The organism is Sphingobium xenophagum, assembly GCF_031457465.1.
Classification (GTDB): Bacteria; Pseudomonadota; Alphaproteobacteria; order Sphingomonadales; family Sphingomonadaceae; genus Sphingobium; species Sphingobium xenophagum_A.
Window position 1 is genome coordinate 115344 of the sequence record NZ_JAVDWV010000011.1, and the last position, 57671, is coordinate 173014.

At 59.9% G+C, this 57671-nt stretch carries 50 protein-coding genes (2 of these 50 cut by a window edge); 18 read left to right on the forward strand and 32 right to left on the reverse strand.

Features of this window, described 5'->3' with window-relative positions:
* The 6 genes from J2W40_RS12955 to J2W40_RS12980 all read right to left on the reverse strand — a co-directional run.
* On the reverse strand, window positions 1-1257 hold the 5' portion of the coding sequence (locus J2W40_RS12955; RefSeq protein WP_310225409.1) for a TonB-dependent receptor. It extends 1326 nt beyond the left edge of the window; 1257 of the gene's 2583 nt are visible here — the first part of the coding sequence; the start codon lies at window positions 1255-1257; its stop codon lies off the left edge, out of view.
* 65 nt (window positions 1258-1322) lie between these two features.
* Window positions 1323-2366 (reverse strand): FecR family protein, encoded by a 1044-nt coding sequence (locus tag J2W40_RS12960; RefSeq protein ID WP_310225411.1) that lies wholly within the window; start codon window positions 2364-2366, stop codon window positions 1323-1325.
* Window position 2367: 1 nt separating this feature from the next.
* Window positions 2368-2913 carry an RNA polymerase sigma factor gene (locus J2W40_RS12965; protein WP_310225413.1) on the reverse strand — a complete coding sequence of 182 codons (546 nt, stop codon included), beginning with the start codon at window positions 2911-2913 and terminating at the stop codon, window positions 2368-2370.
* Between the two features lie 550 nt (window positions 2914-3463).
* Window positions 3464-4057: an alpha-ketoglutarate-dependent dioxygenase AlkB gene (locus tag J2W40_RS12970; RefSeq protein ID WP_310225415.1), complete on the reverse strand. Its 594-nt coding sequence runs from the start codon at window positions 4055-4057 to the stop codon at window positions 3464-3466.
* A gap of 306 nt (window positions 4058-4363) precedes the next feature.
* Window positions 4364-5650 carry an MFS transporter gene (locus J2W40_RS12975; protein ID WP_310225417.1) on the reverse strand — a complete coding sequence of 429 codons (1287 nt, stop codon included), beginning with the start codon at window positions 5648-5650 and terminating at the stop codon, window positions 4364-4366.
* A gap of 109 nt (window positions 5651-5759) precedes the next feature.
* Window positions 5760-6956, reverse strand: a complete 1197-nt coding sequence (locus tag J2W40_RS12980) for a TetR/AcrR family transcriptional regulator (protein ID WP_409050373.1) — start codon at window positions 6954-6956, stop codon at window positions 5760-5762.
* Between the two features lie 160 nt (window positions 6957-7116).
* On the opposite strand from J2W40_RS12980, the gene J2W40_RS12985 reads away from it, so the two are divergent.
* Together J2W40_RS12985 and J2W40_RS12990 are read left to right on the forward strand one after the other, a co-directional pair.
* Window positions 7117-9681, forward strand: coding sequence for a TonB-dependent receptor (locus J2W40_RS12985; protein WP_310225422.1), 2565 nt, complete (start codon window positions 7117-7119; stop codon window positions 9679-9681).
* A 14-nt stretch (window positions 9682-9695) separates the two neighbouring features.
* Window positions 9696-10757, forward strand: a complete 1062-nt coding sequence (locus J2W40_RS12990; protein WP_310225424.1) for a tyrosine-protein phosphatase — start codon at window positions 9696-9698, stop codon at window positions 10755-10757.
* A gap of 192 nt (window positions 10758-10949) precedes the next feature.
* Here J2W40_RS12990 and J2W40_RS12995 read toward each other — a convergent pair whose 3' ends face one another.
* Window positions 10950-11438 (reverse strand): EF-hand domain-containing protein, encoded by a 489-nt coding sequence (locus tag J2W40_RS12995; protein WP_310225426.1) that lies wholly within the window; start codon window positions 11436-11438, stop codon window positions 10950-10952.
* A 32-nt stretch (window positions 11439-11470) separates the two neighbouring features.
* Window positions 11471-12259, reverse strand: a complete 789-nt coding sequence (locus J2W40_RS13000; RefSeq protein ID WP_310225428.1) for a DUF4198 domain-containing protein — start codon at window positions 12257-12259, stop codon at window positions 11471-11473.
* Between the two features lie 133 nt (window positions 12260-12392).
* On the opposite strand from J2W40_RS13000, the gene J2W40_RS13005 reads away from it, so the two are divergent.
* Both J2W40_RS13005 and J2W40_RS13010 read left to right on the forward strand, forming a co-directional pair.
* On the forward strand, window positions 12393-14474 hold the full coding sequence (locus J2W40_RS13005) for a TonB-dependent receptor domain-containing protein (protein ID WP_310225430.1): 2082 nt from the start codon (window positions 12393-12395) through the stop codon (window positions 14472-14474).
* A 55-nt stretch (window positions 14475-14529) separates the two neighbouring features.
* A complete protein-coding gene (locus J2W40_RS13010) occupies window positions 14530-15243 on the forward strand; it encodes an energy transducer TonB (RefSeq protein WP_310225534.1) in 714 nt (237 codons plus the stop codon).
* A 391-nt stretch (window positions 15244-15634) separates the two neighbouring features.
* Here J2W40_RS13010 and J2W40_RS13015 read toward each other — a convergent pair whose 3' ends face one another.
* A complete protein-coding gene (locus tag J2W40_RS13015) occupies window positions 15635-15793 on the reverse strand; it encodes a hypothetical protein (RefSeq protein WP_310225432.1) in 159 nt (52 codons plus the stop codon).
* An 832-nt stretch (window positions 15794-16625) separates the two neighbouring features.
* Between J2W40_RS13015 and J2W40_RS13020 the strand changes: the two genes are divergently transcribed.
* Entirely contained in the window at window positions 16626-19316 is a 2691-nt protein-coding gene (locus tag J2W40_RS13020; RefSeq protein ID WP_310225434.1) for a hybrid sensor histidine kinase/response regulator, read from the forward strand.
* A 256-nt stretch (window positions 19317-19572) separates the two neighbouring features.
* On the opposite strand, the gene J2W40_RS13025 is transcribed toward J2W40_RS13020, so the two are convergent.
* The gene (locus J2W40_RS13025; protein WP_310225436.1) at window positions 19573-20196 is read right to left on the reverse strand and encodes a glucokinase; all 624 of its coding nucleotides are present in this window, start codon (window positions 20194-20196) and stop codon (window positions 19573-19575) included.
* 272 nt (window positions 20197-20468) lie between these two features.
* Here J2W40_RS13025 and J2W40_RS13030 point away from each other — a divergent pair, with 272 nt between their 5' ends.
* The 3 genes from J2W40_RS13030 (at window position 20469) to J2W40_RS13040 (ending at window position 24728) form a co-directional block, all read left to right on the forward strand.
* Window positions 20469-22163 carry an RNA-directed DNA polymerase gene (locus tag J2W40_RS13030; RefSeq protein ID WP_310225439.1) on the forward strand — a complete coding sequence of 565 codons (1695 nt, stop codon included), beginning with the start codon at window positions 20469-20471 and terminating at the stop codon, window positions 22161-22163.
* Window positions 22156-23706, forward strand: a complete 1551-nt coding sequence (locus J2W40_RS13035) for a DNA polymerase (RefSeq protein WP_310225441.1) — start codon at window positions 22156-22158, stop codon at window positions 23704-23706. The genes J2W40_RS13030 and J2W40_RS13035 overlap by 8 nt, the downstream gene beginning before the upstream one ends.
* Window positions 23707-23810: 104 nt before the next feature.
* Window positions 23811-24728 carry a 3'-5' exonuclease gene (locus J2W40_RS13040; protein ID WP_310225442.1) on the forward strand — a complete coding sequence of 306 codons (918 nt, stop codon included), beginning with the start codon at window positions 23811-23813 and terminating at the stop codon, window positions 24726-24728.
* Here J2W40_RS13040 and J2W40_RS13045 read toward each other — a convergent pair.
* The 13 genes from J2W40_RS13045 to J2W40_RS13105 form a co-directional block, all read right to left on the reverse strand.
* Complete coding sequence (locus J2W40_RS13045) at window positions 24725-26485, reverse strand: hypothetical protein (RefSeq protein ID WP_310225444.1); 1761 nt, start codon at window positions 26483-26485, stop codon at window positions 24725-24727. The genes J2W40_RS13040 and J2W40_RS13045 overlap by 4 nt on opposite strands.
* Window positions 26482-28218: a hypothetical protein gene (locus J2W40_RS13050; protein WP_310225446.1), complete on the reverse strand. Its 1737-nt coding sequence runs from the start codon at window positions 28216-28218 to the stop codon at window positions 26482-26484. The genes J2W40_RS13045 and J2W40_RS13050 overlap by 4 nt, the downstream gene beginning before the upstream one ends.
* A 287-nt stretch (window positions 28219-28505) precedes the next feature.
* Window positions 28506-29573 (reverse strand): hypothetical protein, encoded by a 1068-nt coding sequence (locus J2W40_RS13055; RefSeq protein ID WP_310225450.1) that lies wholly within the window; start codon window positions 29571-29573, stop codon window positions 28506-28508.
* 21 nt (window positions 29574-29594) lie between these two features.
* Window positions 29595-30755 (reverse strand): DUF4238 domain-containing protein, encoded by a 1161-nt coding sequence (locus tag J2W40_RS13060; protein WP_310225452.1) that lies wholly within the window; start codon window positions 30753-30755, stop codon window positions 29595-29597.
* Between the two features lie 42 nt (window positions 30756-30797).
* On the reverse strand, window positions 30798-31319 hold the full coding sequence (locus tag J2W40_RS13065; RefSeq protein WP_310225454.1) for a hypothetical protein: 522 nt from the start codon (window positions 31317-31319) through the stop codon (window positions 30798-30800).
* Complete coding sequence (locus J2W40_RS13070; RefSeq protein WP_310225456.1) at window positions 31316-35623, reverse strand: hypothetical protein; 4308 nt, start codon at window positions 35621-35623, stop codon at window positions 31316-31318. The genes J2W40_RS13065 and J2W40_RS13070 overlap by 4 nt, the downstream gene beginning before the upstream one ends.
* Before the next feature lie 321 nt (window positions 35624-35944).
* The gene (locus tag J2W40_RS13075; protein ID WP_310225459.1) at window positions 35945-36865 is read right to left on the reverse strand and encodes a nucleotidyltransferase and HEPN domain-containing protein; all 921 of its coding nucleotides are present in this window, start codon (window positions 36863-36865) and stop codon (window positions 35945-35947) included.
* Window positions 36865-37302: a TA system VapC family ribonuclease toxin gene (locus tag J2W40_RS13080; RefSeq protein WP_310225462.1), complete on the reverse strand. Its 438-nt coding sequence runs from the start codon at window positions 37300-37302 to the stop codon at window positions 36865-36867. Before J2W40_RS13080 ends, J2W40_RS13075 begins: the two co-directional genes overlap by 1 nt.
* The gene (locus J2W40_RS13085; RefSeq protein ID WP_310225465.1) at window positions 37299-37523 is read right to left on the reverse strand and encodes a hypothetical protein; all 225 of its coding nucleotides are present in this window, start codon (window positions 37521-37523) and stop codon (window positions 37299-37301) included. The genes J2W40_RS13080 and J2W40_RS13085 overlap by 4 nt, the downstream gene beginning before the upstream one ends.
* A 31-nt stretch (window positions 37524-37554) precedes the next feature.
* Window positions 37555-37980 carry a MarR family transcriptional regulator gene (locus tag J2W40_RS13090; RefSeq protein ID WP_310225468.1) on the reverse strand — a complete coding sequence of 142 codons (426 nt, stop codon included), beginning with the start codon at window positions 37978-37980 and terminating at the stop codon, window positions 37555-37557.
* 44 nt (window positions 37981-38024) lie between these two features.
* A complete protein-coding gene (locus J2W40_RS13095; RefSeq protein WP_310225470.1) occupies window positions 38025-38924 on the reverse strand; it encodes a phytanoyl-CoA dioxygenase family protein in 900 nt (299 codons plus the stop codon).
* Between the two features lie 11 nt (window positions 38925-38935).
* Window positions 38936-39550 carry an acyl-homoserine-lactone synthase gene (locus J2W40_RS13100; RefSeq protein ID WP_310225473.1) on the reverse strand — a complete coding sequence of 205 codons (615 nt, stop codon included), beginning with the start codon at window positions 39548-39550 and terminating at the stop codon, window positions 38936-38938.
* A gap of 134 nt (window positions 39551-39684) precedes the next feature.
* Window positions 39685-40446 (reverse strand): LuxR family transcriptional regulator, encoded by a 762-nt coding sequence (locus J2W40_RS13105; protein ID WP_310225475.1) that lies wholly within the window; start codon window positions 40444-40446, stop codon window positions 39685-39687.
* A 976-nt stretch (window positions 40447-41422) separates the two neighbouring features.
* Between J2W40_RS13105 and J2W40_RS13110 the strand changes: the two genes are divergently transcribed.
* Entirely contained in the window at window positions 41423-41746 is a 324-nt protein-coding gene (locus J2W40_RS13110) for a hypothetical protein (RefSeq protein WP_310225477.1), read from the forward strand.
* 87 nt (window positions 41747-41833) lie between these two features.
* Here J2W40_RS13110 and J2W40_RS13115 read toward each other — a convergent pair whose 3' ends face one another.
* Genes J2W40_RS13115 through J2W40_RS13125 form a run of 3 tightly spaced genes read right to left on the reverse strand, consistent with a single transcriptional unit; the run spans window position 41834 to window position 43861 of the window.
* Window positions 41834-42712, reverse strand: coding sequence for a 3'-5' exonuclease (locus J2W40_RS13115; RefSeq protein WP_310225480.1), 879 nt, complete (start codon window positions 42710-42712; stop codon window positions 41834-41836).
* Window positions 42713-42728: 16 nt separating this feature from the next.
* Window positions 42729-43454 carry an RES family NAD+ phosphorylase gene (locus tag J2W40_RS13120; protein ID WP_310225536.1) on the reverse strand — a complete coding sequence of 242 codons (726 nt, stop codon included), beginning with the start codon at window positions 43452-43454 and terminating at the stop codon, window positions 42729-42731.
* Window positions 43448-43861 carry an MbcA/ParS/Xre antitoxin family protein gene (locus J2W40_RS13125; RefSeq protein ID WP_310225482.1) on the reverse strand — a complete coding sequence of 138 codons (414 nt, stop codon included), beginning with the start codon at window positions 43859-43861 and terminating at the stop codon, window positions 43448-43450. Before J2W40_RS13125 ends, J2W40_RS13120 begins: the two co-directional genes overlap by 7 nt.
* A gap of 525 nt (window positions 43862-44386) precedes the next feature.
* On the opposite strand from J2W40_RS13125, the gene J2W40_RS13130 reads away from it, so the two are divergent.
* Together J2W40_RS13130 and J2W40_RS13135 are read left to right on the forward strand one after the other, a co-directional pair.
* The gene (locus J2W40_RS13130) at window positions 44387-46195 is read left to right on the forward strand and encodes a glycosyltransferase family 2 protein (protein WP_310225484.1); all 1809 of its coding nucleotides are present in this window, start codon (window positions 44387-44389) and stop codon (window positions 46193-46195) included.
* Window positions 46192-46695, forward strand: a complete 504-nt coding sequence (locus J2W40_RS13135) for an SPOR domain-containing protein (RefSeq protein ID WP_310225486.1) — start codon at window positions 46192-46194, stop codon at window positions 46693-46695. The genes J2W40_RS13130 and J2W40_RS13135 overlap by 4 nt, the downstream gene beginning before the upstream one ends.
* Here the strand turns inward: J2W40_RS13135 and J2W40_RS13140 are convergent.
* Genes J2W40_RS13140 through J2W40_RS13150 form a run of 3 tightly spaced genes read right to left on the reverse strand, consistent with a single transcriptional unit; the run spans window position 46628 to window position 48616 of the window.
* Complete coding sequence (locus J2W40_RS13140; protein WP_310225489.1) at window positions 46628-47068, reverse strand: ATP-binding protein; 441 nt, start codon at window positions 47066-47068, stop codon at window positions 46628-46630. The two genes, J2W40_RS13135 and J2W40_RS13140, sit on opposite strands and share 68 nt — an antisense overlap.
* The gene (locus J2W40_RS13145) at window positions 47061-47396 is read right to left on the reverse strand and encodes an STAS domain-containing protein (RefSeq protein WP_069064209.1); all 336 of its coding nucleotides are present in this window, start codon (window positions 47394-47396) and stop codon (window positions 47061-47063) included. Before J2W40_RS13145 ends, J2W40_RS13140 begins: the two co-directional genes overlap by 8 nt.
* The gene (locus J2W40_RS13150; protein ID WP_310225491.1) at window positions 47393-48616 is read right to left on the reverse strand and encodes a PP2C family protein-serine/threonine phosphatase; all 1224 of its coding nucleotides are present in this window, start codon (window positions 48614-48616) and stop codon (window positions 47393-47395) included. Before J2W40_RS13150 ends, J2W40_RS13145 begins: the two co-directional genes overlap by 4 nt.
* Before the next feature lie 229 nt (window positions 48617-48845).
* On the opposite strand from J2W40_RS13150, the gene bcsS reads away from it, so the two are divergent.
* From bcsS to J2W40_RS13175, 5 genes are all read left to right on the forward strand, one after another.
* The gene (gene bcsS / locus J2W40_RS13155; RefSeq protein ID WP_310225494.1) at window positions 48846-49505 is read left to right on the forward strand and encodes a cellulose biosynthesis protein BcsS; all 660 of its coding nucleotides are present in this window, start codon (window positions 48846-48848) and stop codon (window positions 49503-49505) included.
* 96 nt (window positions 49506-49601) lie between these two features.
* A complete protein-coding gene (locus J2W40_RS13160) occupies window positions 49602-50396 on the forward strand; it encodes a glycoside hydrolase family 16 protein (RefSeq protein ID WP_310225496.1) in 795 nt (264 codons plus the stop codon).
* Window positions 50393-52876, forward strand: a complete 2484-nt coding sequence (locus J2W40_RS13165; protein WP_310225498.1) for a CHASE3 domain-containing protein — start codon at window positions 50393-50395, stop codon at window positions 52874-52876. The genes J2W40_RS13160 and J2W40_RS13165 overlap by 4 nt, the downstream gene beginning before the upstream one ends.
* Window positions 52873-53235, forward strand: coding sequence for a response regulator (locus tag J2W40_RS13170; protein WP_310225500.1), 363 nt, complete (start codon window positions 52873-52875; stop codon window positions 53233-53235). The genes J2W40_RS13165 and J2W40_RS13170 overlap by 4 nt, the downstream gene beginning before the upstream one ends.
* A gap of 5 nt (window positions 53236-53240) precedes the next feature.
* Window positions 53241-53504 (forward strand): Hpt domain-containing protein, encoded by a 264-nt coding sequence (locus J2W40_RS13175; RefSeq protein WP_310225502.1) that lies wholly within the window; start codon window positions 53241-53243, stop codon window positions 53502-53504.
* Between the two features lie 72 nt (window positions 53505-53576).
* Here J2W40_RS13175 and J2W40_RS13180 read toward each other — a convergent pair whose 3' ends face one another.
* The gene (locus tag J2W40_RS13180; protein WP_310225506.1) at window positions 53577-54269 is read right to left on the reverse strand and encodes an anti-sigma factor; all 693 of its coding nucleotides are present in this window, start codon (window positions 54267-54269) and stop codon (window positions 53577-53579) included.
* Window positions 54266-54754 carry an RNA polymerase sigma factor gene (locus J2W40_RS13185; protein WP_310225509.1) on the reverse strand — a complete coding sequence of 163 codons (489 nt, stop codon included), beginning with the start codon at window positions 54752-54754 and terminating at the stop codon, window positions 54266-54268. Before J2W40_RS13185 ends, J2W40_RS13180 begins: the two co-directional genes overlap by 4 nt.
* A 123-nt stretch (window positions 54755-54877) precedes the next feature.
* Here J2W40_RS13185 and J2W40_RS13190 point away from each other — a divergent pair, with 123 nt between their 5' ends.
* Window positions 54878-56149 carry a S8 family serine peptidase gene (locus J2W40_RS13190; protein WP_310225511.1) on the forward strand — a complete coding sequence of 424 codons (1272 nt, stop codon included), beginning with the start codon at window positions 54878-54880 and terminating at the stop codon, window positions 56147-56149.
* A gap of 79 nt (window positions 56150-56228) precedes the next feature.
* Window positions 56229-57107, forward strand: coding sequence for a hypothetical protein (locus J2W40_RS13195; protein ID WP_310225513.1), 879 nt, complete (start codon window positions 56229-56231; stop codon window positions 57105-57107).
* Window positions 57108-57524: 417 nt separating this feature from the next.
* Here J2W40_RS13195 and J2W40_RS13200 read toward each other — a convergent pair whose 3' ends face one another.
* On the reverse strand, window positions 57525-57671 hold the end of the coding sequence (locus J2W40_RS13200) for a DUF1636 domain-containing protein (protein ID WP_310225516.1). 261 nt of this gene lie beyond the right edge of the window; the window shows 147 of its 408 coding nt (coding positions 262-408); the start codon falls outside the window, past its right edge — the gene reads right to left on this strand; its stop codon occupies window positions 57525-57527.

The window sequence follows — 57671 nt, forward strand, 5'->3', positions numbered from 1 at the left end:
AGCGCCGTTCGAGTAATAGCGTTGATCGTATTCGGTGCGGTCCCGGCCATAAAGGCCGCTCAGGGTCACCGTCCAGTCGGGATTGATCCTCCAGGCCAGTGATGGGGCCAACGCGAAGCTCTTGTTGACTGGCGTGTTGAGATAGCCCGAACGTGCGTCGAGCGCGAGCATCGAGGATATCTCGCGGCGATTGAAAAGTGCATCGAACGCAAATTCGAGATTCGAGCCGATAGCCTGGTGTCCGCTGAGAATGACGCTGTGATTTTCGCGCTCGGGCAGCAGAGTGGCTGTGTCCGGCATATAGTCGGTGTAGCTGCGATCGCGCGCGGTTATGTCGCTGCCCTTCAGGAAGTCATAGGCCACGATGAATCCGCCAGAGTTCCAGCGGATACCAGCAGTGGCATTATATTGCTGCTCGACATCGCCGCCGTCCGTTGCCGCGCCCCATCTCGCCGAGGTCGAATAACCTTCATAGTCTCGCTTCAGGATGATGTTGACGACGCCGCCCACGGCGTCCGATCCATAAATAGCCGAAGCGCCATCGGGTATGACCTCCATGCGGCTCACGACCGAAACAGGTATCGCGCTGATATCGACTGCCTGGACTGCGGATCCGTAAGAAAGACGGTGGCCGTTGAGCAGAGTCAGCGTGGCGTCGCCGCCGAGGCCGCGGAGGTTCGCCGTCGAGCCGCCGGAGAGGTTTTGGTTGGCGATCCCGACGTTGCCCGGTGCGACCGAGGGATTCTGTCCGCCGTTGAAGCTTTGCGGCAGGGATCGAATGACTTCACCCAGATCATTCTGTCCCGAACGGCGCATTTCCTTTTGCGATACTTCGATCACGGGCGCCGCGATGTTCGCACCCCTGATGCGGGAGCCTGTCACGAGCAGGGTGGCGGATGGGGCATCGCCTTCCTCCGGCAATCGCTGCGAGGTCGGACTCCCCACAATCACAAAGCTGCCGCCATTTTCAATGGCACGCAGACCCGTGCCCTTGAGGAGCATTCGCAGCGCTTGCTCAGGGGCGAAGCGGCCATCCAGCTTGGGCGACATCCGACCTTCCACTTGCGCTGGCTGAAATATGACTTCGCGTCGGAGCCGGGTTCCCAGGGCTCGCAACGCATCGGCGAGATTCTGCGCCTCGATATGAAAGGTCTGATCGGTCTGCGTGTCGGCCAGCAGTCTCGGCGAGGCGGTGGCGAAGCCGACTGCACTCGCTATGGTGATGATGTTGGCGAGATTGTAAACGATTTTCCGCATGGGGGCCCCTTGTCTTCGCATCGTTTTTTGATGCTCTGACTGGCTCCACGTTGCTGGATGTGAATTTATGGGGGTTCGGCACCGCTCTGTGAAATTTTTGTGTCGGATGGCGTCAGGGTGATGGAGTTGTCAGGCGTTTCTGCGATCTTCAAGCCAAAGAGAAGGCTGAGGTTGGTGGCCAGCCTTCGAGGTTCGTCGATCGCAAATGTGCCTGACGCCCGCAGATCAGCGATGGCCGCGATTGGCTGCCTGATCTGGAGACGCGAGTAGCGATTTGCTTCATTGATGAGATCGCCCACCCTTACATCATCGAACTGCCTCATTTTCGAGGTCCAGCTTTCACCTGCAGCCCGAGCGAAGGATGCTGGTAGGTCGCGTACGCCAAAGTCCCCAGCTTCGATCACCTGCCCGGGGCGCAGCAATCTCGGTTTGCGGGTGTGTCCAACAACATGGTCGGCTTGCGCGACGTCCACCGATCCGCGCAGGAGGCGGACAAAATATGTTTGGTCCGAGCGGAAGCCGACATCAAAAACTGTTCCGTGAGCGGTCACGATGGCATTGCCGACAGAAACGATAAACGGCCTCTTATCATGGGCCACTTCGAACCGAGCCTTGCCCTGCTCGAGGCGGAGCGACCTTGAACTTGGCGTAAATTGCATCGATACGATGCTGTCCGTGTCGAGTGTAATCTCTGATCCGTCTGCAAGCTGAACCTTACGGATCTGTCCGACTCTACTTGCGAATTCGGCGGTTTGTTGCCCAGCGTCGGCGACGATTTCGGGTCCGTTCTTTTTGCCTTCATTGCCAGCTGGTATCCAAACGATGGCAGAGAAGGAAAGCAGGATCACAGCGACCGCCGCCGCAAGAGCCACCACATGTCGGCGGTGCGTCGGCGCAGCGTCTGCTTCGGCTTTGGTCGGCGACACCAGCGACTTTCCCATGCTGTAGACTTCCGCTATCCGCGCGTAGGCAATTCGGTGGTCTGGATCTGCGGCAAGCCATGCCTTGAATTCTTGGTCTCGGTTTTGGGCATCTGGACCCTGCATCGCGGCGAACCAGGATGCGGCTTCTTCGCGCAATGCGGAGCGCCTCTCTTGTTCATCAAGCATGTCAGTCGTCCAGAGCTTGTGCGATACGCGCCAGTGCGCGGCCCAGATGATATTGAACGGTAGGTACAGCGATTCCAAGCTTTTCACCGATTTCTCGATAGGTCAGATTCTCCACCCGATGCATGAGGAAGACTTGCCGGGTCTGCTCAGGGAGACCATCGAGGGCAGCCTTGTAGAGACGCATGACATCCTGCCTTTCGATTCCGAAGCTTTGTTCCGGGGCAGCGCCGATCTCGGGTAGGTCATCCAGCGTCGGCCCTATGGTCACCGCCGCACGTCTCGTACTACGCATTCGATCCACGAGAAGATTGCGGGCTATGCGTTGCAGATAGGACGCTGGATGAACGAGTGTCTTCGTACGCATATGGGCTGCAAGCCTGGCAAATGCTTCCTGCATGAGATCGTTGGCGTCTTCATCATCCCGCATGCGTTGCTTGAAATAGCGGATGAGGCCCGGAGCTTCTGTGCTGTAGGTATCACTTAGAATCGTCGTGTATGCGCTGTCTTTTGCGACAGACAGGGCACCGCCTGGATGCTTGTCGGGCATAGGAAGCGGTTGAGCGCGATCCGCCTGGGATCGATTGATGGGGAGAGGACGTAACACGCGAGCTTGGCCAACAGGCCGACAGAATCGGTCCCGAGAATCCCCGGGGGCGATTGAGCTAGGTGTGTCTCAAGCGATGGCGCGCCGTCGCTCCGACCGCCCCAAAAATCAGAGGGGCGTAAGTTATGCCTGACAGGATAATCCTACAGCGGGGCTGTCAGCTAAATCCCACCCCTGCCAGCTTATGATGCCGCGGCCCACTCTGCATATCAAGAGGTCAAGACGAATAGTTATTCCTCATGGGAACGCTCGACCTTGGCACTGCTGAGCGTTGATCCTGCATTGCTTCTATTCTCTCGAGCATGATCCAGGCTGGGCCGAAGCGCTGGCGATCGAACGGCAACATGGCGCGAACGCCAGCGACTTTATTTCAGAAGGATAAGAACGCTGGCGCTGGCGGGTGATCAGGCCGGTGTTGCGCGGTGGCTCGACATTGCGACGCGCTTGGACCAGCTTCTCGATGCGGGCACCATGGTGCATTGAAGGTGGGCAGCTATCTGATCATGTTCCGGCCCGACAGTTTCTCAGCGAGCGTACGGAATGTGATCGACCAGCGGGTCTCTCCCATTTCGGCTATGCTATGCTCCCATTGGTATCGCGCTTCGCCATGAAGGTGATAGACCGAACGCGGCGCGAGCGGAACGGTGACGCGATCGAACCCGCTGGCGTTGCGCCGCCGAAAACGCAAGGGGGCCGACACGCCCAGCGAAATGCCGACGACATGGTCGAAGACGGGGCGATCACGGTGCCAGCCTATGCCGGCACCAGGATCGTAGCGGATGAGGAGCGCCTGGGCGAGGCTGGCGGGCTCAAGGCGGGCAAAGGCAGCGGCTTTTGCACGCACAGGTAGCAGCCAATCCGGTATGGGATCTGTAGCTCCGAAGCGTGCGTCGTCGAAGTCATAGCGCCAGCCATAGGAACTGGTCAGGCGCTTGCCGAGCCAACCCTGGAAACGAAACGGTTCGAGCGCGGATGCGTCAATCCCGTCGATCAGCCTCAACTCTTCATCGCGGGAGATAAGGTCTTCCCAATAGGACAAGCCCGGGATTTTCGGGGTCTCAAACTGGTCGGGGAACAGGCTGGCCATCGACGCCTAGATTGGGAGGCTGCGCGCACAAGGCAATCGCATAGCTGATTTTTTGATGGAGAGCGCGAGGTCCGTAAAGCGTTCGATCAATTCGAGTGAGTTTTGGGCACTGACCGCATTCCGACACTGATTTTATGTTGTTTGGCAAATAGGGCAGGGGCGGTGCGGCTCGGAAAACTGTAATCATCAGTGAGCCGACGTGCAGTTCGAGCCATTTTAGTAGGCTGGGGCGTGCATCTCCCACTCATTCGGGGGCAGGTGTCCTTTGTAAAATCTGACCCTTCGCGGACACGCAGCCTCTGATTTTCAGTTCCTAGCTGCCGACCGTCTGCTTATCCGGGATACATGCAAGATGAGAAGTAAAAGCGCGATTGGGCCGAGGATCGTGGCGGGCAAAGCATAAGCGAGGCGGACCGCGTCGGCGGATGATGTGCCTGATGGGCCGGGTATGATTTTCATCAGCCATAGTGCGCCGCCGCCGCCCAAGCCCATGGCGATTTTAAGCGTTACACTACTCATGCCGTAATAGACGCCGCCCAGCCGCCCCATATCCTGCAACTGGTCGTCGGCAAGATCAGCGACCATCGCGCGCAACAGCATATAGTCGACACCCCATCCCAGCGCGCGGACGGCAATGAAGGCGGCAAATATAACAGGCTGACCTTCCGGGATGCAAAAGAGCAGCGGCGCGGTCAGTCCCTGCCAGCCATAGGTAATCATCAAAGTGCGGTGTCGGCCAATTAGGGCACTGACCCGGCTCCAGATCGGCAACGTCGCCAGAGCAAGGACGGGCTGGACCAGCAACAACGCGGCACCCCACCGGTTCAATCCAAGTGCATCCTCGGCCAGGAACAGGAAGCTGCTGGCCGCCGCTGCGTCCATGATACCGGTCAGCACATACAGCGCAAGAATCGTGCGCATGGACCTATCGCGAAGGATCGACAGAAACAGCAGCAATGGGTTGTCCGCCTTCGACGGCGTGGTGAGGTCAACAGGTTCTTTGAACAGAAGGATCACCGCCACGACGGTGATGGGCGCCAGCAAGGCGATGGCCCAGCCCAGCACTGCCATCTGGCTGTCGCGAGGAACGGCAAAACCGCGTTCCATCAACGCCATGACCCCCAGTAGCCCGAGTGAAGCCAACAGTCCGAACCACACTTTGGCCCCCATGATGCGGGTGCGCTGATGCTTGTCGGGCGACAGTTCCAGCCCCCAGCCGCCATGCGGCGTGATGATGAACGAATAGCCCAGATGCAGCATCAGGCTGGCGGCTATGATTTGCGCCAGTCCAGCGCCGGGCGGTGCCAGAAACAGCAGCAGCGCGCCCACCGGGACCAGAGCGGCCCCCAGCGCCATCCACGGCGTGCGCCTGCCCATGGGCGTGCGAACCGTATCGCTCATCCAGCCTATGATCGGGTCTGCGATCGCGTCCAGAAGCCTCGCCCCTAGCAGGATTGCGCCGACAGCGCCCAATGCGATCCCGATATCCAGGGTCAGGAACCGCGGAAGATAGGCACGCCATGCCATTTCGATTGCCTGAAAGAGCAGCACCGGCAGAGAGAAGGCAGCGAGCCGGACGCGGCTGATGCGCATGCCAGCCGCACGGATCGGCGGGTCTATTCCCGAAGGACGGCCATCGCGCATGCTTGGCCGCTACAGCGCGTCCATGACAGCTTCGTGAATCGGCCCGTGCCGTGCAAAATCAGAGCAATGCCACCAGATCGTTCAGCTCGGCATGGATCGGCGCGCGCGACTCGTCCGCCGTCCAGTCGCCATAATGGCGCGATAGAGAAGAGAGGAAACTCGATAACAACGCTGGTTCCAAATGGTCCGACGTAAGTCGATCCGGCAGGAGCATTTGCAGAAGCGACCGGGACGTGGTGCCGCGCAGATAGCGCAGTTGAAGGCCGAACGGACGCAGCGCGGGATCGCGGGCAACCGCAAGGTGCAGCGCATCAATGCCCCGGCTGCCCGAATTTTCCGCCAGGAAATTGGCGATACTGCCCACCGTGTCGCGACCCGACGGCCAAACGGACGTCTGCGCGCGCAGGCGCGCAACGGCCTTGATATAGAGACCGCCATAGCCAAGCTGGACAAGCTCGGCCTTGGTACGGACCTTATGCGATACCGTGCCAAGCGTCAGGCCAGCACTGGCGGCCACAGCCCGATGGGTCAATCCGCCGGGGCCGACTTCCGCTACCAGGGTTGCTGCTGCCTCTACTATTTGTGCCATGATGCTGTCGTGATCCGGTTCGGCTGGCAAGGCTTCGAGCGCAGCGGCACGGGCAAAATCGCGCCAAGGCGATGGCGGTACCGGATCGCCCATTAGCCACGCCCCAGCCCCACGTGCAAATTCATCGAGCCCGGCACGGTCCACGGACCGACGCCAATCGATCATGTGGAGGGAGGATTCATTTTCGAACAGGCGGTAGGTCACCCCTGCGCCTCTCTCCAAGCCGAAGCACGCCGTCGCTGCCCGCCAGAAGTCGATCCACAGCCTTTGCCACTGCTGCTGAAGCGCTCGGCCAGAGGGGCTACTGGCGCGCAGCAATTGCCCTTCGCGCCACGCAAATGCCAGACGCCGCTCGTTGGATACCCAATCGTCCACGCACGCCGCAAAGAAGGCAGGGAAAGCGCGCGGGTCGCGTGGCATGCCCGCCAATTGTGCGATTCGATCGTCGCACCATTGCCGCGTGAGCCCCTGAACATACTCCTGTGCCAGGACCAACAACTGTTCCAGAGATCCAAAATGATGATAGATTGACGAGGAGGGAACAGAGGCGATGGCCGATAGCTGACGGGCTGAAACGCCTTCATAGCCGCATCGCTCCCATTGCTCCATTACTGCATCTATGAGCCTGTAATCAGACGTTTTTTTCACATTTTCAGCCATATTCATCCGGTCAGTCGCTTGGCGATGGAATGGCAAGGATAGCAAGAGCTTGCGCTGTCGGCGACCCTAGAGCTGGTCCCTCACTACGTTTTCATAGTATGGACGAACGTCACAATAAATACATACAACCGTTCTAGCGGTCGGCACGCCATCTGGGGGACCGACCATGAAATTGCCTTGCAGCCTGCTATTGCGCTCGACCGCTTATTGCGCCCTAATCGCCTTCATCCCGTCCGCCCTCGCTGCGCAGGATGCGCCGCCGATGGCGCGAGCGCCGGACGAAGAAGGCGGCGAGATCATCGTTACAGGGTCAATTCTGTCGGCTCAGCAGGATTCGATCGCGCTCAAGCGCGCCGCCGTGAACCTGTCGGACGTCGCCGCGTCGGATGCCGTTGGGCGTTTCCCCGACCAGAACGCCGCTGCCGCCCTGTCGCGCCTGCCGGCCGTCGCCGTTCAGCGCGATCAGGGCCAGGAACGCTATATCCAGGTGCGCGGTGCGCCCAATCGCTGGACGTCGGTGAGCATCGACGGCATCCCGATGGTCGGCGTGGACGAAGGTGGCGACACCCGCGCCTTCCGTTTCGACGCCATCCCCGCCGTGCTGCTGTCGCAGATGGTCATCAATAAATCGCTGACCAGCGACCTTCAGGCCGACGCGATCGTTGCCACTATCGACCTGCGCACCTATTCGCCGATGGACCGCAAGGGGCTGCATGTGACCGGCGATGCGGGCTATGGCTTCATGGACCTGGGCAAGGGCGAACAGCGGCAGGCGTCGATGCGCCTGTCTTGGTCAAACGACGTGTTCGGGGTCGTGGTCGGCGGGTCGCATTATCGCCGCAAGCAGCTGACCGACAATCGCGAGGTCGGTGCCTATGACGCCAGCGGGCCGACCGAGTTTGATGTGCGGCAATATGAGATCGAACGCTGGAATAACGGTCTGTTCGGCGGGGTCGAATATAGTCCCGAAGAAGGCCAGCGCCTTTATGCCAAGGCGATCTTCTCCGAATTCAACGACAATGAACAGCGCAACCAATATGAGTTTCGCCTGGATCGCGCGACCGGCGGCACCCGCTCGCAAGATAGCGGCACGCTGACGGGCGTGCCTTTGCGGGGCACGTTCAACTTTGGCGAATATCGGAACCGCAACTATATCGGAACGGTCGGCGGCGACTATAAGACAGATGACGGGCTGAGCGCGTCTTTCAAATTCAATTACACGCGCACGGAAAATGCGACGTTCCTGCCCCTCATTCAGGCATCGACCAGCGGGGCGAACAATTTGTCGCTCAGTTATGACAATAGCGATCCGAATTTCCCGATCGTAACCGTCAACGGGCCGTTCAACCAGGCCAGCCTGTCCGCCAGCGGCACGATATTGATCGCTGCGCGGCAGAGGACGATTTCCGACAGCTACACCGCAAAGTTCGACCTTTCCAAAGAGATGGGCGATCTTACACTGTCGGCGGGTGGCCTTTATGCCGATCGCGATATTACGGGCAATAATTTCTCTACCGCCAATGTCGCAGCCATCGGTTCTTTGGGCGCATCAGTCGGGCAACCGTTCAACATCAACGACTATGTTACTAACAGGCCTTGGGAGACCACTTTTCCGCTGGGCGTGACGCTCAACTATGTCGACAATGGTGCCATGCGGGACGATGCTTTGAGCCTGCTCGGCCGCTTGGAGGCGGCTGGCCGCTACAATCCCGCGCTCGATATTCCCGCGAGCGACCGTTATGCCCAGCGCGAACGCACCCTCGCAGCCTATGTCATGGGCAAGGTTGAAAGCGGCGCGCTGACGGCGGTTGGCGGCGTTCGGATGGAACGCTATCTGATGGACAATAGCGGTACCGTGGTTGCCGGCGGCGTCGGAACGCCGCTCACCTTCACATCCAGCAAGACCGACTTTTTTCCGAGCCTCAACATCAAATATGCCGCGACCGACAATCTCGTCCTGCGTCTGGCCGGACAGCGCGGCGTTTCCCGCCCGGCCTATGGAGCGATCCGCGTTGGTGCTGCCATCAATGACACCAACAGCCCCGGCACGATCGGCGGTGGCAACCCCAGCTTGCGGCCAGAATATACCTGGGGCGCGGACGCCAGCATCGAATATTATCTGCCCGGCAACGGCATGGTGTCCATCGCCGCCTTTCACCGCTGGGTGGACGATGTGCTGTACCAAAGCCAGGCACCGGTCGGCAGCGATTTCTATAACTTTGGCGGCGTGGACCGGTCAGCCTATCTGTTGAGCGGTACCTATAATGGTGACAAGGGCAAACTCTATGGCGTCGAATTCAACCTGCTCAAGCAGTTCGACTTCCTGCCCGGCGCGCTCGACGGCTTCGGCTTCCAGGGCAATGTCACCTTGCTGGATGGCAGCTTCGACACGCCCACGCAGCAGAACATCGCTTTTCAGGGCATGTCCAAGCGCATAGCCAATGCGTCGCTCTTTTACGAGAAATACGGCATTTCGGCGCGGGTCAGCTATCAGTGGCGGTCCAACTGGCTCGATACATTGGGCGGCTTTGGTAGCGGCGAATATCGCAAGGGCTATGAAAATCTCGACGTGTCGCTACGCTATGCGCTCAATGAAAACCTGACGCTGTTCGCGGATCTCGCGAACCTGACCGATGAAAAATATATCGCCTATCAGGGTACGACCGCGACGCCGACCGAAGTCGAGCAGATCGGGTCACGTTACCTGTTTGGCGTTCGCTTCAGCTTTTGACGGAGACACAACCGATGCGCATCACCCTTGTCACCGCGCTGCTGCTGGCCACCTCCGTTGCCAGCCCTGCCCTCGGGCGAGAGGCGGCAACGCTTAGCCGTTCCGACGCGGCTACCGTTATACTGGATCGGGGCGACACCAATCCCGTGGCAATCTGGATCAGCCAGGACAACGTCCTTGATACCGACGACCAGCGCGTCGGTACGGACAGGATCAAAGAGGCAGGCAAGGATGGCAAAGTTACACTCGCCATCCCGGCCAACCAGCGCCGCTACGTCCTGCTTCAGGACGTCAAGGGCGACGTGACCGTAGTCGCCGAGCGGGTTCTTCCGCTGGAACAGGGCAGCAACTTTCGCGACATTGGCGGCTACGTCACTAAGGACGGCCGCACCGTGCGCTGGGGCAAGGCCTTCCGCTCCGGTGCAATGCCGCTATTGAGCGAGGCGGATTACAGCCTGATCGATCAGCTTGGCGTTGGATCGGTGATCGATCTGCGGTCGCTGGAGGAACGAGAGGTCGCCCCAGATCTAGTGGATGACCGCACGGGCGCGCTTTTCATTTCCAATGACTATTCGCTCAAGCCTCTGATGGCCAATTTCGGCAAGGGCAATGGCGAGAATGTCTATCAGGGCATGGAAAAACTGCTGATTCCGCAATTGCGCGCCTTGTACCAAAGGATCAATGCGAACGAAGGCGCGGTCATTTACCATTGTTCGGCGGGGCAGGACCGTACCGGCATGGCGACTGCTTTGCTCTATGATATGCTGGGCGTTGATCGCGAGACGATCCTGAAGGACTATCATATGTCCACTGCGCTGCGCCGCCCGCAATGGGAAATGCCCGAGGTCGATCCCGCCGACCATCCCAACAATCCCATCCTGAAATATTATTTTTCGAAGGATGAGGCGCAGCGCAAGATCGCGGAGCCGCTCTACACGCGAAGTGGCGCATCGCATTTGGCGCAGTTTTTCACCTATATTGATGCACAATATGGTGGTTCGGAAGGCTTCATGAAAAAGGCTTTGCAGCTAACCGACGCCGATGTCGGAAAGCTGCGTGCGACGATGTTGCGGTAGCTTGCCAACTAGAGCATTCACTCGGAACCGACCCATTCGAGACGCTCAATCGTCTGTTGCTCATCCCTGGAAACGGACTGTCCGGTACGCCACGGTTGGGCGTAAAGCGGCGAATTTCGCTTTCGTTTCTGTGGTTTGCCTTAATGGGAAGGGGCGCCGACCACGATTGAGGGCGCCCCTTTGCTGGGACGATTATTGGGCGATCTTCTCCCTAGCGGCAAGCTGGCGCGCAGCAGTAGCGGCGGCGTCGGCAGCGGTCACGATGCCGTCCTTGTCATTATCCTGCTCGGCAAAGGCGCGCGCGCCCGACAGGTCATATTCGGCCTGGATCATCTTGCCGTCCTTGTCCTTGTCCAGCACGCCGAAGCGAACATGGGTCTGGCGGATCTGGCGCTGGCGTTCCTCATTCTTCTTCTCGTCGCTACGGTCGGAAGCGGCGAGTTGCTGCTCCAGGCGCGTGCTATATTCCTTTACATATTCGTCCTCCGACACCCAGCCGTCGCCATTGGCGTCGGTCGTCTTGAAACGGGCGCCGCGGCCGGCGTCGAACTCGGCGCGGGTGACCTGGCCATCATGATCGGCGTCATAATCGTGGATGAAGGCCGATCCTTCATGCGGCGCGGCGACGGCCGTGCCGGTCAGCGCGAGCAAGGCTGCGGTCAGGGAAAGCTGGAATTTCATAAGATCTCCGTCGAAAGGAAAGGGGGCAGCGCTCAGGCCGCGTCGAAAGCCAATGTGTAGGTGTAGCTGCGATAAGGCGTTTCCGACCCTGCCGGGGCAGCGCTGCGGTGGCGCACCAGGATCAGATAGGTACCGGCATCATCGGGCTTCAGGGTGAAGCGGCCATCGGTACCGCTCTTCACCTGCGCCGCCACCTTGCGCCCGTCATACAGGCCAGCGCTGCGGAACAGGGTGATGCCTGCATTGGCGAGCGGCTTGCCATCAAACAGCAGCGCGAAACTGGCGTCGGAACCCGCGACGATGCCATTGGGATGGGTGATCGCCTGGATCTCCAGCGCCTTGCCAATGGGCTTGAGCGCCGCTTCGGTCGGCTGGCCGCGCGTCACATAGGCGTCGGCCAGGGTCATGCTCTGCACCTCGACCTGTTCGGCATTGACGGGCGCCGCGCCGCCTTCGCCCCGCATCGCCCATGTGTCGCCTTGCCTGAACATCTTGCCTTTGCGTCCGGCACGCTGGCCGCTGGTTACGCGATAGGTGCCGTCGGTAGGGATCGATGCCTCAAAGATGCTGAGGTCGCGCAAATGGGTGACCGGCCCGGTAGGCAGGTCAGTCCCGTCCGGCCCGACCAGATGGAAGGGCGCGTCACGCATAGCGACTTCGGGCAGGAAGGCGTCTTCGGCAAAGGCCGACTGCACGGTGATATGGTCGCCGTTGCCCACATCGAACAGCGTCGGCAGCATATAGGGCATATGCGCCGATGCCGCGGAGGCAACGGTGAGGGTCAGCAGCAGCGCTGCGCAGCGGAATGGCGATTGTTTCATGGAGTCCCCTTTCTCTCTCGCCACACATATATATAATGAGACTCACTTGCAATATCATCTGTAACTGATAATTGCATCGCCGTCGGGGTTATCCACGCGCCATGCACTTTCGCCGAAAATGGGGGCCGCATATATGATGAAGACCAGACTGACACTGCTGTTGGGAACAGCGCTGACCCTCACGCCGATTCAGGCATGGGCGCAGAATGACGCCGATGCGCCGGAAACGACGCGCATGGTGCTCGACCGCATGGTCATCTCCGCTGGCACGGAAAAGGTCGCGATCGACACGCCACAGGCGGTAAGCACGCTGGACCAGGAGGATATCGAACAGATTCAGGCGACGACCATGGGCGACCTGCTGGAAGCTATGCCGGGCGTCAACGTCCAAGGCGGCGTCGGCCAGCTCGGCCAGGGCTTCAACATCCGCGGCATGGGTACGGCAATCGGCGACAGCGACAACCGCATCCTGCTGACGGTCGATGGCGTCACCAAATTCTACGAACAATATCGCATGGGCGCGCTCTTCACCGAGCCTGAACTTTACAAGCGGGTTGAAGTGCTGCGCGGCCCGGCCTCCTCGACCCTCTATGGTGCCGGGGCGCTGGCGGGCGTGGTCAATTTCACGACCAAGGATGCATCAGACTTTCTGAGCGAGGGTGATCCGCTGGCGGTACGCCTGAAAGCTGCAACCGAAACCAATGCGCAGGCGCACACCCTGTCGGGCATCGTCGCGGTGCAACCGACCGAGGGCGTCGAACTGCTGGGCAGTTACAATTATCGCCGTACCGACGATTATAAGAGCGGCAATGGCGATACAGTCGCGGCCTCCGCCACACTGTCCGACAGCTGGCTGGTCAAGGGCCGCGTCGCGATCGGCGGCAACAGGAAGCACGCCATCTGGGCCAGCTATCAGGACTGGATCAGCGACGCGCCGCAGGTCTATGACCAGATTTCCGCCGCCACCGGCGCTGCGTTGATGCGCCGCCGTGTCCACGACAAGACCGCCGTGCTTGGCTATGTCAACGATTTCACCGGCAACAAGATCTTCAATGTAGAGGCGCAGGTCGCCTATTCACTATCGAAGGTGCACCAGACCGAAACGACCTTCTTGGGGCCACTCGCCTATTCCGACTTCTCTTATGAAAGCTGGCAGGCGAAGGTGCAGAATACCAGCGAGCTCGACATGGGCGGCGACTGGACGACTTTCCTGATCCTGGGCGGCCAGTGGAGCAAGCAGCAACGACGCAACCCGCGCGTGGCGCTGGACGGCACGGTGACGCCGGGCGCGGGTACCCACCCCGAAGGCGACATGAGCCGCTATGGCCTGTTTGGCCAGCTAGAGATCGTCTGGTCCGACAAGCTGACGATCATGCCGGGTGTCCGCGTCGATTGGACCGACCTGAAGCCCGGCGACACGGTTGTCGGTGGCGTCAAGCTGACGGACAAGGTCAAGGATAGCGGCGTGTCGCCCAAACTGGCCGCGCTTTATAATTTCACACCGTGGTTCGGCCTTTTCGGTTCGGTCGCGCACACGGTACGGATGCCCAATGTGGACGAAATCTTCACCCGTTCGGCGACCCGTCCCAACAATCCCGACCTGAAGCCCGAAAAATCGGACAATATCGAAGTCGGCTTCACCTTCTCTTTCGACGATATGCTGGGCAAGGGCGACCGCTTCCGCGCGAAGACCACTCTGTTCCAGAATGACGTCAAGGATTTGATCGTCAACGTCACGGCTGCGGCAGGCACGCCCTATTTCCAGAATATCAACCGTTCGCGCTTCAAGGGGCTGGAGGTCGAGGCCGAATATGGCGTTGGCGGCTTCTTCGCCCGCGGCAACGCCTCCTTCATCGACGGCAAGAACCGGCTGACGGGCGACTATCTCAATACCATCCCGGCCAACGACTATCGCCTGACCCTGGGCTATGCCGATGCGGCGAGCGGCCTGTCTGGCGGTTGGACCGGCGAGTTTGCCGAACGGCAGGACAAGGTGACGGCCGGAGCCTTCTCCTCGGCCGGTTCGGGGCTGCCAACGCCTGGCTACACCGTCCACAATCTCTTCTTCGCCTTCAAACCGCAGAGCGGCGCGGCCAGGGGATTTGAATTCCGCATCGCCATGGATAACGTCTTTGACAAATACTATCGCCGTCATCTCTCCTCGCTCGCGGCAGAGGGACAGAGCTTCAAGTTCACCGTGGCAAACACCTTCTGACGCGATGGCACGGGCAGCACATCCTTTCCGCATCGGCGGGCCGGCAGTGGCATCGATGCTAGTCAACGGCTTGCTGATCGCGGCGCTGCTGAACCTTGGCATGGGGCATGTCAGCCGCCGAACCGAACCGGCGGCGCTGACGGTCCTGTCCCTGGCGCTGCTCAAGGGTGTGGAGCAGGGCCAGGAAGAGGCGGAGACGGCCACGCCCAGCACGCCCAGCACGCCCGCCGCGGTCCCGCCTCTGCAGACCGAACCGCTGCCCGCACCGCAACAGCAAATCGCAACGCGCGCCGCGCCACCGATAGCGCCATCCCGCATTGCCCTTCCCATGCTGATGCAACCGACCGCACTCGCTGCCAATCCTGCCGCGCCGCCGTCGCAGCCTGCGCAGCAAGCCATAGCTGCGGTTGCCGCCTCGACCGCGCCCCCACCGCGTCGCGGCGTCGCGGACGGCCCGGACGTGAAGGCACCGTCCGGCACTAGCCGCAGCTATGCCGCCAAGGTTCGCTCCTGGCTCTACGCGCATAAAATCTATCCCCGCCGGGCCCGGATGCGACGGGAGGAGGGGCGTGTGCAGGTCCGCTTCGTCCTCGACCGAGCCGGCATGTTGCTGGAAGGTGCGGTCGTCCAGGGATCGGGCAATGCCGTGCTGGACGATGAGGCCGAAGCGATGCTGCGTCGCGCATCCCCTTATCCTCGCGCACCCGCCGAACTATCAGGCGAGCGCATCGAGTTCACTGCGCCGATCATATTCACCCTGCCAGCATAGCGGCGACATTGATCTTGCCCAGGACCGATCGGCATAGATTTCATACCCGCTCCATCTTGGGCTTGCGGGATGCCTGAGGGGGTCCAGGCCTTCAATGATTGACAAAATGCCGGCAGACAAAAGCGACCCTTTATCGCCATTTAGACGCGTATTTTTGATCCCCAGATGCCGACCGACAGCTTTTCCATCATGTTCGATCGAGATGGCGGATTTCCGACTGTCCGGATATGGGCAGGATGATAGAGACTAGCGCCGATCAGCTTTTAGCCCATGCTCATTCTAGGACGCCACAAGAGCAGCCTCTTGGCTGTCAATCAACTTTGCATGTTACGATATGTGCACGGGATTGGCCGAAATGGGGCTGAACCCGGAGGTAACAAAGACGCTGGTTTCAATCCGGACGTGGGGGACAGGGTTTACTGTTATGCCGGTTGACGATTGCTTTCGCTTGCTCGCGATATGCGTCGGCGCGCTGAAGATGCTCGGCCGAATCCGCTTGCAGCCCAGACGATGCCGCTTCGTCCGCCTTCTGTTGTTCCTCGACTGCCATGTTCAGAAACCGGACGTATTCTTGATCTGCTGGCATATCTTCCTCCGAGAGCCGAAAGAACATTGGTAACCATCGGGGCTACGTTTCGTGCCTATCGATCGATGTTTTCGTCCCGTCCCAACGACGATTAATCGTTAACAGCGTTCGCAGCTATGTCTTGTAACGACAATTGATAGCTCATTGCCTCAGCGGCCCGCTCTCCGTAACACCGGGCTAAGCGCGTATGCGATTGCGCCGCCCATTCTGTTCTGGCTCGGGCAGCAAGGTCTCGGTGCCTCCTCGACCGGGTCGAGTAGTAGAAGAACGACAGACCGTTCATGCGACATCCCTCAATCAGTCGGTTTGCACGACTCGACCGCACTATCGTGCGCCACCAGTGTTAACAAAGGTCGCTGCAACTCTAGCGACCGGTACGCCGCCGTAACAGGCATCTGGTGTGCATATTCCCAACGTTTGGCTGATAGGCACATGTCGGGTTCGGAGTTGGGATGTGGCAATAGCTGCCGTTCGCGCGCGTCGCCTATGGGGCCTCGCTTAATGTGCCCACATGCCGGTCTGCCATAGTCACGCGGCTGCCCTACATAACCCTACCATAGAACGCGTCAACGCGAGACCGAGCCTTGCGAGGCATTCGACATCAATGAATGCCTCGAGATTTGCAGACAGGCGGCTGTTTGACGATCAGCCTCGGAGATCGTCATAATCGGCAAGTTCCAGCCGAGCGTCCGGCTACATTTTGCAACTCGATGCGCGGTCGCACGTTGAAGAATTGACGCTGTAAATCAGGCCAAAAAGGCTCAATATCGCGACTTCCTAATTGAGGACGCCATCAGTGAATTCTATCGAACGTCGGCTCAACGCCATCGTGAACAACTCTACGATGGCCATCTTTCTGATGAATGATCAGCAGCATTGCATTTTCATGAATCACGCAGCGGAGCATTTGACGGGCTACCGACTGGAAGAGACACTGGATCGGCCACTCCACGATGTCATTCATCATCAAAGGCCCGATGGCAGTCCCTATCCTCTGGATGAATGTCCGATCGACCAGGCCTTTCCAGAACGGGATCGCATGCAGGGGGAAGAGGTGTTCGTCCATAAGGATGGACATTTTTACCCGGTCGCCTTCACGGCCTCGCCAATTGCCGGAGACGATGGCCAGCCGATTGGTACGATCATCGAGGTACGCGATCTGACTGAAGAAAAGGCGCGCGCCGCCGCTTTGAGAGAGAGTGAAAGCCGTTTCCGTAATATGGCCGATCACTCGCCTGTGATGATGTGGGTCACCGATCCGACCGGATATTGCACCCATCTCAACGCCCGCTGGTACGAGTTTACAGGCCAGGCACCCAGCGCTGGCGAAGGCTATGGCTGGCTCGACGCTGTTCATCCAGATGATCGGGCAGCAGCAAAGCAAGCCTATGTGTCGGCAAATGCGGAGCGGCGCGACTACCGCGTCGATTTCCGCCTCCGCAGAGCCGACGGCCTATACCGTTGGACCATCGATGCTGCAGCACCGAGGTTCGGTACGGATGGACAATATCTGGGCTATGTCGGTTCAGTCATCGACATCGATGAGCGTCGCGAAGCCGAAGACAGGCTAGCGCTAAGCGAAGAGCAACTGCGGCTCGCAACAGAAGTGGGCGAGATTGGCCAGTGGGATGTCGACGCTTTTACCGGCGCCATGTTCTGGCCGCCGCGTGTCAAGGCGATGTTCGGCATTTCGCCCGATGTGCCGGTGACGTTGGACGACTTCTACAATGGCGTTCACCCGGAAGATCAGGTGAAAACGCGGGGGGCTTATGAAGCGGCGAGCGATCCGCTTTTGCGTGCATTATATGACGTTGAGTACAGGACGGTGGGCAAGGAGGATGGCATCATTCGCTGGGTCGCGGCAAAAGGGCGCGGCCTGTTCAATGCCGATGGGGTATGTTTCCGGGTTATAGGCACTGCCATCGACATCACGTCCCGTAAGGCGGCCGAAATACGACTGCGGGAGTTAAATGAACGGCTCGAGCAGGAAGTCACCGAGAAGACCGCCGAGCGCAACCGCGTGTGGGAGCTGAGCCGGGATCTGTTTGCGATCATCGGCTTCGATGGCCAACTCAAGGCGATCAATCCGGCTTGGGAAAAGACGCTCGGGCGTGACGTCGCAACATTGCTGGCCATGCCTTTCCGTGAGCAGGTCCATCCCGACGACCGTCAAGCGGTTGAGGCACTGATGGGGCGATTAGGCAGCGGCGAAACGGTCGAGCGCTTTGAGGACCGGGTGCGTCATGCCAACGGATCTTGGCGTTGGATTTCCTGGACGTTAGTGCCAGACGGCGACCTGTTTTACGCTGTGGGCCGCGATGTGACGCAGGAAAAGGAAGCTGTTGATGAGCTTGAGCGCGCGCAGGAAGCACTGCGGCAAAGCCAGAAAATGGAGGCAATGGGCCAGTTGACTGGCGGCGTTGCACATGATTTCAACAACCTGCTTACGCCGATTGTCGGCAGCCTTGACCTTCTTCAGCGCAAGGGCGTCGGAAATGAGCGCGAGCAGCGGCTTATAGCGGGCGCAATTCAGTCGGCCGAACGTGCCAGGACACTCGTTCAGCGCCTGCTCGCTTTTGCACGGCGCCAGCCACTGCAACCGATTGCGGTCGATGTTGGCCAGCTTGTGGCGGGCATGGCCGAGCTTCTTGCCAGCACGACCGGCCCCCAGGTTCGGGTCGTAGTTGAAGTGGCTGACGACCTGCCGCCGGCTAAGGCCGATCCCAACCAACTGGAAATGGCGCTCCTTAATCTCGGCGTTAATGCGCGGGATGCCATGCCAGAAGGGGGAACTCTTCGGATCTCCGCAACGGGTGCAAGTGTCCGTACGATGGGAGGCACCCTGAAACGGGGCCATTACATTAAGCTATCCGTCGCCGACACTGGTATGGGGATGGACGAAGCGACCCTGATCCGTTCTGTTGAGCCCTTCTTTTCTACGAAAGGAATCGGCAAAGGCACGGGTCTTGGGCTGTCCATGGCCCATGGTTTGGCAGCGCAGCTTGGCGGTGCCCTGACGATTCAGAGCAAGGCGGGCGTGGGCACCAACGTCGAACTGTGGCTTCCCATCAGCGAGACGAGCGTTGGGATTGACGAGGTTTCCACCAATCCCGGATTTGAGGACAAAGCCAGTGGCGTGGCATTACTTGTCGACGATGAGGAGGTGGTCAGAGCAAGTACGGCCGACATGCTCGAAGAGTTTGGCTACGAGGTGCATGAAGCGGATTCTGGCGAGGCGGCTCTTAGGCTCATAGCCGCTGGCCTGGCACCGGATTTGCTCGTCACCGATCATTTGATGCCAGGCATGACCGGAGTGGACCTCGCGCGCACGCTACGGGAGTCTCTACCCCAGCTGCCAGTGCTGATAGTCTCTGGTTATGCCGAGGTGGAAGGAATTGCTATAGACCTGCCGAGGCTGGCAAAGCCTTTTAGACGAACGGAACTATCGTCAAGAATAGCTGCAATATTGTCAGAGAACAAAAAATAGATTTCATTACGAAAAATGAACGTATGTGCCCGATCACTTAAACAGTTTGGAGAACCGCCAACAAAATGGATCCTGATGTCGACCATTGGTCGCCATTCAGCTAAAGATTTTTCATCTCTAGGTGTGGTCCGTCCGGTATCCCAAGTTAGCCTTAGAAGGGAGCAACGGAGGAATGGCGTGTCAGCACTTCTCCCAAAGTCCCTATTTGCGGTGGTTGCCACTCCGCTAACGCCGTATCGGACCGCGATTTGAAGTGTCAGCGTGCTGCGAAGCGACTGTATAGGATTGATAGGCCGTTGAGCGAGCCGTCCGCCAGCGGAAAGAGCTGCGTCGGCGTCTGCTGTAACTTCGGCTTGAACTTGCCGTGTCCTTCAAACGCAGCGCGGAAAAGTGGTCCCAGTTGTGCCGTCACGATCTGGTCGAACACCGAACCGCATAGATAGATGCCATCGAACGCTGTGAAGGTGAGGACGACTTCCGCCACGTAGCGCCCCAGCAATGTCGCGAACGTGTCGAGCAATTCGCGCGCCTCTAGCCGCCGATGGAGCATCTGGCCGTCCATCAGATCGAACAGGATGCGCTCGTATGAAGCATCGCCATGCCGTGTGACACACGCCTTGGCCATCTGCCAATCATCCTCGCTGATGATAGCAAAGGGCGTGTGTCCGGCTTCGCTGGAAATAACGGTGCTGCGGCCATCGGACCTGTCCACGCAAGCCGCGCCCAGCCCGCCGCGCCATGCGGACGCGATCGCGTGCCGTCCCTCCTGCGCCGACGCGATGTCAGCCGATAACCCGAACGCGACACCCTTCGGGCGTTCGGCCGTGGCCCATGCGATTGCGGCCACATCGTTGACAACCATCGGCTCGCTGGCCGTCACGGCCCTTAGGCAGCGGCCAAATTTCGTTCCTCAGATGCGGACGGTCCGGTTCTGCCGGCTGTCGACCAAGATACGTCGTTCGCTGATCGAGCGTTGAACGCCAGCACCCACTAAAACCTACCATTCGCTTTGCGCGAACTTGTCTGGCAGCAACTCGCCGTAAAAGTGTTAGTGCGGAAGGCGAGCTCGCGCCTCTGGCGGATAGAGAATCCGCAGCTATTATGGAGCGATCAAATACAACCTATCCATGGGCTATCGGGGGCGGTTCGGGAGTGTCGACTAACAACAAGGAGGAGAAGGACTACTTTCTGACCTCCGCATTCTGGCAGAACGGGCAGGCACTTGGCTTTCCGATCCAGTTCGATCTGGTCCTCAAGCATCTCCGGCAGGACATGCGCGACGACTGGTATTTCGATTGTCTGCAATACGACGATTTGTTCAATGATCCCGAGGAGGCGAAGCGGATCATCATCGCGATGGTCCAAGAGTGGAACGGCGTGTACGCTGGAACCCGCAGCGTCGTTCGCAATATCCCCAAGAAGGGCTTCGGCGAACGTTATGGACTGGAAACCGATTTCTTCGACCGGTTTGTCTACCAGTCAATCTGCAGCTTCTTGATACCATACTATGACAAGCTGCTCGGCCATCGGGTGCTCAGCTACCGATACGAGCCCAATCCGCAGAACAGGAAGTATCTCTTCAAAAACAAGATCAACCGCTGGTTTACGTTCGAAGGCGTCACGCTGACCTTCGTCCGCTCTGGCAAGTTCCTGCTGGTCACCGACCTCAGCAACTTCTTCGAGAATATCGCGCGCGAGCAGATCGTTGCAGGGCTCGAGAAAGCGATTCCGGAAATCGAGGCGACCGGGTCGGAGAAGCTGCAGATAAGGAATGCGATCGCCACCCTCGACAGGATTCTTGAACGGTGGACATTCAGCGGAAGCCATGGCCTGCCACAGAACCGGGACGCTTCATCGTTCCTCTCCAACATGCTCCTGTCCAGCGTCGATAGAGCGATGGCGGCAAAGGGGTATGACTATTACCGCTACGTCGACGACATCAGGGTCATCGCCGATAGCGAGGTCCACGCCCGACGTGCCCTGCAGGACCTCATCCGCCTCCTCCGGACGGTGGGTCTGAACATCAACGCGAACAAGACGGCCATCCTGTCCCCCGAGACGTCGCAGGAGGATCTGGCCGAATTCTTTTCGTCACAGGACAGCACGACGACCGCGATCAACCAGATGTGGCAGTCGCGGAGCCGGCGGATCGTCACGCGGTCCGTAACCTACATCTTCGATATCCTTGCCAAGTGCATCGAAGCCGGAGAGACGCAGTCACGGTCTTTCAGGTTCGCGGTCAACCGTGTCGCTCAGATTGTGGAATCCGGCCTATTCGACGTGAGTGACGCCCTCTCTACCTCGCTCCTCGATACACTCTCGACGTCACTCTCGGACCATGCCGTAACGACGGATCAATACTGCCGGCTCATATCAATCCTGGATCGCGAAGGGAGGTGCCTGCCCGCACTGGAGGCGTTCCTGTTGGCCGAAGACGGCGCCATCCACGATTGGCAGAACTACAATATCTGGCTGCTTCTCGGCATGCGCAAACACCGATCCAACGGCCTCGTCGCTCTTGCCGACCGCAAACTCCGGGAGGACATGAAGTCAGGAGAGGCGGCAGCCATCCTCATCTGGCTGCGATGTGTCGGCGAGAAGGACCTGATCGAGAGAAGCATAGACGGCTTCGAAGGCCTTCCATATCAGAACGCCCGGTATCTGCTCATTTCGTCTGCAGTGCTGGACGACGACAAGCTGCGTCCGCTCTATGGAAAGGTGCCGACAGGACTGAAGGCGACTAGGGCCCGGGCGGGCCGTTACGACAACGAGGAGGGCTTGCCCTTCGCTGTCCGTGAGCGGCCGGACATCCTGAACCTCGTGGACGAGATCAGCGAATATGATTGATTTCGTTTCCAAGCTGCTCATCTTCATCAAAGACTTCACCGGCAGAGGTGCCGACTGCTTCTATTGGTTCGTCCATGATCGGCTCGTGGAGACTAACCCTGCCGAGATCGTCGCCTATCCCGGTCCGGTGGTCTGTCACGACTTCTGGATGATCCGCGACCTGCTTTACGACATGACTGGCGACCTTCCAGCAGTCGTGCTGGACATCGACGAATTGCGGATTTCGATCGGGGGCAATCCCGACGACCGGCTCAATCGCGAGAAGTTCGACATAAGCGTCCATCTCGGCCCTTGCGGAGCATCCGAGGAGGTCTGCTCGGCATACAAAAGGATGTTCAATCGGGGTATCCCGTTCGATGCCGAAATCGCCACGAATGCGGTGGGAGCGATCGCTAGGCTCTACCTGACACTCTGCGCTCAGGCGGCCGCGAAGGGCGAAACGGAGCGCTTTTTCAGCGTTGAGATGCCCGTCTACCGTCTGCTCCAGAAGGCAATGTCTGCGGGAATAGCGATCCAAGGGGCGGATCTGTCGGCCAAGCGCCGCGAGGCTGAGTACGACTACTTTTACTGTCTAAAAAACTATTCAGCCAAGCACGATATGCCACTCGAGACCCCGTCACGGACATCAATCGAGCGGAAACTTTACGCCTTGGGGTTCGAGTTCGAAGGCGTTTCCACGAGATACGTCCTGGAGTTTGTGCCCCATCCCGACGATTTCGGAGCCGATACCCTCGCCCTTGAGGAGTTCGACGCCGCCAAGCGTGTGCTCTCCTCCCTGACCTTGGCTGGCGGGCGCACGCGCCCCATCGTGGACGTCTTCGGGTCTCGCACGTCGCGCATACTCCTGCGCAACCCGCCGCTCCAGAGCATGTCCAAGAAGTATAGGTCCATCGTCAGCGCTCGCGAAGGCGCGGAGCTGAGCTACGTGGACTTCGATCAGTTCGAAGTTGGGATCATGGCTGCCCTATCGGGCGACCAGCAACTCGCCGCGCTCTACGCGGCTGGGGACATGTACGAACTGTTCGCGGGGAGGCATCTCGGGCTCACAGGCAATCGGAAGGCCGCCAAGCAGCTCTTTCTGTCATATGCCTACGGGATGAGCCGCAAGGCCTTGGTGGACGCCGCCGTCGAATTGGGAGCCCAGCGCGATAAGGCTAAGGGCGCCTTTCGGGTCTTCGCCCGATACGAGGAGTGGAAGAAGGAGGTTTGCGCGGAATTCCAGCGCACGGGACGGATCGCTACCGAGATGGGCAATCACTATGTCCGGAACAACTCGGGAGCGCTCACGGGCAAGGAGCGGCGTTCCGCGGTCAGCCAGGTCGTTCAGGGCACGGGATCGCTGATCTTCAAGAAGGCGCTCCTCGAAGTGGATAGCCTTATGGACGTCACCATTCTGCTTCCGATGCACGACGCGCTGTTGTTCGAGCACCGTCTCTCCGATACGCCATCGAAGGTTATCGCTGCATTCGAGCGCGTGATGACGGAAACCCTGGGAAACCGGATCGCCGGAAAGGCGTCGGTCGGGGACTTCGCACCCGCCTGAGCACATGCTTCGACCAACGCCGATACCCGCTGGCCCTTCCGGAATATCGGCCGGGGCCTTGAGAAACTCGACCGCCATCAATGCTGGATAAGGGAGCAGACATCATGACTGATCCGACGATGGAGGCGCTCGCCGCCCAGCTCGAGGCGAGCGGTGACTACCGGGTACTTCGCCGGCTAACGGTGCCCGCCGTCGGCTTCGTGCCGATGCCACACATGAAGCGGGCCGTGTTCCTTGACGTCGAGACCACAGGACTGGATCCGAACGAGGACGAGATCATCGAACTCGCGATGGTGCCTTTCTGGTATGAGGATTCGGGCCGCATAGCCGGGGTCGAGATCGGAGGATCCGCCCTTCGCCAGCCGCAGAAGTCGATCCCCACCGATGTGACACGGCTGACCGGCATCACGCCTGATATGGTGGCGGGCAAGACGATCGACTTCGCGGCGGCCGCCCGGTTCGCCGGGGAAAGCTTTATCGTCGCGCACAATGCAGGGTTCGATCGGCGGTTCGTCGAGCGGTTCTGTCCACAGATGGTGAACAACCGGTGGGCCTGCTCCCTCTCTGAGATCCCTTGGGCGGCCCATGGTTTTGAGAGCGCTAAGCTCAGCATGATCGGACAAGCACACGGTTTCTACTACGATGGTCACCGCGCCATGAACGACTGCTACGCAGGCATCGAGATATTGAGCCGCGGCGTCCCGGTGGGAGGGCCAGAAAGCGCGATGAAGGTGCTCCTGTCATCGGCCAACTCGCGCAGCTGGCGGTGTTGGGCCGATGGAGCGCCATTCGAGAAGAAGGATCTGCTCAAGAACCGCGGCTATCGGTGGGCCGATGGCAGCGACGGTAGGCCCAAGGCTTGGTGGATCGATCTCGATGAAGCGGGCTTCCACCCGGAGATGGCCTATCTGCGAAGCGATATCTATGGCTGGTCCGCCCAAATCCGCATCTGCGAGCTGAATGCGCGGAACCGGTACAGCGATCGCCTGAATATAATGCCCTACGCCATACCGGCAGGTTAAGTCCCCCGGGCTGGTCGGCAGACACGAGGCAGCAGGTCGCGCCAGACTTGCGGCGGCACCGGCAAGCGATGTGCACGGCAAGCGGTCAGCACAATCGGCCAATGGCCGAGCTTCACCGCCGTGAGTTGGTCATAATGCTTGTTGGTCTTCGCCTCGGCGAGGATGAAATCGAGCGCGTCGCGCGTGCCCTCGGTCACTGGAATGCCGGCTAGCGCCGCCCCGTGACTGTCGCGGTTGAGATAAAGATTGTCCTCGCTGTCCTCGTCGGGAAACCAGGTCTGGAACGTGCAATGTGCAAGGGCGTCCTCGCTGAACTTTGCGATCTCGTCGAACAGCGTCTGCTCGCCTCTCGCCGCCGCCCAAATTGCCAGTAGCGGATAGAGGATGCTGCCCTCGGTAGAAGCGGTGCGATACGCGTCGCTGCGCTCGGACGGATGATCGACCAGGTCCCAATAGGAGCGGCTGGTGATCGGGTAACGGCCATGCGCTTTGAACGCGAACATCGAGTGCTTGGCGAGTTCCTCGGCCCATTGATCGATCGCGCCATGTGCGCCGGGCCGGCAGGCGAGCAGGGTGAAGGCGAGACCGATGTCGATCGCCTGCCAGTCGCCGATCGGCGAGAGCAGCGCGCGATTGTTGCTGACGATCGCCATCATCGCCTCGATCAGCCGGTCGATCTGGTTGACGGTCGCTCGGGTGGTGTCGCTGATGAGAGCCGGGAGCGTATTGAGATAGTCGTTGGTGAGCATGACCGGGCCCGTCGCCGGCGAAAGCTGCCACACCAGCCACAGCCCACGCAGCGCCAGCCGACCGATGAGATCGAACAACTTGAGGTTGATGTCGAGCGCGGCGTGGCTTTCGACTGCGGTCGAGATCGCATGACGGATCTCGGCCGCCGGCAGGATCTTGTCCTCGAACAGCGCATCCCAGATCGTGAAATGGAGCTCGGCCAGTTCGTTCAGGATGAGGCTGGCGGCCTCGCCTGATTTCGAGGTCCTGGCGATGTCGGTCTTGAGCAGCTGCCACACCTCGAGCAAGGCCAACTCGCTGGCCCGATAGGGCGCCTCGACATTGTCGGCCTCGCGCGCCCAGACAAACATGATCCACAGACAGATGTTGATCAGCCGCGCCTGGCTGAGCCGGCCTGCGGGCGTCGCACCGGCCTGGTCGGCTATGGCGCGCAAAAGCCTCTGGAAGTGGTCGAGCGCGATGTCGGGTTCCTCGACCATCGCCACGGCCTTGCGCAAATGACTGCGTTGCGGTGCTGGGAGCAGCTCCTCGCGCAAGATACCATCGAGAATGACCTGCGCCAGGCGATCGCCGTTCCACTCCTCGAAGCTGATCCTGGGTGTGGTGTTGCGGGTCATATAGCCCGTCACCTCGGCGCGGACCTGCTCATCGATCGCACCGCCGAAGGTCAGGCAGACCGCGATCGGGAGGTTCGCATATTCGGGCGGGATGCGGCTCGCGATATAATGATCGAGGATTTCGTCGAGCGACGGTCTGAGACTTTGCGGGCTTGCCGTATTCCATTCGTTGCGGTCGAGGTCGCCCGACTTGACCGAGAAAAGATGCACGCGCCGGACGCCGTCCTGGCCAGGGCCGACCGCGGCGACATCGACGCCATATTGGCGCGTGCCGCGCGCCGGCCGCGAATAGACCGTGAAGCCCAGCTCCGTTAGCAGGTCGGGCAGAACCGCGTCGAGTTCGTCGCGCTCCTTCAGCGACGCCACATACTCGCGGATGACGAGCTTCATGGCGCGGTCTTCATCGCGCGAAACACCCCCAGCATATAGTCGAGGTCGAACGGTTCGAGGATGTCCAGGCGCGGCGATTCGATGCTATGGCTGAAGCTGTGCATCTTCGTCTCGCTGCGCTGCTGCTTGCCACCCATTCCCTTGAAATAGCTGATTGAACGCGTCCCGTAGAGCAGCACTTGGCGCGTCGCGAGTGAGGCGAGGATCGAGGTCTTCTCCGATGCCTTATAGGCCTGGCGCATCGACTCATGCTGGCGATGGTTCTCGATCAGGCGCTCGCGCTCCGATGGCCGCAGTTCCTTGATCCGGCCGGGCTTGCGCAACCCGTCGATATAGGCTTCGAGCCGCGTGACGAGATCGTTGAGGACGGCTTGTGATGGATGACCCAGAACCCCGGCCTGTTCGGCGATCCAGTCGCCGACCGACCCCGAGAAGTTGATCAGCAGCGGATCGAACAGCAGTTCGGCGATCGTGCGCTGCGCAGCGTCGCCGGCGCCGTCGAGCAGGCCGACCACCAGCGACGCGGCAGTGACCGGATGGACGAACAGCCAGCCGATCGCCCGGTGGGCAAGCAGCAGCCGCTCGGGGTCGTCGAGGCTGGCGGCTGCGGAGCCAGGATCGAGGATGAGCGGCGCATCGCCATGATGATTGCCGACCAGCGCCATGGTAGCGCGGCCAAGATTGGGGTCGCACGCCAGCAGCCAGGTGATGATGGTTTGAGCGAGCTCGTGGGGCGGCAATTGCAGCAGATGATAGTTTAGGCTGCCGAGCGGCTCGAGGGAGGTCAGCTCCTCATGCTGTGAGAGCAACGGCGTAATCAGCGCCAGCGCTTCATCGAGGCGGTTCTTGTCGGCGAGCTTGCCCGCCGTCGCGCCGATGTCGCGGATCGTGCCGCGATTGCCGATCGGAACACGGTGCATGATCGCGGTCAGAGGCTTTACGATTGCCGGCGGCAGCTCGTCGGCATGGAACATCAGTTCGAGCGACAGCTGGTGGATCGCATGGTCGCCGGTGCGTTCGATATTGGCGTCGATCAGCGCCACAGCCTTTGTGTGGGTGTCGGGATGAGCCTTGGCGATCTCGCAGATCGCCGCGAGGATATGGCCGAGGCTGTTGTCGTCGGCGCCGGCGGTATTGGAGGCGAGCGCGTCGGTAGCGCGAGTACGGCGGTCGGGATCGGTAAGATCAAACGTGCCGATCGCCTTGGCCGCGGCCGACCACGCCGGACCCGCATTGCCGCCGACATAAAGGATCGCGCGGTCGAGCGCCGCATCGGGCTCGGTCTTGGCCAGAGCCTGCAACGCCAGGAAGACATAGGCGCTGTCGTCACCATCCTCGGGGTTGATTGTCTCGAACGTGTCGCGAGCGCGGCTGCCCTGTTCGGCCCAGGTCCGATAGCCGCCATTGGCCATGCCCGAGGCGAGATCCTCGCCGGCGCGCGTCGACAGGGCTTTGACGGCGGCGAGCATGTCCGGGACGCTGGCGTCGAGCGCCGGGATCAGCTCGCTATAGACGTGCATCACCGTGAAGAAGTCGTGCTGGTTGATCGGTGATGTCGCGATCTGCCGCGCGGGTTCCAGCACATCGATCGTGCCGTCATTGTGGAGTTTGGTCAGGGTCGCGCGGAAAGCCCTGCCGAGCTCGTCGGTGCGGTGACGGCGCAGCCGCTCGACGAACAGCTCGGGCAGCGTGCCCGCATTCGCTGCTGCGATGATGTCGTCCCGGTTGCTCAATCGTCCCCCTTCGGCGGACGCTTGGGTCGGTCCGCGGTCCTTATATAGGCGAAGGTTGGTGTGAGTTCATCCATTCGGCATGCGGCTATCGTACTCTGTCAATCCCGCGGCGTGGCGTGACGTCGAAGTGCTGCTATCAATGCAGCCCCTGCCAACATAACCTGCGCAACGGCGTTCAAAAAGTCCGGATTCAACAATTCCATTTCGCTCTCCCATGTTAAGCGGTGGGAGCGTGAAAGCATGGATTTGATCACAGTGACCTTGGCGTTCGTGACACGAAAGCCAGGCTATTGTGACGTGCCGTCCGTATTGCAATTAGGCCGTTCGCGCTTCAACTGCGACACGAAATTACGGATTCGGTCGACGCCAGGGGGCTGGAGATTGCGACGGCGCGCCAATTTGCGAGCGTAGCCTGCGATGTTCGGGCCGATTTCGCCAGCTGCGAAATCGGCCCGAACCTGCGTCATCCAAGGTTTCTCCCGTTTCGACCGCGCCAAACGGCTCTGCTCGGCGAAGCGGGCCCGGCCCATAACGAGGAATTCCTCATTCTCTCGCCAGATCTCCCATTCCCGCGTGACGGCTCCGAGCTGCATCGCCAGCTGGAGCGCCGCATCCGGATTGGATCGAATTGCCTCACAGAGCCGCACGACGCGAAAAGCATACGCGGCGTCGGTCTCGGGGCCATCAAAGTCGGCAACCTCCTCAGGCGTGTAATAATCCCACTCGCCGACATCGAACGGCTGTGGGCCTGGCGCTGGTGGAGGCTCGGGAAGAAAATCGATGGTACCGTCTTCGGCGACATCGAATGCCTCGCACGAAACGGCCTCGTCGAAAAACTTCGCTGCCGCGTCGCCGCCTTCGATCAGCTCGGCAGGAAGAAGCATTTGGTCTGCGAAATACTCCAGTTCCTCCGTATAGGCCTCGGCTCCCAGCACCTCCCGCGCAAGCGAGAGCGCCTCTTCGCGATCATAGGACCTGGCATGGGCTATGAGATTGTCAATGTTGGCCTGGCGCCATTCCGCCTCGCCCTGGGCTAGGAGTTCACGTGCGATCTCCTCGAGCATTTCAAGCGGCAACGCGCTGAAGCGGATCGGCAGGGGGCGTGTGATCGTCCAATGCTCTTTCTTCCGCTTTCCCTTGCGGCGGATCGACAAGCTTCGCCGTTCGAATAGCCTCGGGCCGAGGGCACTCTGCTCATCGCCCAGACGGATAAATTGAGGCTCCGAAACCTCAGCCTTTATGTCGTTTTTAGCGATCGCCACTTCGATCGACTGCCACCAGGAAATTTGGAACGCGAGGGCCGCAGCCTGCGCTTGCTCGAACGCATTTCCGGATGGGGCCTCCCGTTTCACCATTTCTTATGCCGCCTTTCCAATCTATCGGCCTGCTCTCGCACTTCGCTTCCGATGGCCCCGCGCACGCGGAGCTACGATAGTCCTCCGCACGAAATCACGATAGTCGAGCTGCTCATACTGAACCATTTCGGCAAGGCTCGTTACATAGTGCGCCCACTCAGGGTCGCGAAGCGGCGGATGCTCTTCCTCTGGCCAGCGGCCGGGCTTGGGCAGTGTGGTCCGGACGAAAGGAAGATTGAGGCTGACTTTCGAAGGCTGACGTCCGATGCCCAACCGGACACGCTTCTCCAGATGATCGTCGCGAACCACTGTATCGGTCAGCATAATTCGCTCGGTCTCGCGCTTCGTTTTCCAGTGCCGGCATCTCTCATAGAGCTCATCCACATCTGTCTCCGGTGAGACGTAGAGATTTTTGTCAGCGGCCTCCCATTGCAGGTCGTTGATCCGCATCGCGTCGGCAGGATTGACCAACCGGGCGATGCTGCCCGCCGGACTGCCAACGGCATAGGCAACATCGTCGTAGAAGAGGATCGCTCGCCACGGCCCGATCGGCACCAGAATCTGCAGGCCGACATTGGCATAGCCGTCGGCGGGCGCTCTCGTGCCGTAATAGAGATGATTATGAAAGATAACGGGTGCATCGGAGATGAAGAATGCCCGGCCGCTTACATTCTCAATCAGCTTATATTTGAGATCATAGAGAAGCGGCATGCCTAGATGGGCTGCCAGAAGCGACTCCGCTACGGCATCGTTTCTGGAAATCTTCACGAGATGAAGATTCTCGACCATCTCGTGATCGGCGTACTGGTGCCGCAGCATGGCTTTGATATATTTGTCCGTGCGTTCATTCATTTCCGCGACGGCCGCCTGGGTCCGCTCATGCTGCAGCGACACGAATGTCAAAAGACCATGATGTGCGCCGCCAAACCGTGGCGGCAGCCGGTCATGCCACAGGATTTGATCCAGAAGGCGTGCTGCCCGGCTTTCGATGGTGCCGAACGTGTGTTCCACTTGGCCGTCACGATCGTAGAACCATGCCTTGGAGGCCTGATCACGGATACTTGCTATTGGGATAAAGCGCTCGGCTGCGATGTTAAAGACCCCGATCGATGCGCCGTCGCCATTGCCGAACAGCTTCAAATACATCTTTGGAACGAAGTGCTGATTCTTGTTCGCGGGCATGGACCAGATCTAGCGGCTGAGCGGGACAGAGCGGTAGCCGTTCTATGGTGTCGATGGCGGAAAAAGCTGATCGATCTTCCGGGCGCATGCTTCGAGCATATCCAAGGCCATGCCGGGCGAATGGATTTCCGACGTCCCATGCGCCAAGACGTTGCGCATGTGAATGATCGCCTCGATCGGATCCATCCACGCACCGGACGCAACGTCCGCCGGTGGCAGAATGCCCGCTTTGCGGGCGCGATCGACCAAATTGCGTAGCGTCTCCTTGCCTTTCACGGAGTTGCCGGCAAGGCGATATTTCAACGCGAGTTCGAAGGCAGCGAACGCCTGCGCCTCCCCGACCACCAGCAAGTCATAGGCGAAATAGGCATAGAGCAGGGTGTTGCGGGCGCGATCGAACACGGTTCGGACCTCCGGTGGAACCACGTTCAGCAGATTGACGTTCGCGATCGCTCGATGATGCTCGGCAAGGTCCACCGCGCGGACGCCACGCTCGTCGCTTACGACAAGCGTGGCGAAACGAGGATCCGCCGTAAGGAGCTGGTCTGGTTTCTTGAAGGTCATGATGCTTGGCCATCATTGCTGGGACGACCCGGCGTTGCGTCAAGGCCACGCACCGCCACCGTTATTGGCCCCGTCGCGTTGGAGGTGATGGTCTCGGCTTGCCTTTGAAGTTCGGTGATCAAATCGGAAAACGAGATCCGACGACGCTTGGCCTTATCCTTCCAAAAGCGGATTTCGCGATGATGGCTGATCACCAGGATACCGTGTCGCCGGTTTGCCGGGAGAAGATATTGCTCGGCGAGCTGTACGGCGAGCGCCGCTCTGAGCGCGGCCAATGACCAGCCCATGTCGCCATGCTTGACCTCGATCGCGAGTTGGTTGGTCGAGCTGCTTGACGACAAGATGATGTCGGGCCGGTCGTCGTGCACGACCTGCGCCTCGCGATGCGCATGAAATCGACCATCGCTGCGAAGGTTGAGCGCGTCGCCGAGCCATTCCTGCACTGCGGCCTCGTTTTCCGCCGTGCCGACCACCGCCCGTGAAGACATGTCGTTTTCGCCGAAGCTCGCTTCGATCGCATCTAGCAGATCGAGTGCGACTCCCATCAGATCGGCACCGTTGGCGATCGGTGCAAGCATCTTGTCCTCAAAGGCTTTCAATCTCGCGGCCGGCCATACTGGTCGTTCGGAGTTCCGCTCAGCCATCTCATAAGCGAGCTCGCGCAGGCGATGTGCGCTTCTTCCAACCGCCGGCTGCTTCGACAACCATAGCATCTGCTGATGTGCGTCGGAGCCTTGTATCGCGAGCAAGGCGCTAAGTGCCGACCCGCCTGCTTCGTCGAAGCGATCTCGAACCGAATCATCCGTATCGCCTTGGGGAGCCGGGCCCCGGTCCCGCTCCCGATAGGCCTCGAGAATGATCTGCGCGAGCGTGGCCGGAGCAAGTTCATTCAGCTTGCCCACGATTCCCCGATGCCGGCCGAACAGTCGGGCCAGAAGATTATAGGCGCGCGATTTGTGCCGACGCCGACGTTCGGTTGCGAGAATGTCCAGCAGCCGATCGGCCGCCAATTGCTGATCGAGCAGGAACAGGATCGCCAAGCAACTGACAAGCGCTTCCCATTGGTCATGACGACGATATCCGGACAAGCGGCGATCAAACAGGCAGCTCAGCGACTGCTGCTCGACGCCGGACAAATTAAGCCGCGCGAGAATTCTTGCGGCAACGTCGATCATGGTAGCCGAACCGCCTTTGCCGCCGCGGATCAGCCTGAGTAGAACCGCCCGAAGCGCAGGTGGGATCGGCAACCCGTGAGCGGCCTGTTCCAACAATGGCCGCCAGTCGGTGCCCTGCGCCCACTCGCGCTCTATCTGGCTAACGACAGGGGGGGCTGCGATCTCAGGATGATGTTCGAGTAGGCCGCCCAGCCAAGGTTGGGTGCCTTGGTCGTCCAGGCAGGCATGAAGAGCGGCAATCTGGGCATCGGCTGCGGACAAGTTCTTTGCCCAATCGACATCTTCCGAAGCCTCGAGGCGAAGCGCCGCTTCGCTGAGGATAATCGCATATTTCACCGTGCGCGAGCCATCGGTCTTGGTCTTGGGCCGCTCGGGTTTCGTCACGCGCCACAAGATCTTCATGCCATCGCGATAGGCTTGGGCAACGTCGTCCCCGAACGCATCGGACAGACGCTGCCAGCTGCGGGCCCCTTCGCTTCTGCCGCTCTTGGCCCGCTTCGCGAGCCAATCGGACAAGCGCAACAAGTCCAGCGGACCTGGCCAGCGCTTTAACTTCTCCGGGTCGCGCAAGGGTTCAGGGTCGGCGATCAGGCGATCGCGCAGGTCGCGCCAGAACTGATCCTCACGCGCCTTTCGCTCACTGGCCTGCTGCGCATAGAAATCGTTCTTCTCGCGCATCCGCTTGCGCTCGTCGCTCTCCACATAGGGCGCGCGCGCTTCGGCAAGTTGTTCGGTGAGGGCATCGTCAGTCGAGACGAGCGTAGCGAGCCGATCAAGCGCCTCTTCCGGTGTGTCCGTGGCGCGTGCCAGCTCGATCAACGCGCTCAGTGCGACACGGCGCTCGTCCGGGTGATCGCGATGCAGGCCATCCTCGAGCCAGGGAGTATCCGTCGTCATCAGTGACCAAAGATCTCGATTACCGACCGAGACGCGCCTCCATGAGCGCAGGGGTTTTCCGTCCTTCGCTTCCTCTTCGATAGCATAGGCCACATCGGCCCAGAACAACGCCTGCCGCAGCGACGGCCTTGCGGCGATAAGATCCGACAGCGCGGGATCGTCCTCGTCGTCACGCTCCCAACCAGCCCTTTCCACCGCCATCAGCAAGCGGATCAGGGGTGGCCCATAGTCGTTCTGATCGGAGTCGATGACAGCGCGCCGTGCGATGGGCGCGAGCCGCTCGGCAAGCCTTCGATAGCGGCGCGACAGTGACGGCCAATCATCCAATGGCGGCTCGAAGGGAAGCTTGGCAAGTCCGGCGATCAGCGCTTCACGATCCGCGAAGCTGGCGCAGGCATCGAACAACAGGACCAGTTCCTCCTTGAAGCCGTCGCTATGATATTCGCGGCCCGGCTTGCTTTTCGCTATGAGGGTGAGAAGACCATCGACCGACAGATGTTTGGGAAAGAGCTCGACGGCGAGTGACGGAGCAAGCTCCGGCCCTAGTTGATCAGCTTGAGCAGTGACATCGGCAGCGACGGCTTCAAGACCCGTGTCGTCGTTCAAGCGGCGCAGCACGCGAGTCGCTACGATCCGGTGATATGGCCGTGTGACCGGCTCGAGAGCGGCCGCCCGCGCCATGTCCAGACACCCGCTGATTTCGCCCTCTTCGATAAGGCGCAGCATCTCGAAGCGAAAATGCTCGCGGGGATTGGCAGCCGCAGCCGCATTGATCGCCGGAGCAAGCGCCTGTTCGACGAACATCCACAATGATTGATGATCGATGCGCGAATAGGCCAAGTCACCACTAGCGTCGCGTTCGGCGAAAGTGGCCAGCAAGTGTTGCTTCTCCTCAAGGCTCAGTGCTCCCGGGTCGCCATGCTCCAGTAGCACCAACGGCTCGCGATCGAGAATATGTCGCCGCAGGGTGGGGCGCCAAAGCGCCAACCAAGCGGCGGTCGCACGTAGCGACGGCGGGATCGTCTGGATCCCGAGCGCGTCGGCCAAAAAGATGCGGTGCAACTCGGGATCGTTCAGCCGATTACCCATTCGCTTAAACCAGCATGCAGCCAGATACTCTTGGGCCGAGCGATGGTAGAATCGGACAAGACCAAAGGTGGCGGGGACGAAAAGGCCGCGCTCGAGCAATCGTTCGATCTCCCCAGCCGGCCAATCGCCCAGCACTTGCCGCGGATCGATCGCTTCTTGCTCATCCGGCAGTTGTCCGGGCAGACTGAGATTCATGGAGCGGCCAAGAACCAGCGCTGCCGCAAGCCGTTCCGCCCCAGCGCGAATCTGCTCGTCGGACAGACTCGACAAGGTCCGACGCGCATCGCCGCGCTCGACTAGGCGCTCGGCGATACCGAGATCGAGCATCTCGGACAGGCTCCCGAACTTGCGATACTTCTGCCAATAGCTGGCTAAAATCTGCAGATCGCCGGGCCGCTCGGCAAGCTGTTGCAAGCCCCGCGCGTAGAGCTCCTTTTCGAAACTCCCGACGTCGGTGACGCTTGCTGCGGTCAAGAACGTCTTACGCTGAACGTCCGATAGCTTGGTGAGCGCTACAACCGTGATGTCTAGAATTTCGCGGACTTTTGGAGCCTGGAAAGTTGCGGTTTCCGGGATTCTGAGTAACGCCTCGTCCGGATCCACCGCGGCCGACTTTTCCGGGGTTGACGGTGGCACCCGCAGGGTCCTTCGTACCAGATCCAGATCGGCCTTGCCCGTCCAGATGCTTCCTCGGCAGGACAGCAATATGCGAGCGCGATCATAGGACTGGCCGAGTTCTCGTGCTAAGCGATTGAGCGCTTGTTCGACACCCTTATGATTCAGCCGCGCCTCATCGACAGAATCGAGAAAGAACCATGCCGGCGCGCTGCCTTGATGCCAGCTCGCCAGTCGATCTGCGTCTTCGCGCCCGAGCGACCCGTCCAAACCATAGCTTGCCAGTGATTCGACCGTTACGTAGAATGCATTGCGCTTTTCCTGGCGCAGTACATCCACCCGGGCGCGGAATTCGGCGCTCTTTCCGGCTGACGCCTCGGCGAGAACCACCACCCTGGGGCGTTCGAGCAGGTCATCCCAGCCTAGCCCACCGGCGTACCCGCGGCCCACTCCCTGCCACGCTTCGGCGGAGAAAGGCTGATCTGGCTCGATCGAGCTAAACCGGCGATGAAGGTCAACGTAAGGCAAGTCGATATTCCCCGTTACTCAAGCGACAACTGGCCGATCATGCCGCAAAACGGATTTCTATCTCAGCCTTTGTATTAAGCTATGCCCTAGCGTGTCGGATCGCGACTATTCGTCATTACAGCAGGCGCCCCAACCAATCTTATTGCTGGCACAGCCGGATTAAAGGCAACGCGATTTACGATGACGCCACTGACGTCAGCACCGCTAAGCCGGGAACGTCGGCTATCCCCTGATGGTTGCTCCAAAGCCGACAGTCGCGAAAGTCCCATCTTTGGTCATTCCGCTGTGGAATTCTTTGCGCAGAAATACCGTCCGACAGCGTCAATGGGCCGCCTTTTCTCTCAGTTTTGCGATATGGGCTGTGCATATGGAATGTGTCATTTGGCCCAGAACCTCTACTCTCTCAGCCAGCCAGTTCAGTTCTTCTGAATCGATCTGATAATGCTTGGAATAGCGCGCTTTCACATAGGCATCCTTGAGCTTCTGGAACATCGCCCGATCCTTGCGGGAGTTCCTTGGCCATATATCAAACAACTTAGGGTGCCTGCTCTCAGCCTGCGCGCGAAGAAAGGCAATATTGTGGTCGTAGGGCGTGTAGAAGGTGAGTGTAAGTAGAATAGCTTGATAGAGACGCTCAGCGGTCTGGTGGAGATCAAATGCCGCCTTTCTGACGAATGACTTTTCGACACCAAACTTCGCGACCTCGAATGCTTGCATCGCTTCAGAAAAATAATCGTCGAAATAGTCCTGCGCCGCAGTCGCTGCTTCCGACGGTGTCTTGGGCTTGGGCTTGGCCAGTTCGCGGTCGTCTGCTTCATAGAGGGCGATGCCTTGTTCGGCGATTTCCATGAAGAAGACCCGGCCATGGCTGAGACCCTGGTTCACCTGCTGAAGCGAATGGACGATGAAATGCACTGGCGTATTGATACGCTTCTCGATCAGATAGGCGTCGATCAGGCGCTGCTCTGCGACCGACCAATAGGCAGCGACATCGGCGAGTTCCTTCTGGTTGACGATGACCAGGATATCCATGTCGGATTTATACTGATTGGCATCGAAGGGCGCATCGACCCAATCACCCCGGGCATAGGAGCCGAACAGGATGATCTTGAGGATGCGGGCCGACTTTTTGCGGCCCGTCGCATTCTCGGTCGCCTCCCGAAACTCGGCGAACAAGATGCGCACAACCTCTTCGAGCTCTCGCTGCTTGGCTGCTGGCAGGTGGTCAAGGTTGGTACGCATCACTGATGTCCAATGAGGTGGATCGCGTCCTTGCCCCCGGCCACCCCCTTGGGCGTGAGGCGGCGATCAAAAGTCGCGAGCTTGCCCCCGTTGGCGACCGCAAGGGCAAGGAGATAGGTGTCGGTCACCTGCGCTGACGTCAGGATCTGGCTTGCATCGACATGGTCTGCGGTCAGCAGGCTGATATCGTCCGGCCAAAAACTGTGCCCAGGAAGCCTGCACATCTGGGCCATGATCGTCGCGACCTCGGCCGGAGAACCCGGCGTTGCGGGATAGCGGACATTGCCGACGATCCGGATCACGCCGTTTTCGGTGATAGGGCAAGTCGCCCAAGATTTGCTGCCTTCCGCTTCGAACCAGCGGTGCGCCGCTTCATGGCCGACATGGTTGGGGTCGATCAGTGCGACAAGAATGTTGACGTCCAGAAGATAAGTCATGGCGCCTCATCACGCAGGGCGTTGACGATATCCTGCGTCACCACAACCCCAAGCTTGGTCGGCAAGAGACTGATCCCGTTCCGCGTGCGCGTCGCTTCGGGCGCACGGAGCGCCTTGCGAGCGAGATCCGACAGGACGCGCCCGATCGAACTATGCTGATGATCGGCGATCGCGCGCGCCGCCGCCATGACATCATCATCGATCACTAGGGTCGTCCGCATCGCATCATCCTTACGCATTAAGCATCACGCATCATATGGCATCTGGATCATCGACGCAACGATGGACGAATGCGGCGGCCGCCGCGCGAGCCCCATCCATGATATGGTCTAAGGCGTCCTTGATAGGCGGTGCCAGCCGCACCGTGATCCGTCGCTTGTCGCGCGGGTCGGGACGGCGCGTCAATATCCTCCGTCCGGCCAAATTGGCGGTCCACCGATGCGCGCTCGAATGGGGAATATTGGCGACCGTACAGAGGGCGGACTGATAGACCGCAAAACCTTCCAGCTCGGCCTGGTACAAATGGAGCAGCATGTCCCAGTTGGGATTGGTGCACAGGTGACTGCCCAAGCTCTTTTCGATCAGACGACGTTCCTCGATCAGCGCCCGGCACGTCTCCAGCCGCTTATGCTGCCGTCTCGCAGCGGCTCCTTCCACATCGTCGTCCTCGTGTCGCATTTTTTCCCCTGTCGATGCATGCGAATATCTATCCCTGTTTTTGTTCATCCGGTGATCGGCGCCGACAATTCGCCAGAGCGAAAAGCGTCGATCAGCGTGTGCTGCTCGGGGGCCAGCATGTCGATCGCGCCGGCATGCTGTTCCGGGTCGCGCAACAGCGATGAAGGACAGCGCCCCTCATAGTTGCCAAGATTAGGCCGATGAATGCGGTAGCCCAGCAAATCTGTCAGATCGGCATCGAAGGTGCGGGCGACTTCCGGCGGGTAGGCCAGCCACTGCAGTTCATAAGGTTTAAGCCACCCCAGTGTGTAACTGATGATCATGCCGCGGCGGGGCACCAGAGAACGATTGGCGCCGCCGGCATGCAGCGTGGAGCCCAAGAACAGGAGCGCCGCGCCTGGTTCCATCTCGGCGATGATGGATTCGTGCGGATCGATCAGAACCTCACTGCAGCGCCGGTGGCTGCCCGGCCAGACATGGGTTGTGCCATTTTCCTGCGTGTAGGGCGTGAACGGCCACATTACATTGACCAGAAACTCGACCCCGAGGGCCGGATCGACCAGGCGGCTGCATGGCCACATATCCTGGTCGCGATGTGGCACCTGCTTTCGCGAACCGGGCATCAGCTCAATCGCCTGCGTAAGGTTGAGCGAGAAATGATCACACCAGGGACCCAGCGCCTTCTGCACGATATCGAGGATCATGGGGTGCTGGACGAAATCCCTTGTCCGGCCTGACCGCCTGAGCAGACTGCCAAAGCGTTTCGTATCGTCGCCGTAAAATGGCCCCGCCGCAAGCGGGGTGGCGCTAAAGTCGTCGGCGAGGTCGTTTGCCAGGGCTGTAACTTCGCACAGTGATATGGCCTGCGGGATGATGCAATAGCCCTGGTCGAGCAGCAGATCGGCGTGAAACTCTGCACATGGAATGTCGGGTAAATGTGCCATGGTCGTTTCTCCTATGCGGCGGCAGCCGCGGCGAATTGAACGGGGGCAGGGCGCCACACGCCGGCGGCTTGCATCAACGCGGGCGTGTCTTCCGAGATGATGATCTGCATCGCACCCAGCATGCCGCAGGCCAGCGTCCTTGGAAGACCTAGCGGACGGCATTCCCACCCGAAGGACAAGATCTGGCTGAACCAAGGCATGTCGGCCACGCAGCAATAGCTCTCGATGCCTTCCTTGAGCGCGAAGCTCGCCGCCATCGTCACAAGATGATCGCGGACCTGGCGGCGCTCGGCCGCGCGCAAATCGCGAGACAGGCAGAAGCGCGATATCTCCCATATCGTCGGGCTCGCGGGCGGTGCCCGGTCGCACAGTTCAGGGAAGATATCGCCAAGAAGGTTGGGGCCGCTGGTGGGCAGAAGCCGCATCGATCCCAGATGGGTGCCGTCGCGCTCGGCGGCGATCAGATAGATGGTCGATGGACCATCGAACTGATCGATTTCATAACGTCCGGCCAGGACGGGGATGTCCCAGCGGAGCAGATCGATGAAGACGCGCTTGCGCGCCTCATACATAGATCGAAGAACGGTGTGTTCCTGGAGGCTCCCGCCTCGAATGATTTGCATCATATCGGCTCCCTTGTCCTGTTGGCAAGTCAGCGTCGCGCAACAGGGACGAAGGAACAATTCCTCCAAAAAGAGGGATGGCGGGGAGCGGGGGAGCGAAGATAGTGCCGCACGCAAAGCGTGCGGCTTTGGGAAATCTACCTTCTGATATTGAGGGCGCGGTAGCAAATCTGTCCGTCGAACAGGGCGCGCACGACCAGCTCGGTTCGCTTGTAGACATCATATTTGCGCATGGCATCCTCAATATATTGGCGGACCGTGTTCGGTGAAATATTGAGGATGCCCCCAATTTCGGCATTGCCCTTGCCGCATCCCACCAGGGCAATGCAGTCAAGCTCCCTCTGACTGAGCGCGGGAATGTCGGGCGTTTTCGTCCCAGGTGCCCATCGCGCACGCTGCAGACGGCGCGCCGCTTCAAACGCAAACATGCCGATGACTTGAGCCGCCCCGAACAGGTCGGCGGTGGGCCTGACCGTCTCGCGTCCTGCGAACGAACAGCTTCCCCTATATTCGCCGGCCGCCTGCACCGGGATGGTCAAGCCCTCGCGCAAACCGAATGGCTTGGCCTCTTCCAGGATGTGGCGTTGTCGCTTCGTCATCCTGATCATGGCGGGTATGACGCTCCACAGGAAGGCCGTTACTGTTTTAGTGCTGGCTGCATGCACGGGGTCATCGACATAATAATTGCGTAGCAGGGATCGCTCTATCCAGCCTTCAGGGTAGCTGGTGATGACCATCGTGTCGTGGGGCGGACCGATTAGATCCACATGATTGACGAGGGCGAATTGGTCGAAACCCAACGATGGCGTTGCCTCGCCGAGCAGCGCCTTGAGCGCAAATTCGTCCTTAACTTCCCTGCAGTCGTCTACAAAGGTTGCAAGACGCGGTGACATATACATGACTTTCTCCTCATATGGGTTGGCCTGTCGGCGACACTGTCCAAATTGACGACGCGATCCTGTCGCATTGGTCCGCTCACTGCCGGGCTGCTGCCCATCCCGGCCATGGAGGAGAGCCGGGGTCACTTTGCTCAGCGGAACGGGAGTAGAGTAACAGCGGCGACGTCAGTGCCAAGTCGGTTTGAAACCGAAATGTTTTCCATAAAATTTGTCATCGAAGGCGTGGCTTGGACGCAACATCCTTTCGGCAGGAAGCGCGCTTCAACGGGGCCGCCCGCCCCGATACACAAGGCACGGTGCTGCGATTTGGGTGATGGGTCTGGGCAACGATTTTCGCGATGATGCCAGGTCGGCATTCTCATCACTGATGGACCGCCTATCTTGGCGGCTCCGACTTCTTGCCAGGAATTTTTTAGGTAGTAGCGGGGGCTCGAGGGCGGCAATGGCTGCTGCGCCACCAAGTTGGATAGAGAACTGCAGCAGCCCTCGCAGCTCCCGTTCCGTCATGTCTCCACAGACAGGTGCCGGACTACAGCAGAATAGCGCGATCGCAGGAAGATGCGCGTAGAAGGCGCATCTTCCTGTATCCTTTCGGCACGGGGCGCTGGGTGTGCGGGATAGGGGTGCTGTGCTGCCTTGGGGCACGCAAGGACCAATGTCATATATTCTTTCCTTGAGTGGATCGAACGCGCCGGTGACGGCGCGGTTGCGCTCGAAGCTAGATCGTCCGGCAACAGGCACGCCAAATGAGACAGCCTGAACCGGCGACGGCCCGATCTCGTCGTTGAGCGGCGAGTCGGACGACCGCCCCTGATCCTTATTTCCGCCCTTTTTAGGCTGCGCCACAAAGTCGCGATGCTGGTCAGCACCGCCGCGATCCCGAGAAGAAATGATCCGTCGATTATCATCATTGCCGACTCCTTTCCTGCTCGATATGTTCGCTATATGTTCTCATGTAGGAAAGAGGGATTTTGCGATGTGCGTTTCGATCACTCCAATTCCAGATAGCGTACGCCTGCGGGTCTCCGGCGATGTCGAGACGGTGCTGACGGTGCCCTATGACGAAGATGAGCGGTTTCTGGTGGGTCTGAGCGACGGCACTTTGCTCATGGGCTATTATGATGAAGGCATGCAGTGTCGATGGGAGGTAGCACGCGACGGCGCTGGCATTGTCCGATTCGAAGGCAATGCTGCCCGAGTCGAATGGCTGACTGTCGCGACGTTCGACGCGAATGTGGTGGAGCCCGGCCTGCCGCCAGCCGTACCGTTGTTTCCCGAGCTTGATCGTTGGGCGGCTTGACAGCAGGCCAGCTCAAGGATCAGCTGGCCTGATCCAGATTCTCTGAGTCCGTGCGCAATGTCCCATTGCTACTGATGATCGGGAAGTTCAGCGATGGCGCTCGCAAGCCGTGATGGGGAGGAAGGCGGGTTCCCCATATCCGCCATAGACGTCGCTCATCAGCCAGGCGCGTTCAGCGTCGCGGTCCAGCTCTACGATGCTCTTCCACCAGAAACGCATGGTGGCATCCCAGCGATATCCGCGAGATTTCAGCCGGTCCTTGGAATCGAAAGGCGCGTCGATGGCGTTCACCCGGTAGGTCTGCTGTTCCGAGCAGGCGATCAGCTTTGGCAGGATCGTCTCTCCGTCCGGCAGGCCGTGAGAGAGCAAGTACAGAAGCGCCAGGATGTCATTCTCGGCCCTGTGCCCTTCATAAAACCAGCCGCATTGCGAAACGAGATGGGCAAGGGCCCGCCCCTCGAATCCGAGCCCAAGCCAATCCAGCTCCGCCATCGAGCAGGCCCAGGGCTTGCCAGCGATGGCAGGCAGGCGACGATCCACGAATGGTCTGTCGAAGGCGGCATTGTGCGCGACGATGATGTCGGCGGAGGAGAGAATGTCGATAGCGACCGGTTCGTCGATCTGCTGCTCCGCAACGTCCGCATCAGTGAGACCGGTCAGGCTGGTGATTTTCGGATCGATCGGTATGCCGGGATCTTCGCGCCAGACCCGGGGCACCCCGACCTGGATGATGCGCCCGCGTTCATCGAACCGGAAACGTTGGATAGCCAGTTCGATGATCCGGTCAGTCTCTCGATCGAGCCCGGTCGTCTCCACGTCGATCGCAACCCCGATACGGCTGGAGGCCGCAGGACTTGCTGCATGGAAATGCGTGATGGGGCCTAGGCGCCGCTGCACCCGATAATCTGGATGCGTGCTCAACAGGCGGGCCGCCTGCGCGTGGCGATCGTTTGCAGTGTCATTCATCTGGTGGGCGCTCGGGTCATGCGGCCTCTACCACCCTGAACACAGCGCCGCTTCCTGCATCCCGAACAAGATCGACCCGCTTGCCGTTCCAGTGATAGTCGAGATGCCGACCCTGAACAGGGCTCGAGGCGCAATCCGGATAGAAAAGCGCGACGCATTCTCCACCGGCCTGCCGGACGCTTGGATAGGCAATACCGTCCGAGCCTGAATTGCGCAGCGTCGCGGCGAGTTGCTGTGCTGCTTCGTAGCTGTCGGGATCGAGGCAGGCGCCGAATGCTGCTGCATCCGCTCGGAGATCATGCAAATCGGCATCGACCTTCAGAATGATTTCCCGAAACTGCGATGTCCATCCGGCAGGCTCGGCCGTTCGGGCCATGAAGCGGGCATGATGATGGATCGTCTCGAACAGCGCGGTTTCATAGCTGCGCGCAACATAGAGCACGCCATGATGTCCGGCAGAGAACCGGCTTGGTCGATCGGGACTAACATGCGTGAATGAGGCCATGAGATAGGAGGCGCCAATGCCGCCGACCCGTCGCGCTGGAGGGACGAGATCGATATTGCCGACCGACGTCATGATCCGCGGGTTCGTCTTCTGCTCGGCGGAGATGAGAAGGGGCCAGTCGGCAGGGTCCGCAATGTCCTCGAACAGATCAATGGGAGGATAGATGCTGCGGATGATCCTGACCGCACCCTCCCATTCGACCCTGTTGAACGGCGGACCATTAGTCGCCGTCACCAGCCGCCGCGCTCCGCGTCCAGATAGCGCCGCACCCGCATGATGTCGGTCAATTCGCCACCCAGCATGACCGCCAGCGCGCTCGCGCCATCGAAGGCGGCGTTGGGCGCCTTGATCCAGTCATAGCCGCGCTGTGGCTCCTGAAAGATGATCCGCAAGGCCTTGTGGATGCCCATCAGGTTGGACAGGCGCGCAAGGCCGTCACGCGAGATGCGGCCCGGCCCTTCGGCCTTCCAGCGACGGAAGCTGCGCACCGGCATGTCGGTCAGCATAGCAGCCTGCTCGTCCGTGACGCCCCACTTGGCGAACAGGTTAAGGGCCGCACGAAACATCGCGCCGCCTTCATCCTGCGTGACAGGCTCAGGCCGGAACGGCGCCGGGACCGTCTCGATGGGTTGCAACATGCTCATGATCGCCTCCATATGGCATCATATAGGATAAAAGTGCCAAATGGCAATATCTAGATGTTGCTTGCCAGGTTTTTGAATATGAATACCGTTAGAAGTGGGCCCCTTTGAGAAAGCCTGCCACTTGCAAAAGCGCAAGCTCGCCGCTTAACATCAACACTAAATCGAGATCCACTTCCGTTGATTCATTTCTCGACCATGGGCGAATGATCGAACGACAGCACCTGCCTGCAAACCCCAAAGATTGCCCAGGTGAGACAAAAAGAGTCTTCGGCCTACCGCTGCTGCATCGTCTGTGAATGGCACGGCAAGCCGTTCTTGATATGTTTTATTCTCCCTACTTTCCAATGTTCGCGCTGTTGAAGTTCAGCACTCGTCCCACGGATCAACATTGTGAAAAATAATGATAATTTCATTAACCTTGTTCGATCCTTGTTTCCGAGGAACAAAAATCTAGGATATCAATATGGCAGCTCTCGATTCCAGTTTGGACAAATTCTCGTCAAAGGCCTTCAGAAGAGGGCGGATTTGACTTTTTATTTCACCCAGTTCGAGCATCGCCGCCCTCCTCCTCCGCTGCCCAATTCGCTTGTGCGGGAGAAAATCTGGCAAATATTAGGAATTGCCAGCCTGGCGCTGGGGGCTTGGTATATCCACTGGCGCTGGACTCAATCACTCAACTGGGATGCCTTGTGGTTCGCCGTTCCGCTGCTGCTGGCGGAAAGCTGCGCCTATTTCGGGCTGATCCTGTTCACGCTCAATCTTTGGAAAGTGAAAGATTTCCCTATCCTGCCGCCGCCGGAAGGGATCAACCAGTGCGTGGCGGATTCCGATGGACTAGATCGGCCCGTGGCCGTCGATGTCTTCATCGCGACCTATAATGAAGACGAAGAACTGGTTCGTCTTAGCATCCGCGATGCCAAGGCGATGCGTTACCCCCACCCGATCGATCTGCATGTCCATGTCCTGGACGATGGACGTCGCCCAACCATGCAGGCCATCGCGGAGGAAGAGGCGGTGGGCTATATAACACGCGACAATAATGTCGGCTTCAAAGCTGGTAATCTGCGCAACGCCATGGAACATACCAGCGGTGACTTCATCCTGATCTGCGACGCGGATACCCGGCCGTTCCCCACGTTGCTGGAACGGACGCTGGGCTATTTCCGCGACCCCGACGTGGCGTTCGTTCAGACGCCGCAATGGTTCTATGACCTGCCCGAGGGCGAGACCCTGACCCATTGGATGACGCGACGCATAGGACGCCCTGGACGATGGCTGGGCAGCGCCACCGAATGGATCTTTGGCGAAATTCGAGTAGGCGAAGACCCCTTTGCCAATGACCCAGCCTTATTCTACGACATCATCCAGCGGCGGCGCAATGCGTTTAACGCCGCCTTCTGCTGTGGCGCGGCATCGCTGCATCGGCGCGAGGCCATCATGTTCGTGGCGCTAAAGGCCTATGGCGATGCGGTCGCCAAGACAAGCGGCGAGACCCGTTCGCGCCTGGCACGCCTGACCCGGCGCAGCGGCAATGCCCAAGCCCAGGCGCTGGCGCGCTGGCAGGCGGCGCAAGCCGAAGAACTCACGCCATATAAATTCCATGTGTCGGAGGACATTTACACGTCCATCGTCCTGCATCAGGACCAACATCGTCGCTGGAAATCCGTGCTGCATCCGCAGGTAGAATCGAAGATGCTCTCTCCGCAGGACTTGCTGACCTGGACCATCCAACGGTTCAAATATGCCGGCGGCAGCCTCGACATATTCTTCCATGACAATCCCGTCATTGCACCGGGCATGTCGCTGGGACAAAGGCTGATGTATCTGACCACTTTCTGGTCTTATCTGGGGGCGGTGTGGAACTGCATTTTCCTGCTCGCGCCGCTGGTGTATCTTTTCCTGGGTGTCGCTCCGGTGAGCGCCTATACCGGCGACTTCTTCCGCCACGCCCTGCCTTTCCTGATTGCCAATGAGCTGGCGTTTCTTGCAGGAACATGGGGCATGTCCGGCTATAAGGGGAAGGTCAGCTATCTGGCTTCATTCCCTATTTCCCTGCGTGCCTTGTGGGCGGTGCTACGCAACCAACAGATCAAATTTCCGGTAACGCCCAAGGAACGACAGGATGGAAATTTCCTGCACTTGGTCTGGCCGCAAATCGCGATCATGACCCTGACCGTTCTGGGCTTGGCTTGGGCAACGTTGGCTTGGCGGCTGGACATCGGCAGCTACACGCCGGGCGGCCTGATCGCCAACGGACTGTGGGGCCTGAACAATATCCTCGCCATGTCCATCATGGTCCGCGCAGCGCTGTGGCAACCGGAGCATCAAGCATGAGTTGGCGGGACGGCCTGCGCAAAGGGCGAAGTCATCTGCTTTTTGCGCTTGTGCTAGCGGCCGGTGGCCTGCTGGTGGTCAACATCGAAGATGATACGCTGGAACAGGAAACAGGCGGCACGCCCCGGTCCGGTTCATCCCCTGCCATATCAACCGTTGCGCCCAGCACCCCAACACCCCCGGCTCCATTACCTTCGGTGAGCAAGCTGGCATCCCGCGCTGCGCCGCGGGCTTCCGATAAAAAGCGCGCTTATGTTCAGATCGGCGCCTACCAAAGCGAGGCCCGCGCAGCGCGCGAGGGGCGGCAGGTTCTGCGCGAACTGGGTGACCCGGCCGACATTGGCGTGCGGATTGAACCGTTCCGCTCGCTCTATCGCCTGCAACTGGGGCCATTGGCTGCGCCAGATGCGGCACCGCTTTGCCAGCGGCTGGTCAGCCAAGGGCGGGATTGCCGGTTGGTGTGGAGGGATCAAAAAACTTCTTCAAAGACAGGCGGTTGACGCCAGCATTGCGATGATAGTCGATCACGTCGATACAGGACTGGATGATCTGGATACCGCGCCCGCTTTCTGCCTCCAGCGAAAAGGGGCGACACATCGTCATCTGCCCATCCTCCATAGGAATGCCAAGGTCGGTCAGGTCCAGTTCCACGACTCCATGCCCTTGGCGCACCGCCAGCCGGATCGTTCCGTCGCTGCGCCCGGCATAGCCGTGTAGGATGATATTATTGGCCGCTTCGACCAGCGCCAATTCCAGGTCGATCGCGGCCTGGGGCGCTACCCCGGCAGCGGCACAACTGGCTTTGAGATGGTCAGCAAGCTGTGCCACCGCGCCCAGCCGCGCCGGAATTTCGACGATATCAGGCTCAGTCACCTAGCACGGCCCTGGCAGAGTCCACGTTATCCGTCAGGCTGAATACGGTATCCAGCCGGGTCAGTTCGAACAGACGCCGCACCGATGGCTGAGCCCCTGCCACCGCCAGCGCGCCATCCTTTCCCAGCATCTTGAGGAGTGAGACCAGCACGCCGAGTCCTGTACTGTCCATGAAGCTGACGTCGCCCATGTCCAGCAACACCCTTTTGGCCCGTCCATTCAGCTGCGCCTGGATATCGGCCTTGAAGGCGGGGCCGGCGGCAGCGTCCAGTCGGGCGGCTGTCACTTTGATGATTGCCAGGTCGCCGTCGAGTGTGATGATGGTCATGCCGTTCCCTGTATTTGGTTCGTGGATATTTCCAGCGCGAGTAGCGAGATATCATCTTCCAGTCCCGCTGGACCGCGCCTGGTCCGCAAAGCGGCATCAACCTGCTGCACCATCTGGTCGATCGGATAGGATCTGGCGGCGTCGAGCAGGGCCCGCAAGCCCGACTGTTCCAACATCGTGCCTTGTGTATCGCAACATTCGGTCACGCCATCGGAATACAGAATGAGCCGGTCACCGGGTCGAAGCTGGAACGGCATGGGATCGAAATTGGCGTCAGGGAACCAGCCAAGCGGAAATGTCCCTTCGAGCACCAACGGCGCGACGTCCTCCAGATGCATGATGAATGGAGGGGGATGGCCTGCACAGATGATCCAGCTCTCGCCGCTTTGCGGAAAGAGCAGACCACATATCAGCGTGGCATAGCTTTCCGATTGCTGCCCTTCAATTTCCCGATTGAGGTCACTGATCGCTTGCGACAATGCGGCTGGCGTATCGGGCGCGAGTTGCGAGAGCCGGTGATGGATATGAAAGGATGCCAGTGCAGCGGGCACGCCATGGCCCTGGACATCAGCCAGGAAGAAAAGATGCGCGCCGTTGCGTAAAGGGATCAGGCCGATCGTATCCCCGCTGATATGCTGGGCCGGCCGATAGGTCCATGCCACCTGCAAGGGCCCATGGCTGTCCTGATCGGGCAAAAGCCGCCGGTGGAGGGCTGCCGCGGCATCAAGATCTGCCTGGACCCGTCGATAGGCTTCCCGCGTGCGGGCGTTGGCAGCGGCCAGATGGTGATTACGACGCTGCAAGCGGTAATGTAGTGCAACGTTGCGCCGGGCCGATGCCATCGCCAGTTCCAGTTGGATGCGGTCGAGGGGCTTGAACAGAAAATCGTCCACGCCCGCGTTCAGGGCGTGGCGGATAGTTTGGCTATCACCCCTGGCGGTGGTCATGACCACGTGCAGGAAGCGATCACGGCCATGCAGCGCGCGGATACGCTCTACCAGCGCTATGCCATCCATCCCTGGCATCTGCCAGTCGGTAACGACCATGTCGAAAACATTGTCCTGGAGTAGCGTTAGCGCCTTTTCCGCATCCATCGCGCACTGCGCGGTGCAGTTGAGCGTTTCCAATTCCCAGGTCAAATATTCCAGGAACAGATCATCATCATCGACCAGCAGCACGTTGAGCGGTCGTTCGCTATGCCGGGATCCCGACGATATCATCCTTGTCGCCTCCCTGTCTGCAACGGTGGCCAACCTTACCTTAGCTGGCAAACCATAACAGGAAAAAAGCCTTCAATCGCTTGATCTTGTGAGAAACACGCCTAATCGATGCTTAAGCAAAAATAAGCTGTCGCACCTTCACGCCTTGTCGTTATGATCATTGATGAAAGCCAGATGTCCTGTGCGCATTCGGAGCCTTTATTAAATGACGCGATCCTTTTTATGCGGCTTGGCACTGCTGTCGTGCATGGCCCCCGCCAACGCTCAGGATCGTGGGGTACTATATGCCGGTGGCGGAGCTGGGGATGGGGCAGGCGGCTATGTTGGCGGGCTGATGGCCCTGCCCGGCGACTCCTTGGGTAACGGGCTGGCGGTTCGGGCAGGCGTCAATGGTGGCACATATCGCTATCGCACCAGCGAGCGGATCGAAGCCACCTATATCGGCGCAGAGATCGCGCTGGTCTATCAAATGTCGGGCGATTGGGGCTGGGCAAATATATCCGCCGGGCCGCGCATTACAGATACCGACCTGGATCCGAATGATCGGGGTAACAAACTGCGCGGCACCCGGTTCGACGCAGGATTGCAGACAGACGGTGCGCTGGGCAATCAATGGCGGATGGGATGGTTCGGTTCGTGGGGCGTGCGCAACGAATCATACATCGCGCAGTTGCGACTGACCCGCCTGGTCAGCGCCAGCAGCGGAACGCGTGTCGGTGTAGAGAGCATAGTACAGGGCGATCCGACCTATACGCGCGCCAGTCTGGGTGCCCATGTCGCCACGCCGTTGGGTGGCGGATGGGAAGGGCAGGTTTCCGCAGGCGCGAGCGAACAGGCGGGGCGGAATGCGAGACCCTATGCGTCGCTAGGCGTCAGCCGCGTCTTTTAGGCTGCTGGTGGCTTGGCGCTGCACCGTCATGGGAGCGCTGCGCGCTGGGTCGGGCCATTGCTCCTGACGGGCTGCGTTCCCGAGCCTTCCGCAGCCATGCGTGACGGACCATCGCCTGCGCCATCGGCGGCTTTGACCGTCCCGCCCCACTATCAACTGACATGGGCCGACGAGTTCGATAGCGGTGTCGAACCCGATCCGCGTCGTTGGGCCTATGACACGCACCGCAATCGCAAGGGCTGGTATAATGGCGAAGCGCAATATTATGCGCGCCGTCGTCCCCGCAATGTGCGGGTAACGAAGGGTGCGCTGATCATCCAAGCCCATGCCGAGACGCTGGATCGCGCGGCCTTTTCCGACTGGGGCGGTCAGGCCTATACTTCTGGTCGACTGATCACGCGCGGGAAGCAAAGCTGGACTTACGGCTTTTTTGAAATACATGCGCGCATGCCGTGCGGACGCGGTACATGGCCAGCCATCTGGCTTCTGCCCGCGCAGGAAAGTGGCCGCTGGCATGGTGGCGAAATCGACATTGCCGAGCATGTCGGGAGCGATGCCGGGGTAGTGCATCATTCCATCCAGACTGCGGAACGCAATTTCCGGCGCGGCGATCATCCCACAGCCACCACCGCAATCGCGGACGCCTGCACGCAATTTCACCGCTACCAATTGCACTGGACCCGCGATCTCATCCGGATCGGGGTGGATGACAGGCCTACGCTCACCATCCGCCCGGCAGAACTGGGCGTGCAGTTCGATCGGCCGATGTTCCTGATCCTTAATCTGGCCATCGGCGGGCTATGGGGCGGTGCGCAGGGCATCGACGAAACAGCCCTGCCTGCTAAGCTGGAAATCGACTATGTCCGGGTCTATCAAGGAATGCCAGAATGATACGTTTCCTTCAGTGGCGTCGCCTTGTCGCGATTATTGCGGCGATCAGCATTCCGATTATCATCTTTTTTGTAGCGGCCATGATGATGGTGCAGGCGAATGATGCCAAGGAATTAAGGCGTGTTGTTGACTTATCTTATCAGCGCCGCGCCATGTTGCAGATCATTTTGTCAGAACATCAGGATATCGAAACCGGGCAGCGTGGCTATCTCCTCTCCGGCGATCCCAGCTTTCTCGATCCCTATCTGAAGGCCCGCCAACAGATGGACACAACGCTGGCGCAGGTGGAGAAGTTACAGACACCAGCGGCAGTTGGAAGCGACATGACGCGGCTGCGCGATCTAACCCAGCAGAAGCTGGCTTTTTCCGCCCGCACGATCGCGCTACGTCAAAATAATGATTTTGCCGGCGCGCAAGCAATGGTGATCGGTGGCGACGGCAAACGATTGATGGATGGCATCCGTGCTGAAATTGGACAGCTGCGACGGGCGGAGGAGGGGCGCCTGGTTATCCTCTCGAAAGAATCCGATGAAGCCCAATCCAAATTGCGCTTGCACAGTTTCCTGCTGCTGGGCCTGCTGACCACCTTACTGTGCATCAGTGGACTGATCATTTTCCGAGCCTTTCGCGCCCGCGCTGCCGCGCTCGCGCGGCTGGACGATCTTTCGCGGCGACGCGAGGCCATTCTCGACGGTGCAATGGACGCCATTTTGATCCTTAACCCCAGCGGAAGTATCGAAGGAGTCAACAAGGCAGCGAGCCGTATATATGGCTACACGGCCGATGAATTGCTGCGGCGCGATGTCGGCATGTTGTTCGCCGATCCACCGCCCCGCGGCCAAGTCGCCACCTATCTGCGTAATATGCGGCTGGTGGAAGGCGAGCCTGGCTATCTTCAGGAAATACCGGGCCGCCGCGAAGATGGTACCGTTTTCCCGTGTGATGTTGCGGTCACAGCTGTCTTGCTGGCCGATGGTATCCATTATGTGGTGGTGGCGCGCGACATCAGCGAACGCAAGCGCGTTGAACGGCTGAAGGCGGAATTCGTCGCCAGTGTCAGCCATGAATTGCGGACGCCGTTGACGTCTATCGCGGGGTCGCTGGGACTGCTCGTCGGCGGTGCTGGCGGTGTGATGCCCGATCGCGCGCAGCGGCTGATCACAATAGCCCATGATAACGCCGAGCGGCTGGTTCGCCTGATCAACGACATTCTGGATATCGAAAAGATCGATTCGGACCAGATGACGTTCAATAACAGCTATGTTGATCTGGGTGCGATCCTGCAGCAGGCAGTCGAGCAGAATCGGGGTTATGCGGACCGGTTCAAGGTGTCGCTCAATCTTGGACCAGTGCCGATCAATGCCTATTTGTGGGCCGATTCCGACCGGCTAATGCAGGTGTTAGCCAACCTCATTTCCAACGCCGCCAAATTTTCGCCGCCGGGCGAGACGGTCGATATCATAGCCCAGTCAGACAAGAACCGGCACAGGATCAGTATCTGCGACCGGGGACCAGGTATCGACGAGGCGTTTCGGTCGCGCATCTTCAATCGGTTCGCACAGGCCGATTCATCCAACACACGACAAAAAGGCGGCACCGGTCTGGGGCTTAGTATCGTCCGGGAAATCGTCACCAAACTGGGCGGCGAAATCAGTTTCGATTCCGAATTGGGCAAGGGGTCCCAGTTTCACATTGACCTACCTGCAGCGCGGCCGGAAGAAGCAGAAGGTCCGGTGGACCGGCTATTGATCTGCGAACGTGACCTTGAACTGGCTGCGCAGATGTCAAAGGCGTTAGAGGCTACTGGCTTGGCCTGCGATATCGTTCATAGCACGACTGATGCGATGGAACAGGCACGGACCCGCCGCTACAGAGTAGTTCTGGTCGATTCCAACCTGCCCAGCGGGGGGGGCATCGGACTGGTTCGCAATCTGCGCAGGCAGCCGGGGATGGAGAACATACCTATACTGATGATTTCGGCTGATAGCCGTCACGGTGGGATTGAGGCGGAAGCATTACGTATCGTCGATTGGCTGCAAAAGCCCGTGCCGCTGGACCAGCTTGTTACCGCTGTCCGTCAAACGATAACCCAACGGGAACGTGCAGGCCAGCCAGATGTCCTGCATGTTGACGATGATCCTGATGTGCTGCGGGTGGTTGCGACAGCTTTGGAAGGTCAGGTTAACCTGACGTCTGTGACCAGCGTCCAGGCCGCACGAGTCGCCTTGTCCGACCGTGCGTTCGATTTGGCCATATTGGACCTAGGCTTGGCCGATGGATCCGGGCTTGACCTGTTGCCTAACCTACGAGTCTCCGGCGGCATCCCAATCCCGGTCATTATCTTCTCCGCTCAAGATGCCGACCCAGATGTCGCGGCGTCGGTGCAGGCCTATCTGACTAAGTCACGGACGCCTATTGAGCGGTTGGTAGGAACGGTCCATCATCTATGGCAGCAAACCGATGGAGAGGCCGAGCGATGATATCCATCCTCTATGTCGATGACGACGACGATATTCGTGAGATTGCCGACATCGCGCTGAGCCTGGACCCTGAACTGGAGGTGCGGCTATGCGCATCAGGAAAAGATGCCGTGGCGCTTGCTGCATCCTGGCAACCGGCGCTCATCCTGCTGGACTTCATGATGCCGGGCATGGATGGCCCTGCGACGCTGCACGCTCTACGGAACCAGGCCGAAACGCGCGATATTCCGATCGTCTTCATCACCGCGCGCAGTTCCCAGCGTGACATTACCAGCCTGTTGGCGCTGGGTGCAGCGGGCGTACTGGCAAAGCCATTCGACCCGATGACGCTGGCAGCCGAAGCGCGGCAATTCCTGTGACTGAAATGGATGAGCGCCTAGCGCATTTGCGCGCGCGCTTCATCGCGCGATGCCGCGCCGAACTGGCAATCATCGAGGCAGACGACATCTCAGATCAGGATCTACAGCATATGGCGCATCGCGCCGCCGGAATGGCAGGAACGGTCGGCTTGAAAGAATTGGGTATAGCCGCCGCCCATCTGGAAGACGCGCTGCTGCGCGGCGATCAGATAGCCGCCGCGCGCCTCGCCTTCCTGGGTGTGTTAAGGAAGATTACCAGCGACAATTGATGATGGCGAGGCAAAAGGCAGATGTGCCAATCGCGTCGTAGGATCGATCTCGACGGTGTGAGCTGACGTCATTCACTCCCAGTCGCTATCCATCGCTTTGCGTTCCGCGTCGGCGTCCATCGGATCGCCGGCCATCATGCGTTGCGCGGCCTCCATCATGTACGCGCTGCCGGCTTGACGATAGGCTGGCGTCTCCTGCTCCTCGCGAGCGCTGGTGCGCTTGAGGTGCCATCTCCCTGCAACGTGGCATGCGATCCCGGAGAGTGCGGCCCCGTCAAACGTCCGGCAGACCTGCCCCTCCCGATCCCTAAAGGTCAGGCCGATCCGCGTCGCGGCATCGCCGGATTGCGTGGAGGCCAGTTGCGTGTCTAATGCCCTGACCAGATCACCCTGCGCCACCAGCCTGCCCTCCTGGTTCCCCACCGGTTCAGAACCGCCAAAAGGTATCGTCTGCCCAAGCAACAGCCCGATCACCAGCGCAGCCGCTAGAGCGGCGAGGCTCTTTACCTGGAAAAAGAACAGCCGTTGGGGCGCTCCCCTGAGCCGCACCACAGTTTCATCCAGCGGGGTCGTTAGCCTTTCGGGCAACGGTGCGTCGATCACGGGGGCAAAGTGATTGGCCAGCGTCGTCCGCAAAGCGCGGTGCGCCGCGACCTGTTCGGCAAGCTCTGGCTGCGCCGCCATCGCTCTTTCCACACGCTTCGCACTCATGTAATCAAGTTCGCCATCGGCATAAGCCATCAGCGTTTCGCGGTCGATCTTCACGCGGCTTCTCCCAGATGAACCATGAGGGCATCCCGTCCCCGGCACAGGCGCGATGTTAGCGTTCCGATCGGAATATCGAGGATCTCGGCAGCTTCCTTATAGGCAAAACCCTCCACCAGAACGAGCGCAATCACCTCGCGCTGCTCAGCGGGCAGCTTCTCCATAGCGCGCCCCACATTGCCGATTTCGACCGCCATCTCGGTCTGTTTGTCGCCATCATTGCCGACGGCAAGGCCCCCTTCTTCTGCAACGAAGGTCTGGCTACGCCGCGTGCGGGCGCGTACTTCATCGATCCACAGGTTCCGCATGATCCGGTACATCCAGCTATCCAGTCTCGTTCCTGCCTGCCAATGATCGCGGGATTTGAGCGCGCGCTCGATCGATGCCTGACACAGATCGTCGCCGTCCGCCGGATTGCGGGATAGGCTTGCCGCAAAGCGCCGCAGCCTTGGGAGCAGTGCTAGCAAATCGCGCTCGAACGCCATCAGGCCGCTTTCCAATCGTTGTTTACCGGGGATGAAACGGACCAACCCGGCCGTTTCATCCCCAAGACGTAAACATGACCACAAATATTTTCCCTTGAGCAAGGCAAAGGCTATGCCGGAGACATGAAATCGCTTTCCCCCATGCTCAAATATATGTTGTTGTGCGTTGCGGGCACAGTTCCCGCGATGCTGGCGGCACAACTTGTGGTGCCAGTCGGCATTATAGGGCGCACGCTGAACAGCCTGCCCCGGACGGACCTTGACAAGCTGCCGGTCGGTGATCTGACGCAACGCCTGACGGAGATTAGGCTGGACCGGTTGGAAGCACTCGTCCGCACCAGTCGCGGCAGCATCGCCTTCGATGAGCAGCGTAATCCGGCCGTCAGTGGCGTGCTGATCGTAATGGACGCCAGCGCGGAGGATGTGACCACAGCCGGTCAGGCAGGCTTTGCGCTGTTGGATCGCGAGACGATCGAAGGGATCGACATCGATGTCGCACGCCTCGCTGTGCCGAAAGGCCAAACACTTGGTCACGCCATAAAATCCTTGCGCAAGTTGCTGCCGACTGCCGATATCAGTGCGGACAACCTCTATGTACAAAGCGGAATGCCAGCACAGCAGATGGCAGTCGGGGCGCGGGCATCCACCCGCACCGTCGCCAGACCGGCCATCGGCATGATCGATGGGGGTGTCGGCGCGCATCCCGCAATCACGGGCGCTATCGAGGCACAGGGCTTTGCCAGGGGTGCGCCCTCGGCCAACCCTCATGGAACAGCCATCGCATCGCTGCTGATAGGATCGGGTATGGTACGCGGCGCAGCGGCGGGCAAAATGCTACTCGTTGCCGACGTCTATGGTAGCGATCCGGCAGGTGGCAACGCTACCGCGATTGCGCGGGCGCTGGGCTGGTTCGTGCAGCGCGCCGTGCCCGTGGTTACGATCAGTCTGGTGGGTCCAGCCAATCCCCTGCTCGGCAAAGCGATTGCCAGCGCGCAGGCCAAGGGGCTGATGATCGTCGCGGCTGTCGGCAATGACGGTCCGGCCGCGCCGCCGTCTTATCCTGCATCCTATGCGGGTGTGATTGCGGTCACCGGCGTCGACAGAAGAGGGCGCGCTTTGCCTGAGGCCAGCCGCGCCCTGCATCTCGATTATGCTGCGCCCGGAGCCGATATGCTGGCTGCCGCACCAGGCGGAAAGACTGTCCGGGTGCGGGGCACTTCCTTTGCCTCCCCTCTGGTCGCGGCGCGGCTTGCACAGCATTATACGGCACCTGTCCCTGCACGCCGCGCTGCGGCGATCAAGGCGCTCGATATGGAAGCGCGCGATCTTGGTGCCAAAGGCACGGACAACGTCTACGGTCGTGGCCTGATTTGTGGCGCATGCCGAACACCCTGAAGTTTTTCGGATTGGCCGGGATTAAATTCCGACTGGCCTCCGTTGTCCTCCCGACCGCAGTGCATTTGGGAGATTTGACATGAAGAGCTTTCTGACAACCACCAGCATCCTTGTTGCCATGTCCATAGCGGCACCCGCATCGGCGCAGCTTCTGGGAGGGAGTGGCGGCCTCGGCGGCAGTTTGGGCGGTACGATCGGCGGCGTCACCGGTTCGCTTGGCGGCATGGGAAGCACCATGGGCGAAACTCGCATCGACCCCAGCGTGGATCGCCGTAGCGGATCGGCCAAGGTCGATACACGGGCTACCCGCAGCGCCAATGGTTCAGCAGCAGGAGACGCGAACATCATCGACAAGACCATGTCGGGCGCGATCGGTGGCAGCGCTTCGGGGTCGGCTGGCGGCAGTGCCGAGATTCAGGCTGTCGGCACCGATTTTGTCCGCGATACCACAGGGCAAGCGGCGGGCAGGGTTCACAGCACGGCGAGCCAGGCCGCAGGGAAGGCCCGCGGTGCCGCGAATGGCGCAGGAAATGCCGTCTCAGGAGCCGCGAACCCGGCGGGCACCGCGTCAGGCGCTGCCTCAGGCAGCGCGAACGGCACAGGTTCGGCGCAGGGCGGACTGAGCCAGTTGGCGCTTGCCGGGTCGGGTGCCGCGAACGCCGCGAGCATGTTCGCCATCGAACCGGGCATGGCCGTGCAGGACGTTCGGGGCCGCGTGATCGGCACTGTTCAGGATGTCCGCGCCAGCGGCACGGGTGTCGTTCAACAGGTGTTGGTCGATGTCGGCAATCGCACCGCAACGCTTCCTGCGGTAAACTTTTCCGGGAGCGGCGATGCGCTCGTCTCCGGTATGGGCAAATCAGAAGTGAAAAAGGAAGCCAAGCAGCAGGAAAAGACCGCTGCCGCTCAACCCGCCGCCGGGAGCACAGGCAGCCGCGAGGCACAGTCGAGCAAGTAAGAAACCTCCAGGATAAGACTGAGGCGCGCACCAGGCTCGGAGCGCGCCTCTATTTTTGAGAAGGACTGTCGCCTCAGCGATGCGATGCAATCGGGAAATTGCCATACAGCCGAATCTTACGGCAACGAAGCAGGCCGAGCGTCCGTTGTCGGGGAACGTGATTTTAAGGCTGAACGGCGCATCTATTGCGTTTTCGGAAGTGCGTTGGCACTTTTTGTTAAACGGGAACTTGGGTTGAGAATCGTTCATAGCCAAAACGCGATCGCTGCAGCGAGCGATACAGCAGGCGGCTGGTTGCCTGTGAGTGTATCGGTGCCCCGGCGGAAGGTAATCTCACCGGCCTGCGCTTGATCGTGCGGCGCCATACTACCGGTTTTCGAACAATACCCTGTTGGAGCATTGAAATGCGCGGGTGGTTTATGTCGCGACGAAACCAATGGGCGGCGCGCGGGTGATGAAATGACCCTTCACCCCGTCGGGCCATTGCGCATAGGGCACCTGCCCATCTTCGCTTTGTGCATAACCCACGGCATAGTCGAGGATGGCCCTTGCCGCCGTTTCATC

Bases quoted from the DNA above. Each gene is read 5' to 3' on its own strand.
- J2W40_RS13145 (WP_069064209.1), bottom strand. From the start codon at position 47,396: ATGACCATCATCACACTCGACGGCGACCTGGCAATCATCAAAGTGACA.
- J2W40_RS13060 (WP_310225452.1), bottom strand. From the start codon at position 30,755: ATGCCCGCGAACAAGAATCAGCACTTCGTTCCAAAGATGTATTTGAAG.
- J2W40_RS13170 (WP_310225500.1), top strand. From the start codon at position 52,873: ATGATATCCATCCTCTATGTCGATGACGACGACGATATTCGTGAGATT.
- J2W40_RS13165 (WP_310225498.1), top strand. From the start codon at position 50,393: ATGATACGTTTCCTTCAGTGGCGTCGCCTTGTCGCGATTATTGCGGCG.
- J2W40_RS13125 (WP_310225482.1), bottom strand. From the start codon at position 43,861: ATGAGCATGTTGCAACCCATCGAGACGGTCCCGGCGCCGTTCCGGCCT.
- J2W40_RS13035 (WP_310225441.1), top strand. From the start codon at position 22,156: ATGATTGATTTCGTTTCCAAGCTGCTCATCTTCATCAAAGACTTCACC.
- J2W40_RS12960 (WP_310225411.1), bottom strand. From the start codon at position 2,366: ATGCTTGATGAACAAGAGAGGCGCTCCGCATTGCGCGAAGAAGCCGCA.
- J2W40_RS12970 (WP_310225415.1), bottom strand. From the start codon at position 4,057: ATGGCCAGCCTGTTCCCCGACCAGTTTGAGACCCCGAAAATCCCGGGC.
- J2W40_RS13115 (WP_310225480.1), bottom strand. From the start codon at position 42,712: ATGAATGACACTGCAAACGATCGCCACGCGCAGGCGGCCCGCCTGTTG.
- J2W40_RS13055 (WP_310225450.1), bottom strand. From the start codon at position 29,573: ATGGTGAAACGGGAGGCCCCATCCGGAAATGCGTTCGAGCAAGCGCAG.
- J2W40_RS13095 (WP_310225470.1), bottom strand. From the start codon at position 38,924: ATGGCACATTTACCCGACATTCCATGTGCAGAGTTTCACGCCGATCTG.
- J2W40_RS12980 (WP_409050373.1), bottom strand. From the start codon at position 6,956: ATGAATATGGCTGAAAATGTGAAAAAAACGTCTGATTACAGGCTCATA.
- J2W40_RS13090 (WP_310225468.1), bottom strand. From the start codon at position 37,980: ATGCGACACGAGGACGACGATGTGGAAGGAGCCGCTGCGAGACGGCAG.
- J2W40_RS13110 (WP_310225477.1), top strand. From the start codon at position 41,423: ATGTGCGTTTCGATCACTCCAATTCCAGATAGCGTACGCCTGCGGGTC.
- J2W40_RS13175 (WP_310225502.1), top strand. From the start codon at position 53,241: ATGGATGAGCGCCTAGCGCATTTGCGCGCGCGCTTCATCGCGCGATGC.
- J2W40_RS13185 (WP_310225509.1), bottom strand. From the start codon at position 54,754: ATGGCGTTCGAGCGCGATTTGCTAGCACTGCTCCCAAGGCTGCGGCGC.
- J2W40_RS13015 (WP_310225432.1), bottom strand. From the start codon at position 15,793: ATGGCAGTCGAGGAACAACAGAAGGCGGACGAAGCGGCATCGTCTGGG.
- J2W40_RS13105 (WP_310225475.1), bottom strand. From the start codon at position 40,446: ATGTATATGTCACCGCGTCTTGCAACCTTTGTAGACGACTGCAGGGAA.
- J2W40_RS12965 (WP_310225413.1), bottom strand. From the start codon at position 2,913: ATGCCCGACAAGCATCCAGGCGGTGCCCTGTCTGTCGCAAAAGACAGC.
- J2W40_RS13195 (WP_310225513.1), top strand. From the start codon at position 56,229: ATGAAGAGCTTTCTGACAACCACCAGCATCCTTGTTGCCATGTCCATA.
- J2W40_RS13045 (WP_310225444.1), bottom strand. From the start codon at position 26,485: ATGAAGCTCGTCATCCGCGAGTATGTGGCGTCGCTGAAGGAGCGCGAC.
- J2W40_RS13005 (WP_310225430.1), top strand. From the start codon at position 12,393: ATGATGAAGACCAGACTGACACTGCTGTTGGGAACAGCGCTGACCCTC.
- J2W40_RS12985 (WP_310225422.1), top strand. From the start codon at position 7,117: ATGAAATTGCCTTGCAGCCTGCTATTGCGCTCGACCGCTTATTGCGCC.
- J2W40_RS13065 (WP_310225454.1), bottom strand. From the start codon at position 31,319: ATGACCTTCAAGAAACCAGACCAGCTCCTTACGGCGGATCCTCGTTTC.
- J2W40_RS13135 (WP_310225486.1), top strand. From the start codon at position 46,192: ATGAGTTGGCGGGACGGCCTGCGCAAAGGGCGAAGTCATCTGCTTTTT.
- J2W40_RS13000 (WP_310225428.1), bottom strand. From the start codon at position 12,259: ATGAAACAATCGCCATTCCGCTGCGCAGCGCTGCTGCTGACCCTCACC.
- J2W40_RS13190 (WP_310225511.1), top strand. From the start codon at position 54,878: ATGAAATCGCTTTCCCCCATGCTCAAATATATGTTGTTGTGCGTTGCG.
- J2W40_RS13160 (WP_310225496.1), top strand. From the start codon at position 49,602: ATGCGTGACGGACCATCGCCTGCGCCATCGGCGGCTTTGACCGTCCCG.
- J2W40_RS13150 (WP_310225491.1), bottom strand. From the start codon at position 48,616: ATGATATCGTCGGGATCCCGGCATAGCGAACGACCGCTCAACGTGCTG.
- J2W40_RS13080 (WP_310225462.1), bottom strand. From the start codon at position 37,302: ATGACTTATCTTCTGGACGTCAACATTCTTGTCGCACTGATCGACCCC.
- J2W40_RS13075 (WP_310225459.1), bottom strand. From the start codon at position 36,865: ATGCGTACCAACCTTGACCACCTGCCAGCAGCCAAGCAGCGAGAGCTC.
- J2W40_RS13100 (WP_310225473.1), bottom strand. From the start codon at position 39,550: ATGATGCAAATCATTCGAGGCGGGAGCCTCCAGGAACACACCGTTCTT.
- J2W40_RS12990 (WP_310225424.1), top strand. From the start codon at position 9,696: ATGCGCATCACCCTTGTCACCGCGCTGCTGCTGGCCACCTCCGTTGCC.
- J2W40_RS12995 (WP_310225426.1), bottom strand. From the start codon at position 11,438: ATGAAATTCCAGCTTTCCCTGACCGCAGCCTTGCTCGCGCTGACCGGC.
- J2W40_RS13085 (WP_310225465.1), bottom strand. From the start codon at position 37,523: ATGCGGACGACCCTAGTGATCGATGATGATGTCATGGCGGCGGCGCGC.
- J2W40_RS13040 (WP_310225442.1), top strand. From the start codon at position 23,811: ATGACTGATCCGACGATGGAGGCGCTCGCCGCCCAGCTCGAGGCGAGC.
- J2W40_RS12975 (WP_310225417.1), bottom strand. From the start codon at position 5,650: ATGCGCATCAGCCGCGTCCGGCTCGCTGCCTTCTCTCTGCCGGTGCTG.
- J2W40_RS13010 (WP_310225534.1), top strand. From the start codon at position 14,530: ATGCTAGTCAACGGCTTGCTGATCGCGGCGCTGCTGAACCTTGGCATG.